Origin of the sequence: Citrobacter amalonaticus (genome assembly GCF_001559075.2) — a bacterium.
GTDB lineage: Bacteria > Pseudomonadota > Gammaproteobacteria > Enterobacterales > Enterobacteriaceae > Citrobacter_A > Citrobacter_A amalonaticus_F.
The window spans coordinates 457,506-514,676 of the sequence record NZ_CP014015.2 but is presented as its reverse complement, the minus strand read 5'-3'; the positions used below and the strand labels follow the sequence as shown (position 1 = coordinate 514,676).

Annotated in this window: 56 protein-coding genes (2 of these 56 running past the window's edge); 40 read left to right on the top strand and 16 right to left on the bottom strand. The window is 56.4% G+C overall.

All coding sequences use genetic code 11. The features are described 5' to 3' along the window. The 3 genes in view from AL479_RS02550 to celB are tightly spaced (at most 3 nt apart) and all read right to left on the bottom strand, a layout consistent with a single transcriptional unit that may run on beyond the window. On the bottom strand, positions 1 to 646 hold the 5' portion of the coding sequence (locus tag AL479_RS02550) for a leucyl aminopeptidase family protein (RefSeq protein WP_061074949.1). Its footprint begins 788 nt before the window's first position; the window shows 646 of its 1,434 coding nt (coding positions 1-646); the start codon lies at positions 644 to 646; its stop codon lies beyond the left edge, outside the window. Then, positions 643 to 1,602, bottom strand: coding sequence for a N(4)-(beta-N-acetylglucosaminyl)-L-asparaginase (locus AL479_RS02545; RefSeq protein WP_061074948.1), 960 nt, complete (start codon positions 1,600 to 1,602; stop codon positions 643 to 645). Before AL479_RS02545 ends, AL479_RS02550 begins: the two co-directional genes overlap by 4 nt. A gap of 3 nt (positions 1,603 to 1,605) precedes the next feature. Next, the gene (gene celB, locus AL479_RS02540; RefSeq protein WP_061074947.1) at positions 1,606 to 2,925 is read right to left on the bottom strand and encodes a PTS cellobiose transporter subunit IIC; all 1,320 of its coding nucleotides are present in this window, start codon (positions 2,923 to 2,925) and stop codon (positions 1,606 to 1,608) included. A 157-nt stretch (positions 2,926 to 3,082) separates the two neighbouring features. Between celB and AL479_RS02535 the strand changes: the two genes are divergently transcribed. Further along, positions 3,083 to 3,928 carry a helix-turn-helix domain-containing protein gene (locus AL479_RS02535; RefSeq protein WP_061074946.1) on the top strand — a complete coding sequence of 282 codons (846 nt, stop codon included), beginning with the start codon at positions 3,083 to 3,085 and terminating at the stop codon, positions 3,926 to 3,928. Here the strand turns inward: AL479_RS02535 and arsC are convergent. Together arsC and bepA are read right to left on the bottom strand one after the other, a co-directional pair. Next, positions 3,925 to 4,284, bottom strand: a complete 360-nt coding sequence (arsC, locus tag AL479_RS02530; protein WP_061074945.1) for an arsenate reductase (glutaredoxin) — start codon at positions 4,282 to 4,284, stop codon at positions 3,925 to 3,927. The two genes, AL479_RS02535 and arsC, sit on opposite strands and share 4 nt — an antisense overlap. A gap of 12 nt (positions 4,285 to 4,296) precedes the next feature. Then, entirely contained in the window at positions 4,297 to 5,760 is a 1,464-nt protein-coding gene (gene bepA, locus AL479_RS02525) for a beta-barrel assembly-enhancing protease (RefSeq protein ID WP_061074944.1), read from the bottom strand. A gap of 223 nt (positions 5,761 to 5,983) precedes the next feature. Between bepA and AL479_RS02515 the strand changes: the two genes are divergently transcribed. After that, entirely contained in the window at positions 5,984 to 7,048 is a 1,065-nt protein-coding gene (locus tag AL479_RS02515) for an AI-2E family transporter (protein WP_042317629.1), read from the top strand. Between the two features lie 181 nt (positions 7,049 to 7,229). Here the strand turns inward: AL479_RS02515 and bcp are convergent, their stop codons facing one another. Both bcp and AL479_RS02505 read right to left on the bottom strand, forming a co-directional pair. After that, entirely contained in the window at positions 7,230 to 7,700 is a 471-nt protein-coding gene (gene bcp / locus AL479_RS02510; RefSeq protein ID WP_042999859.1) for a thioredoxin-dependent thiol peroxidase, read from the bottom strand. Further along, positions 7,700 to 8,272, bottom strand: a complete 573-nt coding sequence (locus tag AL479_RS02505; RefSeq protein ID WP_042999860.1) for a glycine cleavage system transcriptional repressor — start codon at positions 8,270 to 8,272, stop codon at positions 7,700 to 7,702. Before AL479_RS02505 ends, bcp begins: the two co-directional genes overlap by 1 nt. A gap of 145 nt (positions 8,273 to 8,417) precedes the next feature. Between AL479_RS02505 and dapA the strand changes: the two genes are divergently transcribed. From dapA to ypfH, 6 genes are all read left to right on the top strand, one after another. Continuing rightward, positions 8,418 to 9,296, top strand: a complete 879-nt coding sequence (gene dapA / locus AL479_RS02500) for a 4-hydroxy-tetrahydrodipicolinate synthase (protein ID WP_042999861.1) — start codon at positions 8,418 to 8,420, stop codon at positions 9,294 to 9,296. Positions 9,297 to 9,312: 16 nt separating this feature from the next. Further along, positions 9,313 to 10,347 (top strand): outer membrane protein assembly factor BamC, encoded by a 1,035-nt coding sequence (gene bamC / locus AL479_RS02495; protein ID WP_061074943.1) that lies wholly within the window; start codon positions 9,313 to 9,315, stop codon positions 10,345 to 10,347. Between the two features lie 111 nt (positions 10,348 to 10,458). Further along, positions 10,459 to 11,172, top strand: a complete 714-nt coding sequence (purC, locus tag AL479_RS02490) for a phosphoribosylaminoimidazolesuccinocarboxamide synthase (RefSeq protein ID WP_042999863.1) — start codon at positions 10,459 to 10,461, stop codon at positions 11,170 to 11,172. A 124-nt stretch (positions 11,173 to 11,296) separates the two neighbouring features. Next, positions 11,297 to 12,163, top strand: a complete 867-nt coding sequence (locus tag AL479_RS02485) for a neutral zinc metallopeptidase (RefSeq protein WP_105291714.1) — start codon at positions 11,297 to 11,299, stop codon at positions 12,161 to 12,163. A gap of 14 nt (positions 12,164 to 12,177) precedes the next feature. Further along, entirely contained in the window at positions 12,178 to 14,187 is a 2,010-nt protein-coding gene (locus AL479_RS02480; protein WP_061074942.1) for a tRNA(Met) cytidine acetyltransferase TmcA, read from the top strand. Positions 14,188 to 14,260: 73 nt separating this feature from the next. Further along, positions 14,261 to 14,959 carry an esterase gene (ypfH, locus tag AL479_RS02475; RefSeq protein WP_061074941.1) on the top strand — a complete coding sequence of 233 codons (699 nt, stop codon included), beginning with the start codon at positions 14,261 to 14,263 and terminating at the stop codon, positions 14,957 to 14,959. A gap of 38 nt (positions 14,960 to 14,997) precedes the next feature. Here ypfH and AL479_RS02470 read toward each other — a convergent pair whose 3' ends face one another. Genes AL479_RS02470 through AL479_RS02460 form a run of 3 tightly spaced genes read right to left on the bottom strand, consistent with a single transcriptional unit; the run spans position 14,998 to position 16,712 of the window. Then, positions 14,998 to 15,198, bottom strand: a complete 201-nt coding sequence (locus AL479_RS02470) for a YpfN family protein (protein ID WP_061074940.1) — start codon at positions 15,196 to 15,198, stop codon at positions 14,998 to 15,000. Between the two features lie 26 nt (positions 15,199 to 15,224). After that, entirely contained in the window at positions 15,225 to 16,352 is a 1,128-nt protein-coding gene (gene dapE, locus AL479_RS02465; RefSeq protein WP_061074939.1) for a succinyl-diaminopimelate desuccinylase, read from the bottom strand. 3 nt (positions 16,353 to 16,355) lie between these two features. After that, on the bottom strand, positions 16,356 to 16,712 hold the full coding sequence (locus AL479_RS02460; RefSeq protein WP_061074938.1) for an ArsC family reductase: 357 nt from the start codon (positions 16,710 to 16,712) through the stop codon (positions 16,356 to 16,358). A gap of 389 nt (positions 16,713 to 17,101) precedes the next feature. On the opposite strand from AL479_RS02460, the gene ypfM reads away from it, so the two are divergent. Then, positions 17,102 to 17,161 (top strand): protein YpfM, encoded by a 60-nt coding sequence (gene ypfM, locus AL479_RS02455; protein WP_001386977.1) that lies wholly within the window; start codon positions 17,102 to 17,104, stop codon positions 17,159 to 17,161. A 93-nt stretch (positions 17,162 to 17,254) separates the two neighbouring features. On the opposite strand, the gene acrD is transcribed toward ypfM, so the two are convergent. Further along, positions 17,255 to 20,368 carry a multidrug efflux RND transporter permease AcrD gene (gene acrD, locus AL479_RS02450; RefSeq protein WP_061074937.1) on the bottom strand — a complete coding sequence of 1,038 codons (3,114 nt, stop codon included), beginning with the start codon at positions 20,366 to 20,368 and terminating at the stop codon, positions 17,255 to 17,257. A 168-nt stretch (positions 20,369 to 20,536) separates the two neighbouring features. Beyond that, the gene (gene narQ, locus AL479_RS02445; protein WP_061074936.1) at positions 20,537 to 22,243 is read right to left on the bottom strand and encodes a nitrate/nitrite two-component system sensor histidine kinase NarQ; all 1,707 of its coding nucleotides are present in this window, start codon (positions 22,241 to 22,243) and stop codon (positions 20,537 to 20,539) included. Positions 22,244 to 22,455: 212 nt separating this feature from the next. On the opposite strand from narQ, the gene aegA reads away from it, so the two are divergent. From aegA to AL479_RS02425, 3 genes are all read left to right on the top strand, one after another. After that, entirely contained in the window at positions 22,456 to 24,417 is a 1,962-nt protein-coding gene (aegA, locus tag AL479_RS02435; RefSeq protein ID WP_061074935.1) for a formate-dependent uric acid utilization protein AegA, read from the top strand. A 182-nt stretch (positions 24,418 to 24,599) separates the two neighbouring features. Beyond that, positions 24,600 to 25,175: a GDP-mannose pyrophosphatase NudK gene (nudK, locus tag AL479_RS02430; RefSeq protein WP_061074934.1), complete on the top strand. Its 576-nt coding sequence runs from the start codon at positions 24,600 to 24,602 to the stop codon at positions 25,173 to 25,175. Between the two features lie 125 nt (positions 25,176 to 25,300). Further along, positions 25,301 to 26,341, top strand: coding sequence for a DUF1176 domain-containing protein (locus tag AL479_RS02425; protein WP_061074933.1), 1,041 nt, complete (start codon positions 25,301 to 25,303; stop codon positions 26,339 to 26,341). A 78-nt stretch (positions 26,342 to 26,419) separates the two neighbouring features. Here the strand turns inward: AL479_RS02425 and tkt are convergent, their stop codons facing one another. Beyond that, complete coding sequence (gene tkt / locus AL479_RS02420) at positions 26,420 to 28,414, bottom strand: transketolase (RefSeq protein ID WP_061074932.1); 1,995 nt, start codon at positions 28,412 to 28,414, stop codon at positions 26,420 to 26,422. Positions 28,415 to 28,434: 20 nt separating this feature from the next. Then, positions 28,435 to 29,385 carry a transaldolase gene (gene tal / locus AL479_RS02415; protein WP_061074931.1) on the bottom strand — a complete coding sequence of 317 codons (951 nt, stop codon included), beginning with the start codon at positions 29,383 to 29,385 and terminating at the stop codon, positions 28,435 to 28,437. A 274-nt stretch (positions 29,386 to 29,659) separates the two neighbouring features. Between tal and maeB the strand changes: the two genes are divergently transcribed. The 18 genes from maeB to eutR all read left to right on the top strand — a co-directional run bounded on the left by maeB (position 29,660) and on the right by eutR (position 47,017). After that, positions 29,660 to 31,939 carry an NADP-dependent oxaloacetate-decarboxylating malate dehydrogenase gene (gene maeB / locus AL479_RS02405; protein ID WP_061074930.1) on the top strand — a complete coding sequence of 760 codons (2,280 nt, stop codon included), beginning with the start codon at positions 29,660 to 29,662 and terminating at the stop codon, positions 31,937 to 31,939. 159 nt (positions 31,940 to 32,098) lie between these two features. Next, positions 32,099 to 32,434, top strand: a complete 336-nt coding sequence (gene eutS / locus AL479_RS02400) for an ethanolamine utilization microcompartment protein EutS (protein WP_042317647.1) — start codon at positions 32,099 to 32,101, stop codon at positions 32,432 to 32,434. A gap of 13 nt (positions 32,435 to 32,447) precedes the next feature. Then, complete coding sequence (eutP, locus tag AL479_RS02395; protein ID WP_061074929.1) at positions 32,448 to 32,927, top strand: ethanolamine utilization acetate kinase EutP; 480 nt, start codon at positions 32,448 to 32,450, stop codon at positions 32,925 to 32,927. Continuing rightward, entirely contained in the window at positions 32,905 to 33,597 is a 693-nt protein-coding gene (gene eutQ, locus AL479_RS02390) for an ethanolamine utilization acetate kinase EutQ (RefSeq protein WP_061074928.1), read from the top strand. Before eutP ends, eutQ begins: the two co-directional genes overlap by 23 nt. Then, on the top strand, positions 33,594 to 34,397 hold the full coding sequence (gene eutT / locus AL479_RS02385) for an ethanolamine utilization cob(I)yrinic acid a,c-diamide adenosyltransferase EutT (RefSeq protein WP_061074927.1): 804 nt from the start codon (positions 33,594 to 33,596) through the stop codon (positions 34,395 to 34,397). The genes eutQ and eutT overlap by 4 nt, the downstream gene beginning before the upstream one ends. After that, on the top strand, positions 34,394 to 35,410 hold the full coding sequence (gene pta / locus AL479_RS02380; protein ID WP_061074926.1) for a phosphate acetyltransferase: 1,017 nt from the start codon (positions 34,394 to 34,396) through the stop codon (positions 35,408 to 35,410). The genes eutT and pta overlap by 4 nt, the downstream gene beginning before the upstream one ends. A gap of 36 nt (positions 35,411 to 35,446) precedes the next feature. Next, entirely contained in the window at positions 35,447 to 35,737 is a 291-nt protein-coding gene (eutM, locus tag AL479_RS02375; protein ID WP_000387720.1) for an ethanolamine utilization microcompartment protein EutM, read from the top strand. A 77-nt stretch (positions 35,738 to 35,814) separates the two neighbouring features. Beyond that, positions 35,815 to 36,102: an ethanolamine utilization microcompartment protein EutN gene (eutN, locus tag AL479_RS02370; protein WP_042317652.1), complete on the top strand. Its 288-nt coding sequence runs from the start codon at positions 35,815 to 35,817 to the stop codon at positions 36,100 to 36,102. A gap of 11 nt (positions 36,103 to 36,113) precedes the next feature. Continuing rightward, a complete protein-coding gene (locus tag AL479_RS02365; RefSeq protein WP_061074925.1) occupies positions 36,114 to 37,517 on the top strand; it encodes an aldehyde dehydrogenase family protein in 1,404 nt (467 codons plus the stop codon). Positions 37,518 to 37,672: 155 nt separating this feature from the next. Next, positions 37,673 to 38,512: an ethanolamine utilization protein EutJ gene (gene eutJ / locus AL479_RS02355; RefSeq protein ID WP_044258360.1), complete on the top strand. Its 840-nt coding sequence runs from the start codon at positions 37,673 to 37,675 to the stop codon at positions 38,510 to 38,512. After that, entirely contained in the window at positions 38,502 to 39,689 is a 1,188-nt protein-coding gene (eutG, locus tag AL479_RS02350) for an ethanolamine utilization ethanol dehydrogenase EutG (RefSeq protein ID WP_061074924.1), read from the top strand. The genes eutJ and eutG overlap by 11 nt, the downstream gene beginning before the upstream one ends. 123 nt (positions 39,690 to 39,812) lie before the next feature. Beyond that, positions 39,813 to 41,039, top strand: coding sequence for an ethanolamine utilization protein EutH (gene eutH, locus AL479_RS02345; protein ID WP_061074923.1), 1,227 nt, complete (start codon positions 39,813 to 39,815; stop codon positions 41,037 to 41,039). Continuing rightward, the gene (gene eutA, locus AL479_RS02340; protein ID WP_061074922.1) at positions 41,036 to 42,439 is read left to right on the top strand and encodes an ethanolamine ammonia-lyase reactivating factor EutA; all 1,404 of its coding nucleotides are present in this window, start codon (positions 41,036 to 41,038) and stop codon (positions 42,437 to 42,439) included. Before eutH ends, eutA begins: the two co-directional genes overlap by 4 nt. Before the next feature lie 11 nt (positions 42,440 to 42,450). Next, positions 42,451 to 43,812 (top strand): ethanolamine ammonia-lyase subunit alpha, encoded by a 1,362-nt coding sequence (eutB, locus tag AL479_RS02335; RefSeq protein WP_061074921.1) that lies wholly within the window; start codon positions 42,451 to 42,453, stop codon positions 43,810 to 43,812. A 20-nt stretch (positions 43,813 to 43,832) separates the two neighbouring features. Then, on the top strand, positions 43,833 to 44,729 hold the full coding sequence (gene eutC / locus AL479_RS02330) for an ethanolamine ammonia-lyase subunit EutC (protein ID WP_061074920.1): 897 nt from the start codon (positions 43,833 to 43,835) through the stop codon (positions 44,727 to 44,729). Between the two features lie 9 nt (positions 44,730 to 44,738). Continuing rightward, positions 44,739 to 45,398 carry an ethanolamine utilization microcompartment protein EutL gene (eutL, locus tag AL479_RS02325; RefSeq protein WP_046484833.1) on the top strand — a complete coding sequence of 220 codons (660 nt, stop codon included), beginning with the start codon at positions 44,739 to 44,741 and terminating at the stop codon, positions 45,396 to 45,398. A gap of 12 nt (positions 45,399 to 45,410) precedes the next feature. Beyond that, entirely contained in the window at positions 45,411 to 45,917 is a 507-nt protein-coding gene (gene eutK / locus AL479_RS02320) for an ethanolamine utilization microcompartment protein EutK (protein WP_061074919.1), read from the top strand. 47 nt (positions 45,918 to 45,964) lie between these two features. Then, positions 45,965 to 47,017 carry an HTH-type transcriptional regulator EutR gene (gene eutR, locus AL479_RS02315; RefSeq protein WP_061074918.1) on the top strand — a complete coding sequence of 351 codons (1,053 nt, stop codon included), beginning with the start codon at positions 45,965 to 45,967 and terminating at the stop codon, positions 47,015 to 47,017. Between the two features lie 95 nt (positions 47,018 to 47,112). Here eutR and hemF read toward each other — a convergent pair whose 3' ends face one another. Both hemF and amiA read right to left on the bottom strand, forming a co-directional pair. Beyond that, a complete protein-coding gene (gene hemF / locus AL479_RS02310) occupies positions 47,113 to 48,012 on the bottom strand; it encodes an oxygen-dependent coproporphyrinogen oxidase (protein WP_061074917.1) in 900 nt (299 codons plus the stop codon). Positions 48,013 to 48,014: 2 nt separating this feature from the next. Next, positions 48,015 to 48,884, bottom strand: a complete 870-nt coding sequence (gene amiA / locus AL479_RS02305; RefSeq protein ID WP_061074916.1) for an N-acetylmuramoyl-L-alanine amidase AmiA — start codon at positions 48,882 to 48,884, stop codon at positions 48,015 to 48,017. Positions 48,885 to 49,096: 212 nt separating this feature from the next. Here amiA and AL479_RS02300 point away from each other — a divergent pair, with 212 nt between their 5' ends. The 10 genes from AL479_RS02300 to cysM all read left to right on the top strand — a co-directional run. Beyond that, the gene (locus tag AL479_RS02300; protein ID WP_042317665.1) at positions 49,097 to 49,522 is read left to right on the top strand and encodes a GNAT family acetyltransferase; all 426 of its coding nucleotides are present in this window, start codon (positions 49,097 to 49,099) and stop codon (positions 49,520 to 49,522) included. Beyond that, a complete protein-coding gene (locus AL479_RS02295) occupies positions 49,509 to 49,958 on the top strand; it encodes a DUF2919 domain-containing protein (protein ID WP_061074915.1) in 450 nt (149 codons plus the stop codon). The genes AL479_RS02300 and AL479_RS02295 overlap by 14 nt, the downstream gene beginning before the upstream one ends. 60 nt (positions 49,959 to 50,018) lie before the next feature. Next, on the top strand, positions 50,019 to 50,594 hold the full coding sequence (locus AL479_RS02290; protein WP_061074914.1) for an RpoE-regulated lipoprotein: 576 nt from the start codon (positions 50,019 to 50,021) through the stop codon (positions 50,592 to 50,594). 95 nt (positions 50,595 to 50,689) lie between these two features. Beyond that, positions 50,690 to 51,589, top strand: coding sequence for a porphyrinogen peroxidase (yfeX, locus tag AL479_RS02285; protein WP_061074913.1), 900 nt, complete (start codon positions 50,690 to 50,692; stop codon positions 51,587 to 51,589). 179 nt (positions 51,590 to 51,768) lie between these two features. Next, on the top strand, positions 51,769 to 52,560 hold the full coding sequence (gene ucpA, locus AL479_RS02280; RefSeq protein WP_061074912.1) for an SDR family oxidoreductase UcpA: 792 nt from the start codon (positions 51,769 to 51,771) through the stop codon (positions 52,558 to 52,560). 154 nt (positions 52,561 to 52,714) lie between these two features. After that, positions 52,715 to 53,731 carry a thiosulfate/sulfate ABC transporter substrate-binding protein CysP gene (gene cysP / locus AL479_RS02275; protein ID WP_061074911.1) on the top strand — a complete coding sequence of 339 codons (1,017 nt, stop codon included), beginning with the start codon at positions 52,715 to 52,717 and terminating at the stop codon, positions 53,729 to 53,731. After that, complete coding sequence (gene cysT, locus AL479_RS02270; RefSeq protein WP_061074910.1) at positions 53,731 to 54,564, top strand: sulfate/thiosulfate ABC transporter permease CysT; 834 nt, start codon at positions 53,731 to 53,733, stop codon at positions 54,562 to 54,564. Before cysP ends, cysT begins: the two co-directional genes overlap by 1 nt. Beyond that, positions 54,564 to 55,439, top strand: a complete 876-nt coding sequence (cysW, locus tag AL479_RS02265) for a sulfate/thiosulfate ABC transporter permease CysW (RefSeq protein WP_061074909.1) — start codon at positions 54,564 to 54,566, stop codon at positions 55,437 to 55,439. The genes cysT and cysW overlap by 1 nt, the downstream gene beginning before the upstream one ends. Next, the gene (gene cysA / locus AL479_RS02260; protein WP_061074908.1) at positions 55,429 to 56,526 is read left to right on the top strand and encodes a sulfate/thiosulfate ABC transporter ATP-binding protein CysA; all 1,098 of its coding nucleotides are present in this window, start codon (positions 55,429 to 55,431) and stop codon (positions 56,524 to 56,526) included. Before cysW ends, cysA begins: the two co-directional genes overlap by 11 nt. Before the next feature lie 66 nt (positions 56,527 to 56,592). Next, a protein-coding gene (gene cysM, locus AL479_RS02255; RefSeq protein ID WP_061074907.1) for a cysteine synthase CysM crosses the window boundary here: on the top strand, positions 56,593 to 57,171 show its 5' portion. 333 nt of this gene lie beyond the right edge of the window; 579 of the gene's 912 nt are visible here — the first part of the coding sequence; the start codon lies at positions 56,593 to 56,595; the stop codon falls past the right edge of the window.

The window sequence follows — 57,171 nt, the reverse complement described above, 5'->3', positions numbered from 1 at the left end:
AGCCTTTCCCTACGGCGTGCAGCAAGCCAAGACCTTGCGCGACGATGGCCTGCTCGTCCAGCACTTCGCAGCGCAGGTCAGGGTAAGCCGCGCATAGACGTTGAGCCTCTTCGACAACGAACTGCGGCGTACACTGCTCGGATGGAATATCCGCCAGACGGCGGGCGGCGACCATGCCGTTGGCAATGGCCTGCTGCTGACGGAAAATTTCCTCTAACGCTTCCTGCTGTTCGGGTAAACAAAGCGCCGCTATGTGGGCGAGTCGCATCGTCGCGTTGTTTGCGGTTTTCAGTTGCAGGTCGTCAAGGCGATGTACCTGATTGAACAGAAAACGCAGAACCTGAAGCAGCACGGTTTCGTGAATTTCGCGAACGTCAATGATCACGTGGGAACTGACCGGCGTGGCGAACAATGGACGCAATGCGTTCAGCAAACTGTCCGTCAGGTTGTCCTGCCACAGCGCGGATGGAATGAGGGTGATGCGTTTGAAAGGGGCGCAGCCAAAACAGGTATCCGCCATGTTACCCGTGGCACGCATTTCGTTTATCAGCGCGGTGTCCGGTAACTGTTGGCTTGTGGGGCGGGCAATCAGGTGCGCGTTGGGTTGCGCCTCTGAAAGGGACTGAATCAACTGATATGTCATCATTCTTCTTCCTCTATTGGCGCACGGATCCGGGCTACGTAGGCCTGCATCCACGCCTCATCGACTGGCTGGTAATACGTCTTTTCGTGCCGACGTTCCGCGAGATAGACTGTGAGTGGGTGGCTGGCTGTGGCAACGGTAAACGAGAAGGTTTTGATATTGGTCGCCGCGCCAAATTCTCCCCGGTGATTCATACACACGACGGACAAATCGCCCACCCGGCCAAAGCGGGACATCAGGTTGTCCTCCAGTTCAAAAACCACTGAGTCCGCAGCCTGCTGCGGCGTCATGCCCTGCGCCATACGGCGAACGATTTCGTAGCTGGTGCAGCCCTTCATCAGGTCTTCGCCAACGCCAGTGGCGGTCGCGGCACCGATTTGACTGTCGCAGTAGAAGCCGGAGCCAATAATCGGTGAATCTCCCAGACGACCGCGTTTTTTCATAAACAGACCGCTGGTGGAGGTCGCCACGCTCATCGAACCCTGCGCGTCCAGTCCGATAATACCGACGGTATCATGGCCGTCATAAGGGCTCAGTCCTTTATCCAGCGTCTCACGGCAGCGTTTGCGATAGTGTTGGATGGCGCGGTCGGTAAGCATGGTTTTTTCTGCAAACCCCTGGCTTAACGCCCACTCGCGAGCGCCCTGGCCGACAAGCAGGCTGTTATACCGCTGACGACTCAGGGCGTGCGCAACGCGTACCGGATTGGCGATATCCACGAGATTGCCCACGGCGCCGAACGCCAGCGTGTCGCCATCCATAAACGCGGCATCCAGTTCCACCTCACCCTTTTCGGTTGGCAGTCCGCCGTAGCCAACGGATTTGTATAATGGGAAGTCCTCAACTGCGGCAACGGCATCGACTACCGCGCTGGCCGCTGTTTGGCCTGCAGCCAGTGCGGAAGCGGACTCAGTAACGCCTTCAAGCGCCATTCGCCAGGTGGCGATAATTCCCCACATGTTTTACTCCTGTTTAACGGGTGTACTCTCGTTTTGTGTCAGCGTGGTGATTTCCGCCGCGCGGTACTGTTTATCGACAATGCGCATAAAGGGCAGATAGAGCATTGCGCCAATCAGTAAATTGATGATTTGCATGACGCTACCGCTAAGATGGCCTGTGACGATAAAACCACTGATAACCGGCGGGAGCGTCCATGGAATAAACACGCCCGTCGTGACGGCAACGGCGCCAATTTTCATTGCGACGTACTGGATGGTGACTAACACCAGAGGCACCAGGTTGAACGGTATAAGCATGATGGGGTTCATGATTACCGGCAGGCCGAACAGAATGGGTTCGTTGATATTGAAAATCGATGCGCCGACTCCCAGTCGGGCCACTTCCCGCATGTTTTTACTGCGGGCAAATATCAGCATCGCGATGACCAGCGATAAGGTTGCGCCGGCGCCCCCCATCCAGATCATGTCAAAAAACTGCTCGGTGATAATATGCGGTGGCGTAACGCCCGCCTGAATGGCGGCGATGTTATCCGTCTGGTTCTCCATCCACAGTGGCCGGATAATGCCATTGATCATCGACCCGGAGTTAATCCCTACCGACCATAAAATCGTGATGCTGAAAACCGTCATCAGCGCGCCAAAATAGGAGGTGCCATAGTGACGAACCGGCGTCGCAACCACTTCATAGATAAAGCGGTGAATTGTCTGGTAGTGGGTATTTTCAAACAGGATGCGAATAATCAGCACCAGGATCATTACCAACAGGGCGGGGATCAGCGCGGCAAACGATTCCTGTACGGCAGGCGGAACCCCTTCGGGCATCTTAATGACCAGCTTTTTGCGTTTCAGCCAGCAGAACAATTCAGTCCACAGCAACGAGCCAATCATTGCCACGAACAGCCCTTTAGTGCCGATCCACTCTACTGGTATCACGGTGATGCCGCCGTTATCCGCAACCTTGATAAACGGAGTGAGGATCAGAAAGCTGACCAGCGCCAGGATGCCGCAGGAGATACGGTCTTCACCGTAGTGTTCCGCCAGACGGTAGGCAACCAGGAAACTGATGAACAGCGACATCGTTGAGAACACCGCGTTAAACGGGATCTCAATAATACTGCTCCAGCTTTCGCCAAACGCGCCAGACATAAATTGCTGATAGGTCTGGTTCGGAAAGGAGGAGATAACCAACAGAATGGAGCCGACGATAATGAACGGCATAAAGGAAACATAGGCGCCGCGGATCGCGCCCAGGTGACGCTGCTGCGCCGTTTTGGCCGCAAGCGGCATCAGTTTTGCTTCAAGAAATCCCAGAACATTGTTCATTGTGAACTCCGTACAAGATCGGATGAGAGTATTTATGGTATGCCAGAGGATTATCAGGGAAGCACCGCAGCCGAAAGGTGAATTTGGTCACAATGTGTTCGCTACATAAACATAAATCTCATATGATTAGTTATCTCTGTGAAAAAAGGATTTAGCGATGGAAATAAAACTGCATGCCAATGCCACCACGACACCGCGCATCCGTCGTTATCTGCAGCAGTCGGATAAAAGCGACAGGGCGCTGGCCGCTGAGCTGGGGATTTCCGTCACTACGGTCAGACGCTGGCGACAACGTGAACAGACTGCCGACCGGCAAACTACGCCGAAAGTGATACACAAAGCGATGAGACAAGAGCAGATCGCGCTGATTAATGGGCTGCGGGATGCGACCGGCGCGCCGTTAGATGAGCTTTTGTTACTGGTCAATGAAGGGCTGGGCATTCACGTATCCCGTGCGACGCTAAATCGTTATCTCAAACCTGTAAGGATGATGCGTCAGGGAACGCTTTTGCAGGGGAAAAAGGCACTGAAGGCCGGGCATTTCCCTCATTTGCTTGAGGTGCATCACCTCCCGCTTTCACTGCATATGGAGGATGGCGGGGAGCATCATGTGCTCTGGGCTCGTGAACCGGTGAGCGGCTGGTGCTATGCGCGATTGTATGCAGGGATTTCACCGCATCTGGTCATGAAATGGCTGGATGCGCTGCTGACAGCCTGTCCGGCTGATATACAATCTATTGAGACTTTCTTTTCTGACACCCATCTCGATGGGCTGGAACAGGGGCTGATAGCTCGAGGGATGACGCACAAAATAAACCGTAACGTGCAGAATGCAATTCGGGTAAACCTTCCGCTGGCGGCGATTGTGCCGCGGGTCAAGGACGTATCGGCCAGTCAACTACTGACAGAGATTTGCGAAAGTTATAATACTGGCAAGGCGCAGAAAAAACTGGGGGAGATGACGCCGCAGGCTTTTCTTGAAGCACTACGGCGGAGTGATTAGCCGATGATTTCCAGCACCTGTTCCGGTGGACGGCCAATGCGCGCCTGGCCGTTCGCCACCACAATTGGACGTTCCATCAGTTTCGGGTGTTCCACCATCGCCTGAATCAGTTCTTCTTCACTCAGACTGCTGTCAGCCAGATTGAGCGACGCGTAGAGCTCCTCTTTTCGGCGCATCAGTTCCCGGGCGCTTTCCATGCCCAGCATCTTCAACAACTGACGCAGCGTTGCGGCATCTGCGGGCGCATCCAGGTAAAGCACCACTTCTGGCTCCACACCGTGCGATTGCAGCAGGTTCAGCGTTTCGCGGCTCTTGGAGCAGCGTGGGTTATGGTAGATTTTTACGGCCTTTGACATGATGAATCCTTTTTACATTTTCGTATACGGCTTAAAACGTTCCTGCAACTGGCGCAACTGGTCGATGCGCGCATCGTAACGCGCCTGTTGCTGGCTGCCCAGCTTCACTTGCGAACTGGCGCTGCTCAGTAACGAGATGGCCTGATCGAGACGGCCCGCCAGCGCATACCCTTCCGCACGCGCGGCCAGTTCCTGATCGCGGTTATACAGCGCGGCTTCCGCCTGCGCCAGTAGATCCCAGCCGTTGGCATCGTCCTTGTTATTAAACGTATAACGGTTGAGGATGGTTGCCGCTTCTTGTGGCTGACCGCCCTGTAGCAGGGCGTTCGCAAGGTTAAGTTGCAAAACCGGGTTGACTCGCAAATCACGCGCCTTTTTCAGTCGGGCAATTGCGTCACTGGTTTTCTTTTGTCCGAGGTCGATGTCGGTGGCCAGATCCAGATACCAGGCGTTATTGGGCTCTGCGGACAGCAGCGGTTGCAGCGCTTTGCGAGCCTCGTCGTATTTACTGGCTTCCATCGCCTGCAACGCACGGCCATACTGTGCGGCGCGCTGCTGGCGGACGTTACCTTTTGCCCACTCGTCCAGCATGTCGCTGGTCAGTTGGTTTCGCCCGGAGTTATACATTCCCAGAGTTCGTGCTTTCGCCAGATAGAAATCTTCAGAGGATTGCACAACCACCGGACGCATCTGGTTTGCGCGGTTGCGGGTATCTGAAAGACGACTTTCCGGCAGGGGGTGGGTCAGCAAAATTTCAGGCGGACGCGAGGAGTAACGCGCCTGGTCGAGCAGTTTTTCCAGGAAGGTCGGCATCGCCTGCGGATCGAATCCAGAACGTTGTAAAACCTGAATGCCGATACGGTCTGCTTCCTGTTCATTCTGCTGCGTGAAGCTAATCATCCCCTGACGCGATCCCGCCAGCGTGCCGGTGAGCGCGGCCATCCCGGCCTGAGGGCTTGCCATCGCCAATAGAATGGAGCCTAACGCGCCAACCCAGGTCAGCGGCGCGCTGCGTTTCTGATCTTCCATGGCGCGCGCCAGGTGGCGCTGGGTGACGTGTGAGATTTCGTGCGCCATAACCGAGGCGAGCTGGCTTTCGTTATCGGAATAGCGAAACAGGGCAGAGTGCAGCACGACGTTACCGCCAAAAAAGGCAAAGGCGTTGATTTCGTCGTTATTAATCAAAAAGAAATGAAAGGGCGTCTTGACCGAATCGGCGTGTGAAACCAGACGCATACCCAACCCATTAATGTACTGAACCAGCAGCGGATCGTTAATCAGTGGCGCGCTGCCACGCAGCTGGCGTACATAATAATCGCCCATCTGCATTTCCTGGCCGATGGAAAGCGTACTTGCAGCCGAGGTTCCCATGTCCGGCAAGCTGTCCGCGGAGTTTGCGAACGCGGGAGCCACCTGACTCAGGGTCAGCGCGGCAATCAGGGTAGCAACCAGGTTCTTCTTAAACTGCCTGAACATAACCTCTGTCCTGTTTTCTTTGAGATAGTCATTTGACCGATGCCGGGTCGTATCGTTCCGTGTCTGCCGACACAGGCAGTGTAACGGCGAAATTTGTCGATGAATACCCTGCACAAATGACTTTTCAGTTTCCAGAATCAGCAATAAAAAGCGAAGTCTTTTTTGTGACATTTCGATACAATTCGGGATCGCAATCCCGCTATTGAGGTTCAGGGAAGGTTTTATGCTCGAAATGTTGATGCAATGGTATCGCCGTCGCTTTAGCGACCCCGAGGCGATTGCCTTGCTGGTTATTCTGGTTGCCGGGTTTGGCATTCTTTTCTTTTTTAGCGGATTACTGGCGCCGCTGCTGGTCGCCATTGTGCTGGCATATCTGCTGGAATGGCCAACGGTGCGCCTCGAAGCCATCGGCTGCTCGCGCCGCTGGGCGACCTCTCTCGTGCTGATCGTATTTGTCGGCATTTTGCTGTTGATGGCCTTTGTGGTGATGCCAGTGGCATGGCAACAGGGGATCTTACTGATTCGCGACATGCCAGGCATGTTGAACAAACTGTCGGATTTTGCCGCCACGCTGCCGCGTCGTTATCCGGCCTTAATGGACGCGGGTATCATCGATGCGATGGCGGAAAACATGCGCACCCGCATGCTGACGATGGGCGATTCGGTAGTGAAATATTCGCTGGCCTCTTTGGTCGGGCTGCTGACTCTGGCAGTCTATCTGGTACTGGTGCCGCTGATGGTGTTCTTCCTCGTCAAAGACAAAGAGCAGATGCTGAATGCCGTGCGTCGTGTGCTGCCGCGTAATCGCGGGTTGGCGGGTCAGGTCTGGAAGGAGATGAATCAGCAAATCACCAACTATATTCGCGGCAAGGTGCTGGAGATGATGGTGGTGGGCGTGGCGACCTGGCTGGGCTTCCTGCTCTTTGGCCTCAACTACTCGCTGCTGCTGGCCGTACTGGTGGGGTTCTCGGTACTCATTCCTTATATTGGCGCTTTTGTGGTCACCATTCCTGTGGTGGGCGTTGCGCTGTTCCAGTTTGGTCTGGGGACCGAGTTCTGGAGTTGTTTCGCCGTCTATTTGATTATCCAGGCGCTGGACGGCAACCTGCTGGTGCCCGTGCTGTTTTCTGAAGCGGTGAATTTGCATCCGCTGGTGATTATCCTGTCAGTGGTGATCTTTGGCGGCCTGTGGGGATTCTGGGGCGTTTTCTTCGCCATTCCGCTGGCGACGTTAATCAAGGCCGTTGTCCATGCCTGGCCGGATGCGCAGGTCGTTGACGAGTCCTGATGCGTTTATGTAACAGGTAAGGGGAAACGGTCTGTAAGTCGATGCGCTCTGGGCGGAAGGTAATAAGGTGGCGCGAGATAAAAAGGTGAGTGTAAAAAGGACGCTTATACAGACAGCCGATTACCCGGCCTACACACGGTAGGCCGGACAGGGCGTCAGCCGTCATCCGGCAGCGTGAAAGTCAGGCGTTTTCTTTCAGCCAGTTCAGCACCACATCGTGGTGATTACTGGTTTTGAAATCATCGAAAACGTGTTCAATCTTACCGTCAGCGTCAATCAGAAAACTGATGCGATGGATCCCATCATAGGTTTTCCCCATAAAGGATTTCTCGCCCCAGACGCCAAACTGCTCGCAGACCTGATGATCCTCGTCGGACAGCAGGGTAAAGTTGAGCAACTCTTTTTCGGCAAAACGGGAAAGCTTTTCAGGCTTGTCAGTGCTGATGCCCAGCACGTCTACGCCTGCTTTTTTCAGCTCATCCATGTTATCTCGCAGGCCACAGGCCTGAACGGTACAGCCTGGCGTCATGGCTTTCGGATAGAAATAGACCAGCACACGCTGTCCCTGGAAGTCGGTCAAATTTACTTGTTCTCCGTCTTGATCCGGCAAGCTAAATTTCGGTGCGATGTCACCGGCTTTCAGTGGATTCATTACTTAACTCCATCCTGTTCATCATGTTGTGAATAATTAACAACGTTAATACTGCCTTGTGCATTGAGTTCTGTACATAGTGCTTTAAAGGCCTGTTCAATATTTGCGGCATCATCCGACGCCGGACTGTGGGCGGTAATCTGGATGTATAACTGCGCCGCCTTATCATTTTCAGCAGGTTGCGTGCGCGAAACCAGTTCCGCAATGTTCATTCGATGGTTATCAAACAGGGCAGTAAATCGTTCAATTAAATGTGGCGAATCCGGTACATCCACCTGAACCCATACCGTTGCCGGCATTGGCGGACGGGGATGCGCCGTCGTGCGCTTCATCACAATCAATAAATCCAGCTCTGCACCTTTCAACGGCAGGGTCGATTCGATCAGGGTGATGGCATTCCAGGTACCCGACAGCAGCATGATAAACGTAAACTCATCGCCCAACATGGCCAGGCGACTGTCTTCGATATTACAGCCGCAACTGCTGACATGGCGGGTGATCGTGTTCACAATTCCAGGGCGATCGGCACCCAGCGCAGTAATAACCAGGTAATGTTGCGATGACGGTGTCAAACCTGTTCTTCCTTTGAGAGGTGGGGTAATCATAAGGAAAGCATAAAAAAAACCTGCATACAACAATCAGAAGGGCTCTCGTCGCTTGCTTTTATTGTCGTACCAAACGTAACATTGAGACACTTGTTTGCACAGAGGATGGCCCATGTTCACGGGAAGTATTGTCGCGCTTGTTACACCGATGGATGAAAAAGGTAATGTCTGCCGGTCAAGCCTGAAAAAACTGATTGATTATCATGTCGCCAGCGGCACCTCGGCGATCGTTTCTGTTGGCACTACCGGTGAGTCTGCCACGCTGAGTCATGACGAACATGGCGATGTGGTGATGATGACGCTGGAGCTGGCTGATGGGCGTATCCCGGTGATTGCCGGTACGGGCGCGAACGCGACCGCAGAAGCCATTAGTCTGACGCAGCGTTTCAATGACAGCGGAATTGTCGGCTGTCTGACGGTTACGCCTTACTACAACCGTCCGACTCAGGAAGGTCTGTTCCAGCATTTCAAAGCCATCGCGGAACATACTGACCTGCCACAAATTCTGTATAATGTGCCATCCCGTACCGGTTGCGATATGCTGCCGGAAACCGTTGGCCGTCTGGCGGAATTAAAAAATATTGTCGCAATTAAAGAGGCGACAGGGAACTTAAGTCGGGTTCACCAGATCAAAGAGCTGGTTTCAGATGATTTTCTGCTGCTCAGCGGCGATGACGCGACCGCGATGGACTTTATGCAGTTAGGCGGTCATGGCGTGATCTCCGTGACGTCTAACGTTGCGGCGCGTGATATGGCGGAAATGTGCAAACTGGCGGCGGAAGGGCGTTTTGCCGAGGCGCGAACCATTAACCAGCGTCTGATGCCGTTACATAACAAACTGTTTGTCGAACCCAACCCTATCCCGGTGAAATGGGCATGTAAGGCGTTGGGCCTTGTGGCGACCGATACGCTGCGTTTGCCGATGACACCGATCACGGACAATGGTCGTGAAATTGTCAAAGCGGCGCTCAAGCATGCCGGTTTGCTGTAAAGTTTAGGGAGATTTGATGGCTTACTCAGTACAAAAGTCGCGCCTGGCCAGGGTTGCGGGTGTTTCGCTTGTTTTGCTGCTCGCGGCCTGTAGTTCTGACTCGCGCTACAAGCGCCAGGTGAGTGGTGATGAATCCTATCTGGAAGCCGCGCCGCTTGCTGAACTTCATGCGCCTGCCGGTATGATTCTGCCGGTGACCACGAGCGACTACAACATTCCGGTCACCAACGGCAGCGGTGCCGTAGGGAAAGCGCTGGATATCCGTCCGCCGGCACAGCCGCTGGCGCTGGTTTCCGGTGCCCGGACCCAGTTCGCGGGCGATACCGCCACGCTGCTGGTGGAGAACGGGCGTGGAAATACGCTGTGGCCGCAGGTGGTCAGCGTGATTCAGTCTAAAAACTACACGATTGAAAAACGTGATGATGCCAGCCAGACGCTGACAACCGGTTGGGTTGACTGGAACCGTCTGGACGAAGATGAGCAGTACCGTGGCCGTTATCAAATCTCGGTTAAACCGCAGGGCTATCAGCAGGCGGTGATGGTGAAACTGGTCAACCTTGAGCAGGCCGGTAAGCCTGTGGCGGATGCCGCTTCACTGCAGCGTTATAGCACTGAGATGATGAACGTGATTTCTGCGGGCCTCGATAAGACCGCGACTGACGCCGCGAATGCTGCGCAGAACCGTTCTGCCGCTACGATGGATGTGCAGAGCGCCGCTGATGATACCGGTTTACCGATGCTGGTGGTGCGTGGCCCATTCAACGTCGTCTGGCAGCGTCTCCCGGCAGCACTGGAGAAAGTCGGCATGAAAGTGACCGACAGCACCCGTTCGCAGGGGAGCCTGGCCGTCACTTACAAACCGCTGTCCGATAGCGGCTGGCAGGAGCTGGGCGCTCGCGATCCAGGGCTCTCTTCCGGTGACTACAAACTGCAGGTCGGTGATTTAGACAACCGCAGCAGTTTGCAGTTTATCGATCCGAAGGGGCATACCCTGACGCAGAGCCAGAACGACGCGCTGGTTGCTATCTTCCAGGCAGCGTTTAGCAAGTAAAAAACAGGGCTGGAGAAATCCGGCCCTTTTTATTTCCGTGCTACGCAAACGTGTGCGTGGCATAATATTCCCCGTTTTGAATACAAATGATCACACCCAGGAGTAATGAAGATGCAAAAGCAAGCTGAGTTGTATCGTGGTAAAGCGAAGACCGTATACAGCACGGAAAACCCGGACCTGTTGGTGCTCGAATTCCGCAATGATACGTCAGCAGGGGATGGCGCGCGCATTGAGCAGTTTGATCGTAAAGGCATGGTGAATAACAAGTTCAACTATTTCATCATGACCAAACTGGCTGAAGCGGGTATCCCGACGCAGATGGAGCGACTGCTCTCCGATACCGAATGTCTGGTGAAAAAGCTGGATATGGTGCCGGTCGAGTGCGTGGTGCGTAACCGTGCGGCAGGCTCTCTGGTTAAACGTCTGGGTATTGAAGAGGGCATCGAACTGAATCCGCCGTTATTCGACCTGTTCCTGAAAAACGATGCAATGCATGACCCAATGGTCAACGATTCCTACTGCGAAACCTTTGGTTGGGTGAGCAAAGAGAATCTGGCTCGAATGAAAGAGCTGACCTATAAAGCGAACGATGTGCTGAAAAAAATGTTCGATGACGCAGGACTGATCCTCGTCGACTTCAAACTGGAGTTCGGTCTGTACAAAGGCGAAGTGGTGCTCGGCGATGAATTCTCTCCGGACGGTAGCCGTCTGTGGGACAAAGAGACCCTCGAGAAAATGGACAAAGATCGTTTCCGTCAGAGCCTGGGTGGCCTGATTGAAGCCTATGAAACGGTAGCGCGTCGTCTGGGTGTGAATCTCGACTAACTCACCTTTCGGGTCGGGGACGCTCTCCGGCCCGCTCTTCGCACTTCAATCGCGCTTTCCTGTGGTAATCTTCCGCTGAACCGCCTACGATCATCATCATAACGAATATATTGTTGAGGTGAGTATGCGCTGGCAAGGGCGTCGTGAAAGTGACAATGTGGAAGACAGGCGCAGCAGCTCGGGCGGTGGCCCCTCTCTGGGCGGGCCAGGATTTCGTCTGCCGAGTGGCAAAGGCGGGATTATTCTGCTCATCGTCGTGCTGGTTGCCGGGTATTATGGCGTCGATTTAACCGGACTGATGACGGGACAACCGGTCTCTCAGCAACAGTCCCAACGTTCTATCAGCCCGAATGAAGACGAAGCGGCAAAATTTACCTCGGTGATTCTGGCAACGACAGAAGACTCCTGGGGACAGCAGTTTGAAAAAATGGGTCGCACCTACCAACCGCCGAAACTCGTCATGTACCGCGGGGCAACGCGTACCGGCTGCGGTACCGGACAATCCATCATGGGGCCGTTTTATTGCCCGGCGGATGGCACGGTCTATATCGATCTCTCCTTCTACGATGACATGAAAGACAAACTGGGCGCGGACGGTGATTTCGCTCAGGGTTATGTGATTGCTCACGAAGTCGGTCATCACGTCCAGAAACTGCTGGGCATCGAGCCGAAGGTGCGTCAGATGCAGCAGAACGCCTCGCAGGCGGAAATCAACCAACTCTCTGTGCGTATGGAGCTACAGGCAGACTGCTTTGCCGGTGTCTGGGGCAACAGCATGCAGCAGCAGGGCGTACTGGAATCCGGCGATCTGGAAGAGGCGCTGAATGCCGCCGAAGCGATTGGCGACGATCGTCTCCAGCAGCAAAGTCAGGGACGCGTCGTTCCGGACAGCTTCACCCACGGGACGTCAGAGCAGCGTTATCGCTGGTTTAAGCGCGGTTTCGATAGCGGCAATCCGGCGCAATGTAATACCTTTGGTAAAGGTTTTTAACTTCTGAGGCAGGGATGTCTGGTTATACCGCGCTGAATGCGTTAACCGCGCAAATGACCCGGGAGGGGATTCGCCGCCTGCTGGTGCTGAGCGGCGAGGCGTCCTGGTGTCATGAACAAGTCCAGCACCTGCGTGACGCGTTGCCCGGTGACTGGCTATGGGTTTCTCCTGATGCGACCGCCGAACCCTGCTGCACGCCGCTGGCGCTGCAAACGTTACTGGGACGTGAATTCCACCATGCCGTTTTCGACGCTCTGGCCGGGTTTGATGCGGCGGCCTTTGCTGCCTTAAGCGGAACGCTGCGTGCGGGCAGTTGGCTGGTGTTACTCACGCCGCCACTGGCACGCTGGCATCTCTGTCCTGATAATGATTCGCTGCGCTGGAGCGACTGCGCACAACCTATTGCGACTCCCCATTTTATCCACCGCATCCGTCGCCTGATCGTGGCGGATGAGCAGACGCTGTGCTGGCAGCAGTCGCAGCCGTTTTGCGTACCGCATTTTCCAGAACGTCCTCACTGGCAGTCCGCAACCGGTGCGCCGCTGCCGGAACAGGCCGCCATTCTGACGCAACTGCTACAGATGCCCGAAGGGATCGCCACGGTGACCGCCGCGCGCGGGCGAGGGAAATCGGCGCTGGCCGGTCAGTTGATTTCGCGTATTGCGGGCAACTCCATTGTGACGGCGCCGGCGAAAGCGGCAACGGACGTGCTGGCGCAATTTGCCGGTGACCGCTTCCGCTTTATGGCGCCAGATGCGCTGCTGAGCGCGGAGGCTGATGCCGACTGGCTGGTGGTGGATGAGGCGGCGGCGATCCCCGCGCCGCTCCTTCAGCGTCTTGTTTCCCGTTTCCCGCGCACCTTACTGACAACGACCGTACAGGGCTACGAAGGCACCGGACGCGGCTTTTTGTTGAAATTTTGCGCCCGCTTCCCGGAATTACAGCGTTATGAACTTCAGCAACCCGTCCGTTGGGCGCAGGGATGTCCGCTGGAGAAATGGGTCAGCGATGCGCTGGTTTTTGATGATGACCATTTTGCGACCACTCCGCAGGGCAGCATTGTGATTACGCCTTTTGAACAATATGCCTGGCAGACGCAACCGGAAATGCCTCTGGCGGTCTATCGGTTGCTTTCCGGGGCGCACTATCGTACCTCTCCGCTGGATCTCCGCCGGATGATGGATGCGCCGGGGCAGCATTTTTTCCGCGCCACCTGTGACAGGGAAATTGTCGGGGCGCTCTGGCTGGTTGAGGAAGGCGGCCTTGCTGCAGAACTCAGTCAGGCGGTCTGGGCGGGATTTCGGCGACCGCGGGGGAACCTCGTCGCGCAGTCGCTGGCGGCACACGGCGGCGATCCGCTGGCGGCTACCCTGACCGGTCGTCGAATCAGTCGTATTGCCGTCCATCCGGGACGCCAGCGTGAGGGCATTGGGCAACAGTTGATCGCGCAGGCCCATGCGGCACACTGTGACTATCTTTCCGTGAGCTTTGGCTATACGCCTGAGCTGTGGCGCTTCTGGCAGCGCTGTGGCTTTATTCTGGTGCGCGTAGGCAACCACAAGGAGGCCAGTAGCGGCTGCTATACCGCAATGGCGCTCTTACCGCTAAACGCGGCAGGCAGACGCCTTGCCGAATATGAACACCACCGTTTGCGTCGCGATGCGGATATTCTTGCGCGGTGGAATGGGGAGGCGATCCCGGTCGAGTCGCTGAAAGCGACTACGCTTAATGAAGATGACTGGCAGACGCTGGCGGGGTTTGCTTTCGCGCACCGTCCGTTGCTGACCTCTCTCGGCGGTCTGAGCCGCCTGCTGGCGACCAGCACGTTGCCGCTAGCGGCGCTGCGGGGCAGCCTGCAAGCACGCCTCAGCGATGCAGCGCTCTGCCTGACATTGCGCCTTTCAGGGCGCAAAGCACTGTTGAAGCGTCAGCGGGAAGAGGCGGCGCAGGCATTAGCCGGGCTGGATCCCGCGCGGACTGAGCATGACCGTAATCGGATTCTGCAATGGCAATTTTTTCACTAACTCCTTCAATTTTCTGGCATGGTCATTGCGATTGAGCAGCGTAGAATTAACGACATCAGTTAAGGAGATCGCCATGAAACATGACCATTTTGTTGTTCAAAGTCCGGCCCAACCTGCTCAACAGCTGTTGCTGCTGTTTCATGGCGTGGGCGATAACCCCGTCGCGATGGGTGAGATAGGGTCGTGGTTTGCCCCTCTCTTCCCGGACGCGCTGGTGGTCAGTATCGGCGGCGTTGAGCCGAGCGGTCCGGCATCCGGGCGGCAGTGGTTTTCCGTGCAAGGGGTGACGGAAGAGAATCGCCAGGCGCGGATTGACGCTATCATGCCGGTGTTTATCGAAACCGTACGCTACTGGCAAAAACAGAGTGGCGTAGGGGCGAATGCCACGGCGCTGATTGGTTTCTCTCAGGGCGCGATTATGGTGCTGGAGAGCATCAAAGCCGAGCCCGGTCTGGCCTCGCGGGTGATTGCGTTTAACGGACGCTATGCCAGCCTGCCGGAAAGCGCATCGACTGCCACTACGATCCACTTGATCCACGGTGGTGAAGATCGGGTCATTGAGCTTTCGCATGCGGTAGCCGCCCAGGACGCGCTGTTAAGTGCGGGCGGGGATGTCACGCTGGATATTGTGGAAGACCTCGGTCACGCGATTGACGACCGTAGCATGCAGTTTGCTCTCGATCATTTGCGCTATACCGTGCCGAAGCACTACTTTGACGAAGCGCTCAGCGGCGGTACGCCGAACGATGATGACGTGATTGAGATGATCTAAAAAATAAAGCCGGAATGGGGAACCCTTCCGGCCTTTGTTTATTTCTTCGGTTGGTCTTTCTTCGGCCAATCGTCGTCGTCATCCCACTTATCGTTGAAATCACGATGCGGGGGAAGCTCCGGTTTATTCGCGAGGAATTTTTTGTGGTCGACGCTTTTGAGATCCTTGATCACATTCAGCAGTACACCTACCAAAAACACCAGCACCAGAATCCACCAATATTTTGCCAGCCAGTCCATGCGCGTTACCTCTTGCAGGAACCTCGTCAGGCGACGAGTTGTTCCATTATACGTTGATACATACGGGCAAGCAGTTGCAGGTCGGCGGCGTTCACGCATTCATTGATTTTATGAATCGTGGCATTCACCGGACCGAGCTCCACGACCTGCGCCCCCATACGAGCGATAAACCGTCCATCAGACGTACCGCCCGTGGTCAGTAACTGCGGTTTAATTTCATTATAGTGCTCGATGGCGTTCACGACCGCATCCACCAGCTTTCCGCGATCGGTCAGGAACGGCTGGCCAGAGAGCCACCAGTCAACGGTATAGCGCAGCTGATGCTTTTCGAGCAGCGCGTGCACCCGCGCTTTGATCATTTCGTCGGTCAGTTCGGTACTGAAACGGAAGTTGAACTGCACAAACAGTTCACCGGGGATGACGTTATTGCTACCGGTACCCGCCTGAACATTGGCAATCTGCATGCTGGTGGCCGGGAAAAATTCATTGCCCTGATCCCACTCAATATTCACCAGTTCATTGAGCATGGGCGCGGCGCGGTGTACCGGGTTATCCGCCAGGTGTGGATAGGCGACGTGACCCTGCACGCCGTGGATGGTCAGGTTGCAGGTGAGCGATCCGCGACGACCGTTTTTCACCACGTCACCCACGACTTCGGTACTTGAGGGTTCGCCAACCAGACAGTAATCCAGGCGCTCATGACGCGCCATCAGCGCCTCGACAACCTTGACGGTACCGTTTTTCGCGCTGGCCTCTTCATCGGAGGTGATCAGAAACGCCAGCCGCCCTTTGTGGTTCGGGTGCTGAGCGACAAAGCGCTCTGCCGCCACCACCATGGCCGCCAGCGAACCTTTCATATCCGCCGCGCCGCGGCCGAACAACATCCCGTCGCGAATGGTCGGCTCGAAAGGTGGGTTGATCCAGCGGTCGGCATCGCCCGCCGGCACGACGTCGGTGTGACCGGCAAACGCCAGCGTCTCCCCCTGTCCGCGCCATGCCCAAAAATTCTGTGTATCCGCAAAATCCATGCGCTCAACGGTAAAACCGATCGCGCGCAGGCGTTCAATCATCAACGCCTGACATCCCGCATCATCCGGGCTCAGGGAAGGGCGGCGAATAAGCTGTTGTGTCAGCTCAATAACCGGGCACGACATAGACTACACCTCGTCAAAAAACTGCTGATAACTGGATTCACTAAAACCCAGCAGCATAGGCTTCCCGGGCGCGCAGAGCAATGGACGTTTGATGATCGCCGGCATTTCAGTCATTAATGCGGCGGCAGACGCGGCATCGGTGATATGACTGCGTGTGGTTTCATCTAGTTTTCGCCACGTCGTCCCACGGGTGTTGAGAAGCGATTCCCACCCTAATTCATTGATAAATGAAGTGAGAAGTGTGTTGTCCAGCCCATCGACACGGTAATCGTGAAAACGGTAGTCAATGCCACGCGCTTCCAGCCAGCGGCGGGCCTTTTTAATGGTGTCGCAATTTTTAATACCGTAGAGGGTAATCATGTGCATCCTTATTAACGTAAACTGATTATATAATCATCAATATCGTTACGTCCGATAATACATCTTGTCATTTAATCGTGATCGGTAAATATAACATTGTTGAAGTAATGTGAATAATAATTCCTGAATTTGTTGGAATTTTCGTCTTAATCAAAATTCGGAATTTCTCCCTTGCAGCCATCTGTTTTTTAATCGAAATTGAAGAAGTACCAGATAAGGTATGATTGTTTCGAATTATTGCTGTATGTCACATAAAATTTATGGGTACCGCGCCATAGTGATGACATCACCCCACACCCCGGAGGATGTAATCACAGCAATTGGTTAATTTGTCTTCACCAGGAGATAATGTTTTTGTAGAATACGCATAATAAAAAGCAGAGGTTGTTATGATTGAACGCGAACTGGGGAACTGGAAAGATTTTATCGAAGTTATGCTTCGCAAATAAATTTCTGGAAGGATGACCAAATAACAGAACACACCGTGTGAGATTCATCACACAGAAAGGGCGACCCGTTGGCAGGTCGCCTTTTTTTGTCTCTTATTCCGGACGCGGCTTCAGTGGGAAGCGGCGACGGACCAGCACGAAAAACAGCGGCACAAAGTAGATTGCCAGTACCGTTGCCGAGATCATCCCGCCCATGACGCCCGTCCCGACGGCGTGTTGACCGCCGGAACCCGCCCCGCTGCTGATGGCCATCGGCAACACGCCGAAGATAAACGCCAGCGAGGTCATCAGGATCGGACGTAAGCGCTGCCGACACGCATGCAGCGTCGCATCCAGCAGATCGTGTCCTTTCTCGTTCATCTCATTGGCAAATTCAACGATCAAAATGGCGTTCTTCGCCGAAAGCCCAATGACCGTCAACAGCCCGACCTGGAAATAGACATCGTTTTCCAGACCCCGCATCCAGGTCGCAAGCAGCGCGCCGATGACCCCCAACGGCACCACCAGCATCACCGAGAACGGTACTGACCAGCTTTCATACAGCGCGGCCAGACACAGGAATACCACCAACAGTGAAATGGCATACAGGGCCGGAGCCTGCGCTCCGGAGAGTCGCTCCTGGTACGACATGGCGGTCCATTCCAGACCAAATCCGGTCGGCAACTGACGCACCAGCGACTCCATCACATCCATCGCTGTCCCGGTACTCACCCCAGGTGCGGCTTCACCGACAATTTCGACGGCAGAATAGCCGTTGTAGCGCTCCAGACGTGGAGAACCGGTCTCCCAGCGAGAGGTGGCGAAGGCGGAGAAAGGCACCATGCCGCCGCTGTTATTGCGCACGTACCACAGGTTGATGTCGTCTGGCAGCATGCGGTATTTCGCTGCCGCCTGGACGTAGACCTTTTTCACGCGGCCACGGTCCATAAAGTCGTTGACGTAACTCGATCCCCAGGCGGTCTGCAACGTATCGTTGATGTCGTCAATGGATACACCCAGCGCCTGCGCTTTGCGTTGGTCGACATCAATTTGCAGCTGAGGACTGTCGTCCAGACCGTTGTGGCGCACACGGGTCAGGGCGCTATCCTGCGACGCCAGGCGAAGCAGTTGGTCACGCGCGGCCATTAAGGCATCATGACCGGCGCCAGCGTGATCCTGCAGTTCCATATCAAAACCTGCGGAACTGCCGAGACCGCTGATGGCAGGCGGGCTGCTGGCGAATACGCGCGCCTCTTTGATATTGTTAAACGCCTTCGTCGCACGTTCGATAATAGCAAACGAGGTGCCAGTCGTCGGGTCGCGTTCGCTCCAGTCTTTCAGGCGTACAAACATACGCGCCACGTTCTGACCGTTGCCTCCCGGGCCGGAACCGACCGTCGCAAAGACGGACTGGACGGTATCCTTTTCGTGGGTGAAATAATATTTCTCGACTTCCTGTACCACTTTTAAGGTTTGTTGCTGCGTGGAGCCGCTTGGCAACTGAACTGAGGTGATAAACATACCGCGATCTTCCAGCGGCAGGAACGAGGTCGGCAGACGCAGGAACAGAACCACCATCGCGCCAAGCAGCAGCACATAAATCAGGATCCAGCGCAGGCTGCGATGCAGAATTTTGGCCACACCTTTTTCATAGCGTTCGGCGTTACGGTTGAAGGTGCGGTTAAACCAGCCGAAGAAACCGGTTTGCCCGTGATGCTCGCCTTTGTGCAGCGGTTTAAGCAGGGTGGCGCACAGGGCAGGGGTGAGGATCATCGCCACCAGAACGGAAAGCACCATCGCCGCCACAATGGTAATAGAGAACTGACGGTAGATTGCCCCGGTAGTCCCGCCAAAGAAGGCCATCGGTACGAAGACGGCTGACAGCACCATCGCGATACCAACCAGCGCGCCCTGAATTTGTCCCATCGATTTTCGTGTCGCCTCGCGCGGCGTGAGGCCTTCCTCACTCATAATACGCTCGACGTTTTCCACAACCACGATGGCGTCATCCACCAGCAGGCCGATCGCCAGTACCATCGCAAACATGGTCAGAGTATTGATGCTGTAGCCGAAGGCATAGAGCACCGAAAACGTCCCCATCAGCACCACCGGTACGGCAATGGTGGGGATCAGCGTGGCGCGGAAGTTTTGCAGGAACAGGTACATCACGAGGAACACCAGCGCGATGGCTTCCAGCAGTGTTTTCACCACATCTTCAATAGAAGCCTTAACGAAGGAGGTGGTTTCATAGGCCACCTTGTATTCCAGACCGTGCGGGAAATACTGCGCCAGTTCATCCAGACGCTTAATCACCTGGGTCGCGGTGGCCATTTCGTTGGCCCCCGATGCCAGTTTTACTCCAAGCCCGGAGGCCGCATTACCATTAAAACGGCTGAGATAGTCATACTTCTCCGCCCCCATTTCGACGGTGGCGACATCGCCTAAGGTCACTTCTGATCCATCCTGATTGACGCGCAGCGTAATGGCGCGAAACTGTTCCGGCGTTTGCAGTAGCGACTGGGCATTAATGGTGGCGTTCAGCGCCTGGGTATCAATGGAAGGGGTACCGCCAAGCTGTCCGACGGCGATCTGCGCGTTCTGCGACTCAATGGCGTCGGTGACATCTTTCGCGGTCATCTGGAAGCTGTTGAGCTTTGCCGGATCCAGCCAGATGCGCATGGAATATTGCGAGCCGTAGGCATCGATATCGCCGACGCCGCTCACCCGGCTGAGCGGATCCTGAATATTACTGGCGACGTAGTCCGCGATATCCTGCTTATCCATCGACCCGTCGGTGGAGACAAAAGCAATCGTCAGGATGTTGGTATCCCCGGTCTTACGAACCGTGACGCCCTGGTTCTGTACCGCCTGCGGCAGTTTACGCATCGCCGACTGTAACTGGTTCTGGACCTGTTGTACTGCTTCATCCGGATCGGTGCCTGCCACGAAGCTCAGCGTGACCGACGCTTGTCCGGTGCCGCTGCTTTGCGATGACATGTACATCAGATTATCGAGGCCGGTCATGTTCTGCTCAATGACCTGGGTGACGGTGTTTTCCAGCGTTTGGGCGGAGGCGCCGGGATAGTTTGCCGTGATGCGCACGTTTGGCGGCGCCAGATCCGGATATTGCTCCACCGGCAAAGAGAAAATAGCCAGGGTACCTGTCAGGCACAACAGGATAGCCAGCACCCAGGCAAATATGGGGCGATCGATAAAGAAATTCGCCATCAGAAAGAGGACCTCATTATTCTACATATCTTTATAGGTATGACTTGCTTCACTGTAGCGGGAAGCTACGAGTCAAACGTGGAGAAAAAAAGGAGATAATGTAAATTATCATGCCTGATTACAGCGTTTGTCAGCTTCCCGCACGCTCACGTCCGGTTTTGTGCGATTTTATGTCAGATGACTCGCATCCTCTTCTGATTCTGTCGAGCGAAAGCTAATGCTCACTAACGTCCCGCCGCCGGAAGGCTGCGAGAAACTTAACGTGCCGCCAAGACGTTCCGCGCGCTCGCGCATAATGTTCAGGCCATAATGCCCCGCCGGTTCGTTAGGCTCGCCAATGCCCACGCCGTTATCGCGAATATACACCGTGTGATTGCCATCCGGCGCCGTCACACAGCTGACGGCAATCTCACTGGCACTGGCGTGCTTCATCGCGTTGAGCACCGCTTCCCGGATAATCTGTAACAAATGGACCTGCATCTGCGCATCGAGCGCCAGCGTCGGCAACCGGCAGTCCAGAGTGAGTTTAGCGGCAGTTTGCCCTTGTAGCGCTTCGAGCATTTCATGCAGCGCGGAGGGTAAATCGGCCTGCTGCAACGTCAGACGGAAGGTGGTCAGTAGTTCACGCAACTGACGATAGGCATCGTTCAGCGCCCGCGAGAAGTCATCCATAATGGCCTGCGCCGGGGCGTTATCCTCCGGAATGGCGCGCTTGAGCAGCGTCAACTGAATGCGCAGATACGAGAGCACCTGCGCCAGAGAGTCATGCAGTTCGCGGGCAATGGTGGCGCGCTCTTCCATCAGCAACAGTTGCTGGAAGTGTTTCTGCGCATGGTTGAAGTACAGGCCGCGCCCCAGCATGGTCGATACGCTGTTTAACAGCGGGATCGCGCTGGCGACATGCTGACTTTGCCAGTGCAGCTCGCCATAGACCGTCTCCTGCATGGTCACCGGGAGGATTTGCATCGGCAGGTCGGCCTGTTTTTCACCCTCACTGATACGCCAGTTTTCCCCGACGGTAAGCTCAAGAAATTGTGCCGCTTCGTTATCACGGACAATCTGCAAAATATGGCGGAAGCAGTGCACATCAATCTGACTGGTATTCAGCGCCTGAGAACACTGGTACAGCACTTCCAGACGCCGTTTGGCTTCATGGAGATCGTGGGTCTTTTCTTCGACCTTCGCTTCCAGCGAGCGGTACAGCTTATGCAACTCGCTCGACATCTGATTAAAGGTCTTCGCCAGTAGCCCCAGCTCGTTGGGAAGGTGCGTATCCAGCGGCGGCGAGTCAAACTGACCGTGTTCAATACGCTGACTGGCCATCACCAGTTGATTCAGTGGGCGCACAACCTGATGACGAATACGGCGCAGGGTGAAAAAGACGAGGGTAAAAATCCCGATACCGCCCGCCAGCGAGATCCCCACCACCAGCATCACTTTGCGTTCGGCATAGTGCTGCAAGGCCAGCACGAAGAGATCGATCTTATCGACGTAGGCGTTAATGTTGTTCTGATACCACTGCAGATCACCATCAATCAGGCGGGGATTCATCTCCAGCCAGTTGGCGTGCAGTTGCGCGTAGCGACCTTTCACCGCCTGAGGCACATACCAGGCATTCAGATTGCTTAACGCCGGTGAGTTGAGGGCCTGCTGAAAGAGCTGGCGATGGGCGTTTAATTGCGGGCTGTGGCTTTGCAGATCGTACCCCAGACGATAGCTCTGCATACGTAATGAACCCGCCACGTTAATGGCTTCGGCATCCCGCAGGCTGCTGGCCAGCGTCAGTAACGCAACGCCGGTCGAGAGAATCGAGAGCAGGACAATGTAAAAAAAAGCCCGGGCCAGACTGGCCGAGACGGGGCGTTTGACGATCACACGCGTAATTTCCTTTAAAAGTGCTTACGGTAAAAATCTCTCGCAGATCTGAAACGTAATTTCACTCTGGCTGAAATAAATTGATCTGCCACAGGTTCTGTAGAAATAGTTGTGCTTCCTGGGCAAATGAACATTGCCGACGTGTGGTCAGTCGGTTAATAACAACACTTATATAAAGAATAAGGTTTTTACAACCAAAAAAGAAGGTCGCCATGAACCGTTTTATTATGGCCAACAGCCAACAGTGCCTGGGATGCCATGCCTGTGAAGTTGCTTGCGTTTTGGCCCACAATGAAGAGCAACATGTCCTTAGCCAACGTCACTACCAGCCCCGGATCACGGTTATCAAGCATCAGCATCAGCGAAGTGCAGTGACCTGTCACCATTGCGAAGATGCTCCCTGCGCCCGCAGTTGTCCGAATGGAGCGATAAGCCACGTTAACGACAGCGTGCAGGTCAATCAGCAAAAGTGTATCGGCTGTAAATCCTGCGTGGTGGCCTGTCCGTTCGGCACCATGCAAATCGTCCTGACGCCCGTCGCCAAAGGTCAGGTCAAAGCGACGGCGCATAAATGTGACCTCTGCCAGGGGCGGGAAAATGGACCGGCCTGTGTGGAGAATTGTCCTGCGGACGCGCTGCAACTGGTGACGGAAGGGTCGTTAACCCGGCTGGCGAAAGCGCGACGTTTACGTACAGCCCGGCAGGAGAATCAGCCGTGGCATGCGGATGCGACGGCGACCGCTTTCTCCACCATGAGCAAAATTGAGCAAATGCGCGCGACGCCAGCGCGTGGTGAACCGGATAAACTGGCTATCGATGCGCGAAAAGTCAGCTTTGACGAAATCTATCTGCCGTTTCGCACGGCTCAGGCGGAGCAGGAAGCCTCTCGCTGCCTGAAGTGCGGTGAGCACAGCATTTGTGAATGGACCTGCCCGCTGCATAACCACATCCCTCAGTGGATTGAACTGGTAAAAGCCGGAAACATTGATGCGGCGGTGGAATTGTCTCACCAGACGAACTGTTTGCCGGAAATCACCGGGCGCGTTTGTCCACAAGACCGACTGTGCGAAGGCGCCTGTACGGTGCGCGACGAGCATGGCGCGGTGACGATCGGCAACATTGAACGTTACATTTCCGACCGCGCGCTGGGTCAAGGCTGGCGGCCGGATCTGAGCCATGTCCAGAAGGTCGATAAGCGCGTGGCGATTATTGGCGCCGGTCCGGCAGGGCTTGCCTGCGCCGACGTGCTGGCGCGTCGCGGCGTCAGCGCCACGGTTTTTGATCGTCATCCCGAAATAGGCGGACTGCTGACCTTTGGCATCCCGGCCTTCAAACTGGATAAATCACTGCTGGCGCGCCGTCGGGAAATTTTCAGCGCGATGGGGATCCAGTTTGAGCTGAACTGCGAAGTGGGCAGGGATGTGAAAATGGAGGCGCTGCTGGAGGATTACGACGCCGTATTTGTCGGCGTGGGAACCTATCGTTCGATGAAGGCCGACCTGCCCAACGAAGATGCGCCGGGCGTCTATGACGCGCTGCCATTCCTGATCGCGAATACCAAACAGGTGATGGGACTGGACGAATGTCCTGAAGAGCCGTACATCGACACCGCCGGACTCAACGTGGTGGTGTTGGGCGGCGGTGACACGGCGATGGACTGTGTCCGTACCGCGCTGCGTCATGGCGCAAGCCAGGTCACCTGCGCCTACCGCCGTGACGAAGCCAACATGCCAGGTTCGAAGAAAGAGGTGAAAAACGCGCGTGAGGAAGGGGCTAACTTCGAGTTCAACGTGCAGCCGGTCGATCTGGAACTGAGCGCGGACGGGCGCGTTTGTGGCATTCGTTTGCTGCGTACGCAGTTGGGTGAGCCGGATGCCCAGGGACGCCGCCGTCCGGTGCCGATTGCCGGCAGTGAGTTTGTGATGCCGGCAGATGCCGTGATCATGGCGTTTGGTTTCCATCCGCACGGGATGCCGTGGCTGGAGAGCCATGGAGTGCAAGTGGACAACTGGGGTCGCATCGCGGCAAACGTGGAGAGTGCATACCGTTACCAGACCACTAACCCGAAAATCTTTGCCGGCGGCGATGCCGTTCGCGGCGCCGATCTGGTGGTCACCGCGATGGCAGAAGGACGCCATGCGGCGCAGGGGATCGTCGACTGGCTGGGGCTGTAAACGTTTGACTATGCCGTAGGCCGGATAAGGCGTCGCCGACATCCGGCCTATCCGCGCCTGATGGCGCTGCGCTTATCAGGTCTACAATTCACCTCTGTCCGGCACAAATCAGCCTTATCTTACACAGACAAAACCGGCTTCACGGCGTAGTATAATTTCTCTTCTTACGCTGTGGAGCCGATATGTCGCAAAAAATCACCCTCGTTAAAGACAAAGTTCTTTCTGATAACTATTTCATCCTGCGCAATATTACCTACGATCTGACCCGCTCGAACGGCGACGTCATCCGCCACAAACGTGAAGTGTACGATCGTGGTAATGGGGCAACGATCCTGTTGTACAACGCAGAGAAAAAGACCGTCGTGTTGATTCGTCAGTTCCGCGTAGCGACGTGGGTGAACGGTAACGAAAGCGGGCAGTTGATTGAAACCTGCGCCGGATTACTGGACAACGACGAGCCGGAAGCCTGCATTCGCAAAGAGGCCATTGAAGAGACGGGCTATGAAGTGGGCGAGGTGCGTAAGCTCTTTGAGCTGTACATGTCTCCCGGCGGTGTGACAGAGCTGATTCACTTTTTTATCGCCGAATACAGCGAAAGCCAGCGTGCTAATGCTGGCGGTGGCGTCGAAGATGAAGACATTACTGTACTGGAATTGCCGTTTACCCAGGCGCTGGAAATGATTAAAACCGGTGAGATACGAGACGGTAAGACCGTGTTATTGCTCAACTATTTGCAATCTTCCCATTTAATGGATTGATAAATAAGGATTATATTTCTTTACGAATTATTGAATCTATCCGACAAATCCGATTGAGCATGGTTAACAGCGCAACGAAGATACGACCTGTGTTGTTCGTTTGACTTCTGGGGTTATTACCGTCCATGCGCTATCGCGTTATTTTCCTTTTCTTGCTCGGCCTGATTCCGGCCCGCTTGCTGTGGGCCGCGCCCGCGCAACAGGCCTTTTCTGACTGGCAGGTAACCTGTAATAACCAGAATTTTTGCGTCGCGCGTAACACCGGTGAACATGGCGGACTGGTGATGACCCTGAGCCGCAGCGCCGGGGCGCATACCGATGCCGTCCTGCGTCTCGATCTTGGCGGATTGACCGCGCCCGCCAACGAAGCGGATATCGCGCCACGCCTGTTGCTGGATGGCAAACCGTTGGCGCTGAGCCCAGAGCACTGGCGAATGACGCCGTGGCACCTGATGACGGACGACACGGCGACCATTGCGGAATTTCTGCTGACAATTCAGGACGGGAAGACGATCACCCTGCAAAAAGGCAACCAAACCATTTCGCTGGCCGGGCTGAAAGCGGCGCTGTTGTTCATCGACGCGCAGCAGAAGCGGGTGGGCAGCGAAACGGCGTGGATTGAAAAAGGGGACGATCCCCCACTCAGCGTACCACCGGCACCGGCGCTGAAAGGCGTAGCCGTCGTTAACCCCACGCCCACACCGCTCTCCCTCGACGAACGCAATGACCTTCTTGATTACGGCAACTGGCGAATGAACGGCATTACGTGTTCACTCGATCCTTCACGCCGCGAGGTGCGGGTAACCGCCCTTACCGATGACAAAGCCCTGTTGATGATTGCCTGCGAAGCCGGAGCGTACAACACGATCGATCTGGCGTGGATTGTGTCGCGGAAAAAACCGCTGGCCTCGCACGCCGTACGCTTGCGTTTACCGTTTAACAGCGGTGCGGAAAGTAACAACATGGAGTTGATGAACGCCGTGTTTGATGAGAAGTCGCGCGAACTGGTTACCCTGGCAAAAGGGCGGGGATTAACGGACTGCGGCATCCAGACTCGCTGGCGTTTTGACGGCCAGCGTTTTCGTCTGGTGCGTTATGCCGAAGAGCCGAGCTGTGATGGTTGGCATGGGCCAGATGCCTGGCCCACGCTATGGATCACGCGTTAATTTGCTGTCGGATGGCGACTGCGTTTTATCCGACCTACGAAAAGCTATCTGTAGGCCGGATAAGACGCGTTGCATACATCAGGCGTTCAAAACCTTGTGTGCTTTCTCCACAATGTTCTCAACCGTAAAGCCGAAGTAAGGGAACAGCTTCTCTGCTGGCGCGGATTCACCGTAGCCGGTCATCCCGACAATCGCCCCTTTTAAGCCCACATATTTGTACCAGTAATCGGCAATACCGGCTTCGACTGCGACGCGCGCGCTGACGTTCGACGGCAGCACCGACTCGCGGTATGCCTCGTCCTGGGCATCGAAAATATCCGTTGAAGGTAGCGACACCACGCGGACGTTACGCCCTTCGCCGGTCAGTTTCTCCGCTGCCAGTAGGGTAATCTCCATTTCTGACCCGGTGGCAATCAGAATGATATCCGGTTTGCCGCCGCTGTCTTTCAGCACGTAGCCACCGCGGGCGATCTCTTTCACCTGCTCCGGCGTGCGTTCAACCTGCGCCAGGTTCTGTCGTGACAGGATCAGTGCCGTGGGGCCATCATGGCGCTCGACCGCCAGCTTCCAGCCCACCGCGGCTTCAACCTGATCGCACGGACGCCAGGTGCTGAAATTGGGCGTCAGGCGCAGGCTGGCCAGCTGCTCCACGGCCTGGTGGGTCGGACCATCTTCCCCCAGACCGATAGAGTCATGGGTATACACCATGATTTGCCGCGCTTTCATCAGTGCCGCCATGCGCGCTGCGTTGCGCGCATATTCAACGAACATCAGGAAGGTGGCGGTATAGGGTACGAATCCACCGTGATGAGCGATACCATTGGCAATGGCGGTCATGCCGAATTCACGCACGCCATAGTGAATGTAATTGCCCGCCAGATCCTCTTTCAGTGAGGTGGAGCCTTTCCAGATAGTCAGGTTGCTCGGCGCAAGATCTGCCGAACCGCCTAACAGCTCCGGCAGAAGGGGACCGTAGACGTTGAGGGCATTTTGCGATGCCTTGCGGGTGGCGATTTTGGCGGGATTCGCCTGCAGTTCGTTGATGTATTTCTGTGTGGTCTTTTCCCACGCCTCTGGCAGACCGCCGGTCATGCGGCGCGTGAACTCCGCGGCCAGTTTCGGGTGCGCTTTCTGGTAAGCGGCGAATTTTTCATTCCAGCGTTGCTGCGCTTTCTCGCCTTTTTCGCGGGCGTCCCAGGCGCGATAAATCTCTTTCGGGATCTCAAATGCCGGGTGGTGCCAGCCGAGTTTCTGCCGCGTCAGCGCCACTTCTTCTTCGCCCAGCGCCGCGCCATGGGATTCCTCTTTCCCCGCTTTGTTCGGTGAGCCAAAGCCGATCACCGTGCGGCAGATAATCAGCGACGGTTTGTCCTTCACGCTCTGCGCTTCCTGAATTGCTCTCTTCACCGCTTCCGGGTTGTGGCCATCGATTTCGTGGACGACATGCCAGTGGTAGGCTTCAAAGCGTTTGGCGGTATCATCGGTAAACCAGCCGTCGGTTTCACCATCAATGGAGATACCGTTGTGATCGTAAAAACCGATCAGCTTGCCCAGCCCCAGCGTTCCCGCCAGCGAACAGACCTCATGCGAAATGCCTTCCATCAGGCAGCCGTCGCCCATAAACACATACGTGAAGTGATCGACAATCTCGTGGTCCAGCTGGTTGAACTGTGCCGCCAGCGTGCGTTCGGCAATGGCTAAACCAACGGCGTTCGCCAGCCCCTGGCCCAGCGGCCCGGTGGTGGTTTCCACGCCTGGCGTATAGCCGATTTCCGGGTGGCCCGGCGTTTTGGAATGCAGCTGGCGGAAGTTTTTCAGCTCTTCAATCGGCAGGTCGTAACCTGTCAGGTGGAGCAGGCTGTAAAGCAGCATCGAGGCATGACCGTTAGAGAGAATAAAACGGTCGCGATCGTACCAGCTCGGATCGGTCGGGTTGTGGCGAAGGAAATCGTTCCACAGGACTTCGGCGATATCTGCCATTCCCATCGGCGCGCCGGGGTGGCCGGAGTTGGCTTTCTGAACAGCGTCCATACTGAGCGCACGAATGGCATTGGCAAGGTCTTTACGGGACATAGAACACTCCGTGGCAAGATTTAGAGTTTGGCAGCAAGCAGGTCTTCCAGTTTGCGTTGGTCAACAGCGAACAGACGGATACCGTCAGAGAGTTTCTCTACCGCCATCGCATCCTGGTTATGCTCCCAGCGGAATTCAGCTTCGCTCATGGGCGCGGGACGATGGAAGGTTTGCGAAGACGGCACCAGCTTGCGCACGACCGGTTCTTCTTTTTCCTGTAATTCTTTCAGGAGATTGGGGGCAATCGTCAGGCGATCGCAGCCGGCCAGCGCGAGGATCTGCTCAGTGCGGCGGAAGCTGGCACCCATGACGATGGTGTCATAGCGATGCTGTTTGAAGTAATCGTAGATATTGCGTACCGACTTCACGCCGGGATCTTGCTCGACAACGTACGGGTCCATCGGGCTGCGCGCCTGATACCAGTCATAGATGCGTCCGACAAACGGGGAGATCAAAAAGACGCCCGCTTCAGCGCAGGCGCGGGCCTGAGCAAAGGAAAACAGCAGCGTCAGGTTACAGTTAATTCCCTCTTTCTCTAACGCTTCTGCTGCGCGAATACCTTCCCATGTGGAGGCCAGCTTAATCAGTATGCGGGATTTATCGATCCCCTGCTGCTGGTACAAATCCACCAGGTGGCGGGCCTTGTCGATACTTTTTTGTTGATCGAAGGAGAGTCGGGCATCCACTTCGGTCGACACGCGTCCCGGAATGCTTTTAAGAATTTCCGCACCAAAATTGACCGCCAGTTTGTCGCAGGCTTCGGCAACCTGCTGTTCCTGGGTTTTCCCCTGCTGCTTTCCCCACTGGATCGCATCGTCAATCAGATGCGCGTAGTGCGCCAGGCCAGCGGCCTTCAGCAGCAGCGAAGGGTTGGTGGTGGCATCCTGGGGTTGGTAATGACGAATAGACTCAATATCGCCGCTGTCGGCCACGACAGTGGTGAATTGTTTGATGCCGTCTAACTGGTTCATAGGAAATACTCCTTGAAAAGTAACGTGTTAGGTGAGTGCTTAAAATCACACTTCTGAGAAATTCATGATGTGCACCACAAAAAAGCATAGCAGACAGGCATGGTATTGCTGGCTTAAGCAGGTAACATGGTTGTTATGAGTTGATTACGAAATCTTTATTTAAGTCGTGATAGTTTGGGGACCTTCAAAGTTTGCGTCCCGCAGTGCGGTGATAATGTGCGACGCACCTGACTGCGCGTGACTTTTTTGAACGATACGTGAAAGGAACAACAAGATGGATGACCAGTTAAAGCAAAGCGCCCTTGATTTCCACGAATTCCCGGTACCTGGTAAAATTCAGGTTTCCCCGACCAAGCCCCTTGCCACGCAGCGCGATCTGGCGCTGGCCTATTCGCCGGGCGTCGCGGCACCTTGTCTTGAAATCGAAAAAGACCCGCTGGCTGCGTATAAATACACCGCGCGTGGCAACCTGGTTGCCGTTATCTCTAACGGGACGGCGGTGCTGGGCTTAGGCAATATTGGCGCGCTGGCCGGTAAACCGGTCATGGAAGGCAAAGGCGTTCTGTTTAAGAAATTCGCCGGTATTGATGTGTTCGATATCGAAGTCGATGAGCTCGATCCGGACAAATTTATTAACGTCGTTGCCGCGCTGGAGCCGACGTTCGGCGGGATCAACCTGGAAGACATCAAAGCGCCGGAGTGTTTCTACATCGAACAGAAACTGCGCGAACGCATGAATATTCCGGTGTTCCATGACGATCAGCACGGCACCGCGATCATCAGTACCGCCGCCATTCTTAACGGTCTGCGGGTGGTAGAGAAAAATATCTCCGACGTGCGGATGGTGGTATCCGGCGCGGGCGCGGCGGCGATCGCCTGTATGAACCTGCTGGTGGCGTTGGGAATGCAGAAGCACAACATCGTGGTCTGCGACTCTAAGGGCGTCATCTACAAAGGTCGTGAGCCGAATATGGCTGAAACCAAAGCGGCCTACGCGGTAGACGATGACGGTAAACGGACGCTGGATGACGTCATCGACGGCGCGGATATTTTCCTCGGTTGTTCAGGCCCGAAAGTGCTGACTCAGGAGATGGTCAAGAAAATGGCCCGCGCGCCGATGATTCTGGCGCTGGCTAACCCGGAACCGGAAATTCTGCCGCCGCTGGCAAAAGAGGTGCGTCCGGACGCCATTATCTGTACCGGCCGTTCCGACTACCCGAACCAGGTCAACAACGTCCTGTGCTTCCCGTTCATTTTCCGTGGCGCGCTGGACGTCGGCGCGACGGCAATCAACGAAGAGATGAAGCTGGCTGCGGTCCATGCCATTGCCGAACTGGCGCATGCCGAGCAGAGCGAAGTCGTGGCCTCAGCCTATGGCGACCAGGATCTGAGTTTCGGCCCGGAATACATCATTCCAAAACCGTTCGACCCGCGTCTGATCGTTAAAATCGCGCCAGCGGTTGCCAAAGCGGCGATGGATTCCGGCGTGGCAATGCGCCCGATTGCCGACTTTGATGCTTATATCGATAAGCTGACCGAATTTGTCTACAAAACCAACCTGTTCATGAAGCCGATTTTCTCGCAGGCACGCAAAGCACCGAAGCGTGTCGTGTTGCCGGAAGGGGAAGAGGCGCGCGTGCTGCACGCCACGCAGGAACTGATCACGCTGGGTCTGGCGAAGCCGATCCTGATTGGTCGTCCTGGCGTAATCGAAATGCGCATTCAAAAACTGGGTCTGCAGATCAAAGCGGGTGTTGATTTTGAGATCGTCAACAATGAATCCGATCCGCGCTTTAAAGAGTACTGGAACGAGTACTACCAGATCATGAAGCGTCGTGGCATTACTCAGGAGCAGGCGCAGCGTGCGGTGATCGCCAACACCACGGTGATTGGCGCGATCATGGTACAGCGCGGCGAAGCAGATGCGATGATCTGCGGCACTATCGGTGATTACCATGAACACTTCAGCGTGGTGAAAGCGGTGTTTGGCTACCGTGAAGGCGTCCATACCGCCGGGGCGATGAACGCGTTGCTGCTGCCGAGCGGTAACACCTTTATTGCCGATACCTACGTCAATGACGATCCTGAGCCGGAAGAGCTGGCGGAAATCGCCGTGATGGCGGCGGAAACCGTGCGTCGCTTTGGTATCGAACCGAAAGTGGCGTTGCTGTCACACTCTAACTTTGGTTCGTCCGACTGTCCGTCTGCCGGCAAAATGCGCGCCGCGCTGGAGATTATCAAAGCACGTGCGCCTGACCTGATGATTGACGGCGAAATGCATGGTGATGCCGCGCTGGTGGAAAGCATTCGTAATGACCGGATGCCGGACAGCCCGCTGAAAGGCTCGGCCAATATTCTGGTGATGCCAAATATGGAAGCCGCGCGTATTAGTTATAATTTACTGCGCGTCTCCAGTTCAGAAGGTGTCACGGTTGGCCCGGTTCTGATGGGCGTGGCAAAACCGGTTCACGTATTAACGCCGATCGCCTCTGTGCGTCGAATTGTTAATATGGTGGCGCTGGCAGTGGTTGAGGCGCAAACACAGCCGCTGTAATTTCACTTTAATTAATTCCGGCGCGGGTTTCTCCCGCGCCTTTTTATTTTCTGCGTATTAGTGATCCACTTCACCTTTTAAATCATCTTGCCGAATTTTGTTATTTACCCTGACAAAAAATTGCCACGATAAGCCCAGTCTTAACACAGGCGGTGAGCAATGGATAAAGAACGCATCATTCAGGAATTTGTGCCGGGCAAACAGGTCACGCTGGCGCATCTCATTGCGCATCCAGGTGAAGAACTGGCGAAAAAGATCGGCGTTCCCGAAGCCGGGGCCATCGGCATTATGACCCTGACGCCGGGAGAAACCGCGATGATTGCCGGCGATCTGGCGATGAAGGCTGCCGACGTACATATCGGTTTTCTCGACAGATTCAGTGGTGCGCTGGTGATCTACGGCTCGGTCGGCGCGGTAGAAGAGGCCTTATTGCAAACGGTCAGTGGGCTGGGGCGGTTATTAAATTTCACCCTCTGCGACCTGACGAAAAGCTAATTCTGAGGTGCTTATGAAACGTATTGCGTTTGTTGGCACTGTCGGCGCGGGAAAAACAACGCTTTTTAATGCCTTACAGGGAAATTATTCCCTCGCCAGAAAAACGCAGGCCGTGGAATTTAATAAAAATGGCGATATCGATACGCCAGGGGAATATTTCAGTCATCCCCGCTGGTATCACGCCTTAATTACCACGCTGCAGGACGTTGATACGTTGATTTATGTCCATGCGGCCAATGACAAAGAAAGTCGCTTACCTGCCGGGCTGTTAGATATCGGTGCCAGTAAACGACACATCGCCGTGATCAGCAAAACGGATATGCCGGATGCCGACGTGACCGCAACGCGGGAATTACTGCGCGGGATTGGGTTTCAGGAGCCGATTTTCGAACTCAACAGCCATGACCCGCAAAGCGTGCAGCACCTGGTGGACTATCTGACTGAGCTCAGCCAAAAGGAGGAAGGGGCAGGTGAAAACACTTATCACAGCTAACGATATACGTGCGGCGCACGCACGAGGCGAACAAGAGATGTCGGTGGTGCTGCGCGCCAGCATCATCACCCCGGAAGCCCGTGAAGTCGCGGAGTTACTGGGCATTACGATTGTGGAGTGCGAGGGATCCGCGCCAACGGCAGCGTGCAGTGTGGACGAGGCCAAATCTGAAACGCAGCGCATTCGTGAAACTATCATCGCGCAACTACCGGAAGGGCAGTTTACCGAGAGTCTGGTTTCGCAGTTGATGGACAAAGTGCTGAAGGAAAAACAGTCGCTGGAGCAGGGCGGGATGCAACCGGGTTTTCATTCGGTGACCGGCAAAGGCGGCATCAAAGTGATCGATGGCAGCAGCGTTAAGTTTGGCCGCTTCGACGGCGCACAGCCGCACTGCGTGGGCCTGACCGATCTCGTTACCGAGCAGGACGGCAGCAGTATGGCCGCCGGGTTCATGCAGTGGGATAACGCGTTCTTCCCGTGGACGCTGAACTACGACGAAATCGACATGGTGCTCGACGGTGAACTGCATGTGCGCCATGAAGGTGAAACGATGATCGCCAAAGCCGGGGATGTCATGTTTATCCCCAAAGGCTCGAGCATTGAATTTGGCACGCCGACGACCGTGCGCTTCCTGTACGTTGCGTGGCCTGCGAACTGGCAATCGGTATGAAAGATTTCATCACCGAAGCATGGCTCAGAGCGAACCATACGCTCAGCGAAGGGGCGGAAATCCATCTCCCCGCTGACGCTCGCCTGACGCCCTCTGCCCGCGAACTGTTGGAAGGCCGTCATCTGCGCATCAAGTTTCTGGATGAGCAGGGCAGTCTGTTTGTCGACGACGAGCAACAGCAGCCGCAGCCGGTGCACGGGTTAACCAGTAGCGATACGCATCCCCAGGCCTGCTGTGAACTGTGTCGCCAGCCGGTGGCGAAAAAGCCTGACACCTTGACCCACCTGACGGCGGACAAAATGGTCGCCAAAAGCGATCCGCGTCTGGGCTTTCGTGCCGCGCTGGACAGCACCATCGCGCTGTCAGTGTGGCTGCAAATCGAACTGGCGGAGCCATGGCAGCCCTGGCTGGCAGATATTCGTTCGCGGCTGGGCAACATTATGCGCGCCGATGCGATGGATGAACCCCTGGCGGCACAGTCCATTGTCGGGCTGAACGAGGATGATCTGCATCGTCTTTCCCATCAACCGTTGCGTTATCTGGAGCACGATCATCTGGTGCCTGAAGCCAGTCATGGTCGTGAGTCCGCGCTGCTGAATCTGCTACGTACCAAAGTTCGCGAGACGGAAACGATCGCCGCCCAGGTCTTTATCACCCGCGGTTTTGACGTCCTGCGACCGGATATTTTGCAGGCGCTGAACCGTCTTTCCAGCGCGGTCTACGTGATGATGATTCTGAGTGTCACCAAACACCCGCTCACCGTCAGCCAGATCCAACAGCGACTGGGAGGTGAACAATGATCATTGAACGCGCCCGCGAACGGGCTCAGCAAGCCCCGGCCCGGGTGGTCTTTCCGGATGCGTTAGACGAACGTGTGCTGAAAGCAGCGCACTACCTGCAACAGCACGGCCTGGCGCACCCCATTCTGGTGGCCAGCCCGTTCGCGCTGCGCCAGTTCGCTCTCACGCATCGGGTGGCGCTGGACGGTATTCAGGTTATCGACCCGCACAGCAACCTGGCGATGCGTGAAGCGTTCGCAGAGCGCTGGCTCGCCCGGTCCGGGGAGAAAACGCCGCCGGATGCCGTTGAGAAACTCAATGACCCGCTGATGTTTGCAGCGGCGATGGTTAGCGCAGGCAAGGCGGATGTCTGTATCGCCGGCAATCTTTCCTCCACGGCTAACGTGCTGCGCGCGGGCTTACGCATTATTGGCCTGCAGCCGGGGTGTAAAACGCTGTCGTCTCTTTTCCTGATGCTGCCGCAGTACGTCGGACCGGCGTTAGGGTTTGCCGACTGTAGCGTGGTGCCGCAGCCAACGGCGGCACAACTGGCGGATATCGCGATCGCCAGTGCCGACACCTGGCGCGGTATCACCGGTGAAGAACCGCGCGTGGCGATGCTGTCATTCTCCAGTCAGGGTAGCGCCCGTCATCCCTGCGTGGCGAACGTGCAGCAGGCAACAGAGATTGTTCGCGAACGCGCGCCCACGCTACTGGTGGATGGCGAACTGCAATTTGACGCCGCCTTTGTGCCGGAGGTCGCCGCGCAAAAAGCGCCTGCCAGTCCGCTACGGGGTCACGCCAACGTGATGGTGTTTCCGTCACTGGAGGCCGGCAATATTGGTTACAAAATCGCCCAGCGTCTGGGCGGATATCGTGCCGTCGGGCCGCTGATTCAGGGGCTTGCCGCACCGCTTCATGACCTTTCGCGAGGCTGTAGCGTACAGGAAATTATCGAACTGGCGTTGGTGGCAGCCGTGCCGCGCCAGACTGACGTGAGTCGCGAACGTGACTCACAAACCCTGGTTGTATAAATGGTCCCGTTCTGGACCCCATGAGAGGAAAACACAATGGAAGCTTTAGGAATGATTGAAACCCGGGGCCTGGTTGCACTGATTGAGGCCTCTGATGCGATGGTAAAAGCCGCACGCGTGAAGCTGGTTGGTGTGAAACAGATTGGCGGCGGTCTGGTGACTGCGATGGTCCGTGGCGATGTCGCGGCCTGCAAAGCAGCAACGGATGCCGGTGCCGCAGCGGCACAGCGTATCGGCGAACTGGTCTCTGTTCACGTGATCCCGCGTCCGCATGGCGATCTGGAAGAAGTGTTCCCGATCAGCTTCAAAGGCGACAGCAACATCTAAGCAGGACTGGGGGCCGGATGGCGCTGCGCTTATCCGGCCTACAGGATCGCAGCACAACTTAACCCACGGAGGCGGGTATGAAACTGGCAGTCGTCACAGGACAAATCGTTTGTACCGTACGCCATCAGGGACTGGCACACGACAAATTGCTGATGGTGGAGATGATCGATGCCCAGGGAAATCCCGACGGGCAGTGTGCCGTCGCCATTGACAGCATCGGGGCGGGAACCGGGGAGTGGGTGCTGCTGGTTAGCGGCAGTTCTGCTCGCCAGGCGCATCGCAGCGAAGCGTCCCCTGTCGATCTGTGCGTGATTGGTATCGTCGATGAAGTGGTGGCTGGCGGTCAGGTGATATTCCACAAATAGGACTGAACATCATGAATCAACAGGATATTGAACAGGTGGTGAAAGCGGTACTGCTGAAAATGAAAGACAGCAGCCAGCCAGCGACCGCCGTTCATGAAATGGGCGTCTTTGCCTCCCTGGATGATGCGGTGGCGGCAGCAAAAGTCGCTCAGCAGGGGCTGAAGAGCGTGGCGATGCGCCAGCTTGCCATTCACGCCATTCGTGAAGCGGGCGAAAAGCATGCCAAAGAATTAGCGGAACTTGCCGTCACAGAGACTGGCATGGGACGCGTCGACGATAAATTTGCCAAAAACGTGGCACAGGCACGCGGGACACCGGGCGTGGAGTGTTTATCGCCGCAGGTACTCACCGGCGATAACGGCCTGACGCTGATCGAAAATGCGCCGTGGGGCGTCGTCGCCTCAGTGACGCCATCCACTAACCCGGCAGCGACGGTGATTAATAACGCCATCAGCCTGATTGCCGCAGGTAACAGTGTCGTGTTCGCCCCCCACCCGGCAGCGAAAGGCGTTTCACAACGCGCGATCACACTGCTTAACCAGGCGGTGGTGGCGGCGGGTGGCCCGGAAAACCTGCTGGTGACCGTGGCGAACCCGGATATCGAAACCGCGCAGCGGTTGTTTAAGTACCCAGGCATTGGTCTGTTGGTCGTCACCGGCGGCGAAGCGGTGGTCGACGCCGCCCGCAAACACACCAATAAACGTCTGATTGCCGCCGGTGCCGGTAATCCGCCGGTGGTCGTCGATGAGACGGCGGATCTGGCGCGGGCTGCGCAATCCATCGTCAAAGGCGCGTCCTTCGATAACAACATCATTTGCGCTGATGAGAAGGTGCTGATTGTCGTCGACAGCGTGGCGGATGAGCTGATGCGCCTGATGGAAGGCCAGCAGGCGGTGAAACTGAGCGCCGCGCAGGCCGAACAGCTCCAGCCGGTGCTGCTGAAAAATATCGATGAGCGTGGCAAAGGCACTGTCAGCCGTGACTGGGTTGGACGCGACGCGGCAAAAATCGCCGCCGCCATTGGCCTGCAGGTCCCGGATCAAACCCGACTGCTGTTTGTTGAAACGCCTGCCACGCATCCTTTTGCCGTCACGGAACTGATGATGCCGGTCCTGCCGGTGGTACGGGTGGCAAATGTTGACGAGGCTATTGCGCTGGCGGTGCAACTGGAAGGCGGCTGTCACCATACCGCTGCGATGCACTCGCGCAACATCGACAACATGAACCAGATGGCGAACGCCATTGATACCAGCATCTTCGTCAAGAACGGACCGTGCATTGCCGGACTGGGACTGGGCGGTGAAGGCTGGACCACCATGACCATCACCACGCCAACCGGGGAAGGGGTGACCAGTGCGCGTACGTTTGTGCGTCTGCGTCGCTGTGTATTGGTGGATGCGTTTCGTATCGTTTAAGTGCCTGCCCATCAGGCTATTTTATTTGGCATTTTGGACCAGGGCAGTGCTCAGAATCCTCACGTACTACGTGTACGCTCCGGTTCTTGCGCGCTGTCCGTGTCCAAACTGCCTGCAACAATAACGCCTGATGGGTCAGGCCGATGGAGAGAGAGATGGCGCACGACGAAGAAAGTTGGCTCACGCCAAGACTGCAAAAAGCCGCTGACCTGTGTAATCAGGCGCCTGCGACGAGCGATTCCGCGCTGTGGCTGGGTGTTGACCTGGGCACCTGCGACGTGGTGTCGATGGTTGTCGATGGCGACGGACAGCCGGTCGCGGTGTGTCTTGACTGGGCTGACGTCGTGCGCGACGGCATCGTCTGGGATTTCTTCGGTGCGGTCACTATCGTGCGCCGCCATCTCGATACGCTCGAACAACAGCTCGGCAGCCGGTTTACCCACGCGGCGACGTCGTTCCCGCCGGGCACCGACCCGCGCATCTCCATCAACGTACTGGAATCTGCCGGGCTGGAGGTCAGCCATGTGCTGGATGAACCAACCGCGGTCGCCGATCTGCTGCAACTGGATAACGCCGGTGTCGTGGATATCGGTGGCGGCACGACTGGGATCGCCATCGTTAAGCAGGGCAAAGTGACGTACTCGGCGGATGAAGCGACGGGCGGTCACCATATTTCTCTGACTCTGGCCGGAAACCGGCGCATCGAACTGGAAGAGGCCGAGCAGGTCAAGCGCAGCAACGCGCAGGAGATTTGGCCGGTGGTGAAACCGGTCTACGAAAAAATGGCGGAGATTGTTGCCCGTCATATCGAAGGACAAGAAATAGCCGATTTATGGCTGGCGGGTGGCTCCTGTATGCAACCGGGCGTGGAGGCGTTGTTTCGCCAGCGCTTTCCTGAACTCCAGGTACATCTGCCCCGGCACAGCCTGTTTATGACACCGCTGGCGATCGCAAACAGCGGGAGAGAGAAAGCGGAGGGAATCTATGCAAGCTGAATTGCAGACGGCGCTCTTTCAGGCATTCGATACCCTGAATCTGCAACGCGTGAAAACGTTCAGCGTACCGCCGGTCACGCTGTGCGGGCTCGGGGCGCTCAGTTCCTGCGGACAGGAAGCGCAATCGCGAGGCTTAAGCCATCTGTTCGTGATGGTCGACAGTTTCCTGCATCAGGCGGGGATGACCGCGTCGTTAGAGCGCAGTCTGGCGATGAAAGGCGTGGCGATGACGGTCTGGCCGTGTCCGATGGGTGAGCCGTGCATCACCGACGTCTGCGCGGCGGTCGCCCAACTGCGCGAGTCAAAATGCGACGGCGTTGTTGCCTTTGGTGGCGGTTCAGTGCTGGATGCGGCAAAAGCAGTCGCCCTGTTGGTGACGAATCCAAATCAGACGCTGGCGGAGATGACGGAATACAGCAGCTTACGTCCGCGCCTGCCGTTGATTGCCGTCCCCACCACCGCCGGAACCGGATCGGAAACCACTAACGTAACGGTGATTATCGACGCGGCGACGGGACGCAAACAGGTGCTGGCACATGCGACGCTGATGCCGGACGTGGCAATCCTCGATGCCGCGCTGACCGAAGGCGTACCGCCTCATGTGACGGCAATGACCGGGATTGATGCGCTGACGCACGCGGTTGAGGCATACAGCGCGCTGAATGCCTCGCCGTTTACCGACAGCCTGGCGATCGGCGCGATTGCGATGATTGGCAAATCGCTGCCGAAAGCGGTGGGTTACGGTCATGACCTCGCCGCACGGGAGAGCATGCTGCTGGCCTCCTGCATGGCAGGAATGGCGTTTTCCAGCGCCGGGCTGGGGCTGTGTCATGCGATGGCGCATCAGCCTGGCGCCACATTGCACATTCCGCATGGCCAGGCGAACGCCATGCTGCTACCGACGGTGATGGGCTTTAACCGCATGGTGTGTCGCGAACGCTTTAGCCATATCGGGCGCGCCTTAACCAATAAGAAAGCAGACGATCGCGACGCTATCGCCGCAGTCAGCGAACTGATTGCGGAGGTGGGCCTGAACAAACGGCTCGCTGATGTCGGCGCAAAACCAGAACACTACAGCGTCTGGGCGCAAGCCGCGCTGGAGGATATTTGTATACGCAGCAACCCACGCACCGCCACGCAGAGCGACATTATCGAGTTGTACGCGGCGGCACAATAAAAGCATACCAGGACGTAGGCCAGATAAGGCGTTCGCGCCGCCATCTGGCAAAACGCGGCATCATTGCCTGATGGCACTGCGCTTATCAGGCCTACGAAAACCCTGGCAAATGGAGATAAGGGTATGGGAATTAACGAAATCATCATGTACATCATGATGTTCTTTATGCTGATTGCCGCCGTGGACAGGATCCTGTCGCAGTTCGGCGGGTCGGCGCGTTACCTCGGGAAGTTCGGCAAAAGTATTGAGGGATCCGGCGGTCAGTTCGAAGAAGGATTTATGGCGATGGGTGCACTGGGACTGGCGATGGTCGGTATGACCGCGCTGGCGCCGGTGTTAGCCAAACTGCTTGGGCCGGTGATTATTCCGCTGTATGAAATGCTTGGTGCGAACCCGTCGATGTTCGCCGGAACGCTGCTGGCGTGCGATATGGGCGGCTTCTTCCTCGCCAAAGAGCTGGCGGGTGGCGATGTCGCGGCGTGGCTCTACTCGGGGTTGATTCTGGGGGCAATGATGGGACCTACCATCGTGTTCTCTATCCCCGTTGCGCTGGGCATTATCGAACCGTCCGACCGCCGTTATCTGGCGCTTGGCGTGCTGGCAGGCATTGTCACGATCCCTATTGGCTGTATTGCCGGCGGTCTGGTCGCGATGTATTCGGGCGTTGAGATCAATGGACAACCGGTCGAGTTCACCTTCGCGCTGATCCTGATGAACATGATCCCGGTGATCATCGTCGCCGTGCTGGTGGCGCTGGGACTGAAATTCATCCCGGAAAAAATGATCAACGGCTTCCAGATCTTCGCCAAATTCCTCGTCGCGCTGATCACCATTGGTCTCGCCGCGGCAGTCATCAAGTTCCTGCTGGGCTGGGAGCTGATCCCTGGTCTCGACCCGATCTTCATGGCGCCTGGCGACACCCCCGGTGAAGTGATGCGCGCCATTGAAGTGATCGGTTCTATCTCCTGCGTGCTGCTCGGGGCGTATCCGATGGTGCTGTTGCTGACCCGCTGGTTTGAGAAACCGCTGATGCGTGTTGGTAGCCTGTTGAAAATCAACAATATGGCGGCAGGCGGCATGGTGGCGACACTGGCGAATAACATCCCGATGTTCGGCATGATGAAGCAGATGGATACCCGCGGCAAAGTGATCAACTGCGCCTTCGCCGTCTCCGCAGCCTTCGCGCTGGGTGACCACTTAGGTTTCGCGGCGGCCAACATGAACGCCATGATCTTCCCGATGATTGTCGGCAAATTGATTGGCGGTGTCACGGCAATTGGCGTGGCCATGATGTTGGTGCCAAAAGATGAAAACGTTCCGGCAGAAACGGAAGTGGAGGCGCAATCGTGAACACGCGCCAGCTACTGAGCGTCGGTATCGATATCGGCACCACGACCACTCAGGTGATCTTCTCGCGCCTGGAACTGGTTAACCGTGCGGCTGTGTCGCAGGTGCCCCGTTACGAATTCATCAAACGCGACATTAGCTGGCAAAGCCCGGTCTTCTTTACCCCCGTCGATAAGCAGGGTGGGTTACGGGAGGACGAACTTAAAGCGCTGATCCTCGCGCAGTATCAGGCGGCGGGGATCGCGCCGGAATCGGTTGATTCAGGGGCCATCATCATCACCGGCGAGAGTGCGAAAACCCGCAACGCGCGCCCGGCGGTGATGACGCTCTCCCAGTCGCTCGGCGACTTTGTGGTTGCCAGCGCCGGACCGCATCTGGAATCGGTGATTGCCGGTCACGGCGCCGGGGCGCAAACCCTGTCTGAACAGCGGATGTGCCGGGTGCTGAACATCGACATCGGCGGCGGCACTTCGAACTACGCGCTGTTTGATGCCGGAAAGGTGAGCGGCACCGCCTGCCTGAACGTCGGCGGACGTCTGCTGGAGACTGACGGTCAAGGGCGCGTCGTGCATGCCCATCAACCCGGTCAGAAGATTGTCGATGAGGTATTCGGTGTTGGTACCGATGCCCGTTCACTGACCGTCGCGCAGTTAGGGCAGGTAGCGCAGCGGATGGCGAGTCTGATCGTAGAAGTGATCGACGGCGCGCTGTCGCCATTGGCGCAGACGCTGATGCAAACCGGGTTACTGCCAGCGGACGCGAAGCCGGAGGTGATCACCCTGTCCGGCGGCGTGGGGGAGTGCTATCGCAACCTGCCTGCCGACCCGTTCTGTTTTTCTGATATTGGGCCGCTGCTGGCGACGGCGCTGCATGAGCATCCGCGTCTGCGTGCGATGAACGTGCAGTTTCCGGCGCAGACCGTGCGCGCCACGGTGATTGGCGCAGGGGCGCACACGCTGTCGCTCTCGGGCAGCACCATCTGGCTGGAAGGGGTTCAGTTGCCGCTGCGCAATCTGCCGGTGGCGATCCCGATGGATGACGCCGATCTGGTTGGCGCGTGGCAACAGGCGCTGATGCAGCTCGATCTGGATCCACAGACTGACGCATACGTACTGGCGCTTCCCGCCTCGCTGCCGGTGCGTTACGCCGCATTACTTACGGTCATCGACGCGCTGCTGGCCTTCATCGCGCGTTACCCGAATCCGCATCCCCTGCTGGTGGTGGCCGAGCAGGACTTTGGTAAAGCGCTGGGCATGCTGTTGCGCCCACAGTTACAGCAACTCCCGCTGGCGGTCATTGACGAAGTGATTGTCCGGGCGGGCGACTATATCGACATTGGTACGCCTTTGTTTGGCGGATCGGTTGTGCCGGTGACGGTGAAATCACTCGCATTTCCTTCCTGAGGGAACGACTTATGAAACTAAAGACCACATTGTTCGGCAATGTTTATCAGTTTAAGGATGTAAAAGAGGTGCTGGCAAAAGCCAACGAACTGCGTTCGGGGGATGTGCTGGCCGGCGTCGCGGCGCAAAGCTCGCAGGAGCGTGTAGCGGCGAAACAGGTGTTGTCGGAAATGACGGTGGCGGATATTCGCAACAACCCGGTGATTTCCTATGAAGAGGACTGCGTCACGCGTCTGATTCAGGACGATGTCAACGAAACGGCCTACAACCGCATTAAGAACTGGAGCATCAGCGAGCTGCGTGAGCATGTGCTGAGCGATGAGACCTCGGTTGATGATATTGCCTTTACGCGTAAAGGACTGACCTCGGAAGTGGTGGCGGCGGTGGCGAAGATCTGCTCTAACGCGGATCTGATCTACGGCGGCAAGAAAATGCCGGTGATCAAAAAGGCCAACACCACGATCGGGATTCCCGGCACCTTCAGTTGTCGTCTGCAGCCGAACGATACCCGTGATGATGTGCAGAGTATTGCCGCGCAAATCTACGAAGGGCTCTCTTTTGGGGCTGGCGATGCGGTGATTGGCGTCAACCCGGTGACCGACGACGTGGAGAACTTAAGCCGCGTGCTGGACACGGTTTATGGGGTAATCGACAAGTTCAACATCCCGACCCAGGGCTGTGTGCTGGCGCACGTTACCACGCAGATTGAAGCGATCCGTCGCGGTGCGCCGGGTGGACTGATCTTCCAGAGTATCTGCGGCAGTGAAAAGGGCTTAAAAGAGTTCGGCGTGGAGCTGGCAATGCTGGACGAAGCGCGTGCGGTAGGGGCGGAGTTTAACCGGATCGCCGGGGAAAACTGCCTGTACTTTGAAACCGGACAGGGCTCGGCGCTCTCTGCCGGGGCGAACTTCGGGGCGGACCAGGTGACGATGGAAGCGCGTAACTACGGTCTGGCGCGTCACTACGATCCATTCCTGGTGAACACCGTGGTGGGCTTTATCGGGCCGGAGTATCTCTACAATGACCGTCAGATCATTCGTGCCGGTCTGGAAGACCACTTTATGGGCAAGCTGAGCGGCATTTCGATGGGCTGCGACTGCTGCTACACCAACCATGCCGATGCCGATCAGAACCTCAACGAAAACCTGATGATTCTGCTCGCCACCGCGGGTTGTAACTACATCATGGGTATGCCGCTTGGCGACGACATCATGCTCAACTACCAGACTACCGCCTTCCACGATACGGCGACCGTACGCCAGTTGCTGAATCTGCGTCCGTCGCCGGAGTTTGAACGCTGGCTGGAAACAATGGGCATTATGGCAAATGGTCGCCTGACCAAACGGGCGGGCGATCCGTCACTGTTCTTCTGATGACGCGGGGATGACAAACAATGGATCAAAAACAGATTGAAGAAATTGTACGCAGCGTAATGGCGTCAATGGGACAGACACAGCCGCAGACCGCCGCCCCGTCGCCGCAGTCCTGCAACCAGACGTCGTGCGCGGCGCCGTCCACCGCAGAGAGCTGCGCGCTGGATCTGGGTTCCGCTGAAGCGAAAGCCTGGATTGGCGTGGAAAATCCGCACCGCGCAGAGGTGCTGACCGAACTGCGGCGCAGCACCGCGGCGCGCGTCTGCACCGGACGTGCCGGTCCGCGTCCACGCACTCAGGCGCTACTGCGTTTTCTCGCCGACCACTCACGCTCGAAAGACACCGTACTGAAAGAGGTGCCGGAAGAGTGGGTGAAAGCACAGGGACTGCTGGAAGTGCGCTCGGAAATCAGCGACAAGAATCTCTACCTGACGCGCCCGGATATGGGCCGCCGTCTGAGCCAGGAAGCCATAGAGGCGCTGAAATCACAGTGCGTCGCCAATCCGGATGTTCAGGTGGTGGTGTCTGACGGCCTGTCTACCGATGCGATCACCGCGAACTATGAAGAGATCCTGCCGCCGCTGCTGTCCGGTCTGAAGCAGGCCGGGCTGAAGGTCGGGACACCGTTCTTTGTCCGCTATGGCCGCGTGAAGATTGAAGACCAGATCGGCGAGATCCTCGGGGCGAAAGTGGTGATTCTGCTGGTCGGTGAACGTCCTGGGCTGGGGCAGTCGGAAAGTCTCTCCTGCTACGCGGTCTATTCACCGCGCGTGGCGACGACGGTGGAGGCCGACCGTACCTGTATTTCCAATATCCACCAGGGGGGCACGCCGCCGGTAGAAGCGGCTGCTGTCATCGTGGATTTGGCCAAACGCATGCTGGAGCAAAAAGCGTCCGGCATCAACATGACCCGTTAAGGAGGCATCATGCCAGCATTAGATTTGATTCGACCCTCGGTCAGCGCGATGCGCGTGATTGCTTCCGTGAACGACGGGTTTGCACGTGAACTTAAATTACCGCCGCATATACGTAGCCTCGGTCTCATCACGGCAGATTCTGATGACGTGACGTATATTGCCGCAGACGAAGCGACAAAACAGGCGATGGTTGAAGTGGTGTATGGCCGTTCGCTGTACGCCGGGGCAGCCCATGGGCCGTCACCGACAGCGGGTGAAGTGCTGATTATGTTGGGGGGACCGAACCCGGCGGAAGTGCGTGCCGGTCTGGATGCGATGGTCGCGCATATCGAAGGCGGCGCGGCGTTCCAGTGGGCGAACGATGCAGAAAACACGGCGTTTCTGGCGCACGTGGTATCGCGTACCGGTTCTTATCTCTCGTCAACGGCAGGCATTGCGCTGGGCGATCCGCTGGCCTATCTGGTGGCACCACCGCTGGAAGCAACCTATGGCATTGATGCGGCGATGAAATCTGCCGATGTCCAGCTGGTGACCTACGTGCCGCCACCGTCGGAAACCAACTACTCGGCGGCATTTTTGACCGGCAGCCAGGCTGCCTGTAAAGCCGCCTGTAATGCCTTTGCCGATGCGGTTCTGGACATCGCCCGTAACCCTGTTCAGCGCGCGTAACGGAGGTCATCAATGATCAATGCACTGGGGTTACTGGAAGTGGAAGGCATGGTCGCCGCCGTTGATGCGGCGGATGCCATGCTGAAAGCCGCCAACGTCAACCTGCTGAGCCACGAAGTGCTTGACCCGGGCAAAGTGACGCTGGTGGTGGAAGGCGATCTGGCGGCGTGCCGCGCGGCGCTGGATGCCGGAAGCGCCGCAGCACAGCGCACAGGTCGCGTCATCAGCCGCAAAGAAATTGGTCGGCCAGACGACGACACCCAGTGGCTGATCGGCGGATTTAAGCGCGCGTCGACTCCTCCTGAGCAGAAGAAAGCGCTACAGCCTGAAGCGCCTGCGCGGTCTGAATACGCCGACGCGCTGCTGGCGCAGCTCGCGACGGTGCGTCAGGGAATGACGGCAGGAGAGGTCGCCGCGCACTTTGGCTGGCCGCTTGAAGAGGCCAGAAACGCACTGGAACAGCTCTTTACTGACGGGGCGTTGCGTAAACGCAGTAGTCGCTATCGCTTAAAAAATTAACCTGTCGGAGGGCCGGGCGTCTTACCAGGCGTCCGGCATAAAAGATCATGAAAAAGACCCGTTCAGCCAGTTTGCACCATCTTTATCATGAAGCGTTACCCGAAGACGTTAAACTCACGCCAAAGGTTGAAGTGGACAACGTTCACCAGCGGCGGACCACGGATGTTTATGAGCACGCCCTGACAATTACCGCCTGGCAGCAGATTTACGATCAGCTGCATCCGGGGAAGTTTCATGGCGAATTCACGGAAATCCTGCTTGATGACATTCAGGTTTTTCGCGAATACACCGGACTGGCGCTACGTCAGTCATGCCTGGTCTGGCCGAATTCGTTCTGGTTTGGCATTCCGGCCACGCGCGGCGAGCAGGGATTTATTGGCGCACAGTGTCTCGGCAGCGCCGAGATTGCGACCCGCCCGGGCGGTACGGAGTTTGAGCTGAGCACGCCGGATGATTACACGATTCTCGGGGTCGTTATCTCAGAGGATGTGATTTCCCGCCAGGCACAGTTTTTACATAATCCGGAAAGGGTGCTGCATATGCTGCGCAACCAGTCGGCGCTGGAGGTCAAAGAGCAGCACAAGGCGGCGCTGTGGGGCTTTGTCCAGCAGGCGCTGGCGACCTTTAGCGAGAATCCGGAGAATCTTCATCAACCCGCAGTGCGTAAGGTGCTGGGGGATAATCTGTTGTTGGCGATGGGCATGATGCTGGAGGACGCGCATCCCATCAACTCGGCGGAGAGTATCAGCCATCAGGGCTACCGCAAACTGCTCTCCCGGGCGCGGGACTATGTGCTGGACAATATGTCGGAGCCGCTGACGGTACTCGACCTCTGCAACCAGCTTCACGTCAGCCGTCGTACGTTGCAGAATGCATTTCACGCGATTCTGGGGATTGGACCGAATGCGTGGCTGAAGCGGATCCGACTGAATGCGGTGCGACGGGAATTAATCAGTCCGTGGTCACAGAGTACCACGGTCAAGGATGCGGCAATGCAGTGGGGGTTCTGGCATTTAGGGCAGTTCGCCACCGACTACCAGCAATTGTTTGCCGAGAAACCATCACTGACGTTGCACCAGCGCATGCGCCAGTGGATGTAACGTCGCGACGGCGTGCCGGATGGCGCTGCGCTTATCCGGCCTACGGGTGAAATGTCATTGCCAGGCCGGATAAGGCGTAAGACGCCATCAGGCAATTACACCCACTCACGCACCTGAATAAAATCGCTGAGAGCGGCCTCCGGGCTGTCGGCATCCGGCTGCCAGTCGTATTCCCAACGCACCAGCGGCGGCATTGACATCAGAATCGATTCGGTGCGCCCGCCGGTCTGTAGCCCAAACAGGGTGCCACGATCCCATACCAGATTAAATTCTACGTAACGACCACGGCGATAGAGCTGGAAATTACGCTCACGCTCACCCCAGCGCATCGCCTTACGGCGCTCAACGATCGGCAGATACGCTTCGGTATAGCCCTGGCCGACGGCCTGCATAAAGGCGAAACAGTGGTCAAAATCCGGCGTGTTCAGATCGTCGAAAAACAGCCCGCCGATCCCGCGCTGCTCGTTGCGATGTTTGAGGAAGAAATAGTCATCGCACCACTTTTTGTAACGCGGATAGACCTCGTCGCCAAACGGCTGACACAGATCGCGCGCGGTGCGATGCCAGTGAACGGCGTCTTCTTCAAAGCCGTAATAGGGCGTTAAGTCGAAGCCGCCGCCAAACCACCAGACCGGATCGGCACCCGGTTTTTCGGCGATGAAGAAACGCACGTTGGCATGGCTGGTGGGAATATAAGGATTGAGCGGATGCACGACCAGTGATACGCCCATCGCTTCAAAGCTGCGTCCTGCCAGCTCCGGGCGGTGGGCCGTGGCCGATGCTGGCATGGCGTCACCGTGTACGTGAGAAAAATTGACGCCAGCCTGTTCGAAGATGCCGCCGTTACGCAGTACCCGACTGCGTCCGCCGCCGCCCGCGTCACGCTGCCAGCTATCTTCGACAAACTCCGCGCCGTCAATGGCGGTGAGTTGCTGGCAAATGGCATCCTGCAGGTTCAGCAGGAACTGTTTTACGCGTAGAGCATCGGGTTTCATGATTAACGTTTCTTCGAGTGTGCTTTCTGATTATCAAACCAGTGGAAATAGCTGATCACGCCGTTGGCAATGGCGGTGGCAATCTTCTGGCGAAAGGCCGTGGTGCCCAGCAGTCGCTCTTCTTCCGGATTGGTGATGAATGAGGTTTCCACCAACACCGAGGGAATTGACGGTGATTTTAGCACCACAAACGCCGCCTGTTCCGTACTGCGGCTGTGCAGTTTATGTACGGGTTTGATCTTCCTGAGAATATGTGAACCCAGCGTCAGGCTGTTTTTGATGGTATCCGTTTGTACCAGATCGAACAGCACCTGCTGCAACAGGTGATCTTTGTCGGTCGTTTTCTTGCCGGCGACTTCATCGGCGCGGTTTTCGCGGTCGGAAAGGTATTTCGCCATCGCGCTACTGGCTCCGCGATTGGAGAGGGCAAACACCGACGCGCCCGCAGCGCTGGGATTGGTAAAGCCGTCCGCGTGGATCGACATAAACAGATCCGCGCCGTGCTTGTGGGCGATTTCGACGCGATCGTACAGAGGAATAAAGGTGTCGCCTGAACGCGTCAGACGGCAGTCGATCCCCTGACTGCGCAAAATGGAACGCACATTTTTCGCAATCGCCAGCACAACATGCTTTTCTTTGGAGCCGTTGCGGCCAATGGCTCCGGTGTCGATACCGCCGTGCCCCGGGTCCAGCACGACAATTCGCTTGCCGCCCGATTTTTTCGTGGCAGGCTGGCTGTGACCATTGCTGGTTTTCAGTGGGGCTTCTTTGGCTGTGGCGTTCGCCATCCCTGTTAATGTCAGCGCCGCCAGTCCGGCTTTCAGCACCTGACGGCGCGATGTGAGAGTTTTTAGCGGTTTAAAAGTGCTCATACGGCCTGAGTTGTAAAAAAAAAGAATCCCGATGTTATATCGTATCGCGTAATCCGTTACGACGCTTGATGTTGAGAATTGTTTTACTTTTCATTTCAATACGTGACAATCCGCTATTATGCCATTTTTTCCGCCGTTTCGCGTCAGATATTGGCTAAATGGGGCGTTCGCGCCATAATCGGAGTTTTAACCTTGAAAAGGGCCTCAATACCATGGAGATACGCGTTTTTCGCCAGGAAGATTTCGAGGAGGTGATCACCCTCTGGGAGCGCTGCGATTTGTTGCGTCCGTGGAATGACCCGGAAATGGATATCGAGCGGAAGGTGAACCACGACGTCAGCCTGTTTCTCGTTGCGGAAGTGAACGGGGAAGTGGTGGGGACGGTGATGGGCGGCTACGACGGTCATCGCGGGTCGGCTTATTATCTTGGCGTGCACCCGGAATTTCGCGGTCGCGGCATCGCCAATGCGCTGCTTAACCGGCTTGAGAAGAAACTCATCGCGCGCGGTTGCCCGAAGATTCAGATCATGGTGCGTGAAGATAACGACGTGGTGCTGGGGATGTATGAGCGACTCGGCTATGAGCATTCCGACGTGCTGTGTCTGGGAAAACGCCTGATCGAAGATGAAGAATACTGAGTTTCATCCTGCAGATTACGACGGCCACGGCCATTTGCGTCTGCCCTTTTTGTTCTGGTTTGTGCTGCTGCTTCAGGCGCGGACCTGGGTGCTGTTTGTGATCGCCGGTTCCTCTCGCGAGCAGGGCACTGCGCTGCTGAATCTGTTTTATCCCGATCACGGCACCTTTTGGCTGGGACTGCTGCCCGGCATTCCTGCTGTGATCGCGTTTTTGCTGAGCGGGCGACGTTACACTTTTCCGCGTTTATGGCAGGCATTGCGACTGCTGTTGATTGTTGCACAGGTGGCGCTGCTCTGCTGGCAGCCTGTTCTGTGGTTCAATGGTTCCCCTGTTAACGGCGTTGGCCTGTCGCTGGTGGTCGCCGATATCGTGGCGCTTCTCTGGCTGCTGACAAATCGACGGATGCGCGCCTGTTTTACCCTGGAAAAAGAATAACGGAACTTTTTGGTGAAGCCGGACTCCAGGTAACGTTGATCATTAATGAAAGGAAGTGAGATGAAATCGCTGCGTGTATTGTTATGTGCCATGCCGCTGGTGCTGACCGGCTGTTCGACGCTGTCGTCGGTAAACTGGTCTGCCGCCAATCCGTGGAACTGGTTTGGTTCATCGACAGAGGTGACTGAGCAGGGCGTTGGCGCACTCACGGCATCGACGCCGCTAAATGAGCAGGCCATTGCTGATGCGCTGGACGGCGACTATCGCCTGCGTAGCGGCATGAAGACTGAGAATGGCAATGTGGTGCGCTTTTTCGAAGCCATGAACGGCGACAAGGTGGCGATGGTCATTCACGGCGAGCAGGGTAACATCAGCCGCATTGATGTCATGGATAGCGAGATTCCTTCCGACGCAGGCGTTGAAATTGGCACACCGTTCAGCGACCTCTACAGCAAAGCGTTCGGTCATTGTCAGCCTGCCAGCCACGATGAGCAAAGCGCAGTAGAATGTAAAGCCGAAGGCAGTCAACATATCAGCTATCTCTTTACCGGCGAATGGAAGGGACCGGAAGGGTTAATGCCGCCGGACGATACGCTGAAAACGTGGAAAGTGAGCAAAATTATCTGGCGTCGTTAATTTGCGTCTGGACAAACCCTCGAACGTAAAAACAGGGTAAAATAACGCCCATCAATGCCACGATTGCGTGGCATTCTCATTTTTCAGGAGGAATGATGTCTCAGGTTCAGAGTGGCATTTTGCCAGAGCATTGCCGTGCGGCGATTTGGATTGAAGCGAATGTGAAAGGCGACGTTGATGCCCTGCGTGGCGCCAGCAAAGCGTTCGCCGATAAACTGGCGACCTTCGAAGCGAAATTCCCGGACGCCCATCTGGGGGCGGTCGTGGCCTTCGGCAACAACACCTGGCGCGCCCTGAGCGGCGGAGTGGGGGCTGAAGAGCTGAAAGACTTTATCCCTTACGGTAAAGGTCTGGCTCCGGCGACCCAGTACGATGTGCTGATCCACATTCTTTCTCTGCGTCACGATGTGAACTTCTCTGTCGCTCAGGCGGCGATGGAAGCCTTCGGCGATTGCATTGAGGTCCAGGAAGAGATCCACGGTTTCCGTTGGGTGGAAGAGCGTGATCTCAGCGGCTTTGTCGACGGTACGGAAAACCCGGCAGGGGAAGAGACGCGCCGCGAAGTGGCGGTCATCAAAGACGGCGTGGATGCGGGTGGCAGCTACGTCTTTGTTCAGCGCTGGGAACACAATCTGAAACAGCTCAACCGCATGAGTATTCACGATCAGGAGATGATGATCGGGCGTACCAAAGAAGCCAACGAAGAGATCGATGGCGACGATCGCCCGGTAACGTCGCACCTGAGCCGTGTGGATCTGAAAGAAGACGGCAAAGGGCTGAAAATTGTTCGCCAGAGCCTGCCATACGGCACCGCCAGCGGCACCCATGGCCTCTATTTCTGCGCCTACTGTGCGCGTCTGCACAACATTGAACAGCAGCTGCTGAGCATGTTTGGCGACACCGACGGAAAACGCGACGCCATGCTGCGCTTCACCAAACCGGTAACCGGCGGCTATTACTTTGCGCCGTCACTGGACCGTTTGCTGGCACTGTAACTTTCTGCCAGTGCACGTCGATACGACCAGCATAAAAATAGCGTCCCCGCCCCGGCGGGGATTATTTTTATCTAAGATTTACCTTAATTAGTGAGCTGTTCCTCAGCACGTATCCTTTTTTGCTGTATTTTCAATGTTAATGGAGTGTGAGACTTCATATTCACAAGGAGAGCATTGAAATGGGTAAACTCACGGGCAAAACAGCATTGATTACGGGCGCATCACAGGGCATTGGCGAAGGCATCGCTAAAGTGTTTGCCCGGCATGGGGCGAACTTAATCTTGCTGGATATCTCCGATGAGATTGAAAAGCTGGCGGACGAACTGGGTGGCCGCGGGCATCGCTGTACGGCTGTGATTGCGGATGTGACCGATCCCGCGTCTGTGGCGGCGGCGTTGAAGAAAGCGAAAGAGGTGGAAGGCCGCATCGACATTCTGGTCAACAATGCGGGCGTCTGCCGTCTGGGAAGCTTCCTCGACATGAGCGACGAAGACCGCGACTTCCACATTGATGTGAACATCAAAGGCGTCTGGAACGTGACCAAAGCCGTTCTGCCGGAGATGATTAAACGTAAAGACGGACGCATCGTGATGATGTCCTCGGTCACTGGCGATATGGTCGCCGATCCGGGTGAAACCGCCTATGCGTTGTCGAAGGCAGCGATTGTCGGGCTGACCAAATCACTGGCGGTGGAGTATGCCCAGTCGGGGATTCGCGTGAATGCGATTTGCCCGGGCTACGTGCGTACCCCGATGGCGGAAAGCATCGCGCAGCAGTCCAATCCGACCGATCCGGAATCGGTGCTGACTGAGATGGCGAAAGCGATCCCGCTGCGTCGACTGGCCTGTCCGCTGGAAGTGGGTGAACTGGCCGCCTTCCTCGCCTCTGATGAATCCAGCTATCTCACGGGGACGCAGAACGTGATTGACGGCGGCAGCACGTTGCCGGAGACCGTCAGCGTCGGAATCTGACGACCGCACAACCCCTTCTGACCATCAGGAGGGGTTTCTCTTATTCCCTTTTCAACTTTCAAATCAGTAAACGGTATATAAAACCGTTACTCCTTTCACACTCGTTATAAATATTATGGCTATTAGAAAGTCATCAAATTTATAAGGGTGCGCAATGGCCGTTAACTTACTGAAAAAAAGATATCTGACGCTGATGGCGTCGCTGTTACTGGTCGGTCAGGCGCAGGCGACGGAGCTGTTGAACAGCTCGTACGACGTCTCCCGCGAACTGTTTGCCGCCCTCAACCCGCCGTTTGAACAGCAGTGGGCGAAAGATAACGGCGGCGATAAGCTGACGATTAAGCAGTCGCACGCGGGCTCCTCAAAGCAGGCGCTGGCAATTTTACAGGGACTGAAAGCCGACGTCGTGACCTACAACCAGGTGACTGACGTGCAGATCCTGCATGACAAAGGCAAGCTGATCCCGGCCGACTGGCAAAGCCGTCTGCCGAACAACAGCTCACCGTTTTACTCCACGATGGGGTTCCTGGTACGTAAAGGCAACCCGAAGAACATTCGCGACTGGAACGACCTTGTCCGTTCTGATGTGAAGCTGATCTTCCCGAACCCGAAAACCTCCGGTAACGCCCGTTACACGTATCTGGCCGCCTGGGGCGCTGCCGATAACGCGGACGGCGGCGATAAAGCCAAAACCGAACAGTTCATGACCCAGTTCCTGAAAAACGTCGAAGTGTTTGATACCGGCGGTCGCGGTGCGACCACGACGTTTGCTGAGCGTGGACTGGGCGATGTGCTGATTAGCTTTGAGTCCGAAGTGAACAACATTCGCAAACAGTATGAAGCACAGGGTTTTGAAGTCGTTATCCCGAAAACCAATATTCTGGCTGAGTTCCCGGTTGCCTGGGTGGATAAAAATGTGCAGGCCAACGGCACCGAGAAAGCGGCGAAAGCCTATCTGAACTGGCTGTACAGCCCGCAGGCGCAAACCATCATCACAGACTACTACTACCGTGTGAACAACCCGGAGGTGATGGACAAGCTGAAAGACAAATTCCCGCAGACCGAACTGTTCCGCGTGGAAGAGAAATTTGGCTCCTGGCCTGAGGTGATGAAAACCCATTTCGCCAGCGGTGGTGAACTGGACAAACTGTTGGCGGCGGGGCGTAAGTAATGTTTGCAGTCTCCTCCCGACGCGTACTGCCCGGCTTTACCTTAAGTCTGGGCACCAGCCTGCTGTTCGTGTGCCTGATTTTGCTGCTGCCGCTCAGTGCGTTAGTGATGCAACTGGCGCAGATGAGCTGGGCGCAATACTGGGATGTGATTACCAATCCGCAGGTGGTTGCTGCCTATAAGGTGACGCTGTTGTCGGCGTTTGTGGCGTCGATATTTAACGGTGTGTTTGGCCTGCTGATGGCGTGGATTTTAACCCGCTATCGTTTCCCGGGGCGCACGCTGCTGGATGCGCTGATGGACCTGCCGTTTGCGCTGCCGACGGCAGTTGCCGGTCTGACGCTGGCTTCGCTGTTTTCGGTTAACGGTTTCTACGGCGAATGGCTGGCAAAGTTTGATATCAAGGTGACGTACACCTGGCTTGGCATTGCGGTGGCGATGGCGTTCACCAGCATTCCGTTTGTGGTGCGTACCGTGCAACCGGTGCTGGAGGAGTTAGGCCCGGAGTATGAAGAAGCGGCGGAAACCCTGGGCGCCACGCGGCTGCAAAGCTTTCGCAAGGTGGTGTTACCCGAGCTGTCACCAGCGCTGGTTGCCGGCGTGGCGCTGTCGTTTACCCGTAGCCTCGGCGAGTTCGGCGCAGTGATATTCATCGCTGGCAATATCGCCTGGAAAACGGAAGTCACCTCGCTGATGATTTTTGTTCGCTTGCAGGAATTTGATTACCCTGCCGCCAGCGCAATTGCCTCGGTGATCCTCGCGGCATCGTTGTTGCTGCTGTTTTCAATTAACACCCTGCAAAGTCGCTTTGGCCGACGTGTGGTAGGTCACTAATGGCGGAAGTTACTCAATTGAAGCGTTATGACGCCCCCCGTATCAACTGGGGAAAATGGTTTCTGATTGGCACCGGCATGTTGGTGTCGGCGTTCATCCTGCTGGTGCCGATGATCTACATCTTCGTCCAGGCGTTCAGTAAAGGGCTGATGCCCGTACTACAGAATCTGGCCGATCCGGATATGCTGCATGCCATCTGGTTGACGGTGTTGATCGCCCTGATTGCGGTGCCGGTAAATCTGGTGTTTGGCATTCTGCTGGCCTGGCTGGTCACCCGTTTTAACTTTCCGGGCCGCCAGTTGCTGCTGACGCTGCTGGATATTCCTTTCGCTGTTTCGCCGGTGGTGGCGGGGCTGGTGTATCTGTTGTTTTACGGCTCCAACGGTCCGTTGGGCGGCTGGCTGGACGAACATAACCTGCAAATTATGTTCTCCTGGCCGGGGATGGTGCTGGTCACCATCTTCGTGACCTGCCCGTTTGTGGTACGTGAACTGGTGCCGGTGATGCTCAGTCAGGGCAGCCAGGAGGATGAGGCGGCGATTTTGCTGGGCGCATCTGGCTGGCAGATGTTCCGACGTGTGACGCTGCCGAACATTCGCTGGGCGCTGTTGTATGGCGTGGTGCTGACTAACGCCCGTGCGATTGGCGAGTTTGGCGCGGTGTCGGTGGTTTCCGGCTCAATTCGCGGCGAAACCCTGTCGCTGCCGTTACAGATTGAATTACTGGAGCAGGACTACAACACCGTTGGCTCCTTTACCGCTGCGGCGCTATTGACGCTGATGGCGATTATTACCCTGTTTTTGAAGAGCATGTTGCAATGGCGCCTGGAGAATCAGGAAAAACGCGCGCAACAGGAGGAAAATCATGAGCATTGAGATTGCCAATATTAAGAAGTCTTTTGGTCGCACCCAGGTGCTGAACGATATCTCACTGGATATTCCTTCAGGTCAGATGGTTGCCTTGCTGGGGCCGTCGGGTTCCGGTAAAACCACGCTGCTGCGCATTATTGCCGGGCTGGAGCATCAGTCCAGCGGGCATATTCGTTTCCACGGTACCGACGTCAGCCGCCTGCATGCGCGCGATCGTAAGGTGGGATTTGTCTTTCAGCACTACGCGCTGTTTCGCCATATGACGGTGTTCGACAATATCGCCTTTGGCCTGAGCGTCCTGCCGCGTCGTGAGCGTCCCAATGCGGCGGCGATTAAAGCCAAAGTGACGACACTGCTGGAGATGGTGCAACTGGCACACCTGGCAGATCGCTTCCCGGCACAGCTTTCAGGTGGACAAAAACAGCGTGTCGCGCTGGCCCGCGCCTTAGCCGTTGAACCGCAAATTCTGCTGCTGGATGAGCCGTTCGGCGCCCTCGATGCGCAGGTGCGTAAAGAGCTGCGCCGCTGGCTGCGTCAACTGCATGAAGAGCTGAAATTCACCAGCGTCTTTGTCACACACGATCAGGAAGAGGCCACCGAAGTGGCGGACCGCGTGGTGGTGATGAGTCAGGGCAATATTGAACAGGCCGATGCGCCGGATCAGGTCTGGCGTGAACCGGCGACCCGCTTTGTACTGGAATTTATGGGGGAAGTTAACCGCCTGCAAGGCACCATTCGCGGTGGGCAGTTCCACGTTGGCGCACACCGCTGGCCGCTCGGCTATACGCCCGCGTATCAGGGGCCGGTCGACCTGTTCCTTCGTCCGTGGGAAGTCGATATCAGCCGCCGTACCAGCCTGGATTCACCGTTGCCGGTACAGGTCATTGAAGCCAGCCCGAAAGGCCACTACACCCAATTAGTTGTGCAGCCGCTCGGGTGGTATCACGACCCGCTGACCGTGGTCATGCAGGGGGACGATGCTCCAGTACGCGGCGAGCGCCTGTTTGTGGGGCTGCAAAATGCACGCTTATACAATGGCGAGCTGCGCATTGAGACGCGTGATGAGGAACTTGCTCTGGCACAAAGTGCTTGATAGGTTATCGGTATGTTTATCGCCCGGAGGCGCACCGCGATCCGGGCTTTTTTATGGACAGCGCACGTGAATACATTAGAACAAACAATTGGCAATACGCCGCTGGTGAAACTGCAACGGCTGACGCCGGATAATGGCAGTGAAATTTGGGTCAAACTGGAAGGTAACAATCCAGCAGGATCGGTAAAAGATCGTGCCGCGTTATCGATGATTGTTGAAGCGGAAAAGCGCGGTGAGATTAAACCTGGTGATGTATTAATTGAGGCCACCAGCGGGAACACTGGCATTGCGCTGGCGATGATTGCGGCACTGAAAGGTTATCGCATGAAGCTGCTGATGCCGGACAACATGAGCCAGGAGCGTCGTGCGGCGATGCGCGCCTACGGTGCCGAGCTGATTCTGGTGACCAAAGAGCAGGGAATGGAAGGGGCGCGAGATTTAGCGCTGGAGATGGCTCAGCGCGGCGAAGGCACGCTGCTGGACCAGTTCAACAACCCTGATAACCCGTACGCGCATTACACCACCACGGGGCCGGAAATCTGGCGGCAAACGTCCGGACGTCTCACCCATTTTGTTTCCAGTATGGGCACCACCGGCACTATCACCGGGGTGTCTCGCTTTCTGCGTGAGCAGGCCAGCGCGGTC

Bases quoted from the DNA above. Each gene is read 5' to 3' on its own strand.
- AL479_RS02545 (WP_061074948.1), bottom strand. From the start codon at position 1,602: ATGTGGGGAATTATCGCCACCTGGCGAATGGCGCTTGAAGGCGTTACT.
- celB (WP_061074947.1), bottom strand. From the start codon at position 2,925: ATGAACAATGTTCTGGGATTTCTTGAAGCAAAACTGATGCCGCTTGCG.
- AL479_RS02535 (WP_061074946.1), top strand. From the start codon at position 3,083: ATGGAAATAAAACTGCATGCCAATGCCACCACGACACCGCGCATCCGT.
- arsC (WP_061074945.1), bottom strand. From the start codon at position 4,284: ATGTCAAAGGCCGTAAAAATCTACCATAACCCACGCTGCTCCAAGAGC.
- bepA (WP_061074944.1), bottom strand. From the start codon at position 5,760: ATGTTCAGGCAGTTTAAGAAGAACCTGGTTGCTACCCTGATTGCCGCG.
- AL479_RS02515 (WP_042317629.1), top strand. From the start codon at position 5,984: ATGCTCGAAATGTTGATGCAATGGTATCGCCGTCGCTTTAGCGACCCC.
- bcp (WP_042999859.1), bottom strand. From the start codon at position 7,700: ATGAATCCACTGAAAGCCGGTGACATCGCACCGAAATTTAGCTTGCCG.
- dapA (WP_042999861.1), top strand. From the start codon at position 8,418: ATGTTCACGGGAAGTATTGTCGCGCTTGTTACACCGATGGATGAAAAA.
- bamC (WP_061074943.1), top strand. From the start codon at position 9,313: ATGGCTTACTCAGTACAAAAGTCGCGCCTGGCCAGGGTTGCGGGTGTT.
- purC (WP_042999863.1), top strand. From the start codon at position 10,459: ATGCAAAAGCAAGCTGAGTTGTATCGTGGTAAAGCGAAGACCGTATAC.
- AL479_RS02485 (WP_105291714.1), top strand. From the start codon at position 11,297: ATGCGCTGGCAAGGGCGTCGTGAAAGTGACAATGTGGAAGACAGGCGC.
- AL479_RS02480 (WP_061074942.1), top strand. From the start codon at position 12,178: ATGTCTGGTTATACCGCGCTGAATGCGTTAACCGCGCAAATGACCCGG.
- ypfH (WP_061074941.1), top strand. From the start codon at position 14,261: ATGAAACATGACCATTTTGTTGTTCAAAGTCCGGCCCAACCTGCTCAA.
- AL479_RS02470 (WP_061074940.1), bottom strand. From the start codon at position 15,198: ATGGACTGGCTGGCAAAATATTGGTGGATTCTGGTGCTGGTGTTTTTG.
- dapE (WP_061074939.1), bottom strand. From the start codon at position 16,352: ATGTCGTGCCCGGTTATTGAGCTGACACAACAGCTTATTCGCCGCCCT.
- AL479_RS02460 (WP_061074938.1), bottom strand. From the start codon at position 16,712: ATGATTACCCTCTACGGTATTAAAAATTGCGACACCATTAAAAAGGCC.
- acrD (WP_061074937.1), bottom strand. From the start codon at position 20,368: ATGGCGAATTTCTTTATCGATCGCCCCATATTTGCCTGGGTGCTGGCT.
- aegA (WP_061074935.1), top strand. From the start codon at position 22,456: ATGAACCGTTTTATTATGGCCAACAGCCAACAGTGCCTGGGATGCCAT.
- nudK (WP_061074934.1), top strand. From the start codon at position 24,600: ATGTCGCAAAAAATCACCCTCGTTAAAGACAAAGTTCTTTCTGATAAC.
- AL479_RS02425 (WP_061074933.1), top strand. From the start codon at position 25,301: ATGCGCTATCGCGTTATTTTCCTTTTCTTGCTCGGCCTGATTCCGGCC.
- tkt (WP_061074932.1), bottom strand. From the start codon at position 28,414: ATGTCCCGTAAAGACCTTGCCAATGCCATTCGTGCGCTCAGTATGGAC.
- tal (WP_061074931.1), bottom strand. From the start codon at position 29,385: ATGAACCAGTTAGACGGCATCAAACAATTCACCACTGTCGTGGCCGAC.
- maeB (WP_061074930.1), top strand. From the start codon at position 29,660: ATGGATGACCAGTTAAAGCAAAGCGCCCTTGATTTCCACGAATTCCCG.
- eutS (WP_042317647.1), top strand. From the start codon at position 32,099: ATGGATAAAGAACGCATCATTCAGGAATTTGTGCCGGGCAAACAGGTC.
- eutP (WP_061074929.1), top strand. From the start codon at position 32,448: ATGAAACGTATTGCGTTTGTTGGCACTGTCGGCGCGGGAAAAACAACG.
- eutT (WP_061074927.1), top strand. From the start codon at position 33,594: ATGAAAGATTTCATCACCGAAGCATGGCTCAGAGCGAACCATACGCTC.
- pta (WP_061074926.1), top strand. From the start codon at position 34,394: ATGATCATTGAACGCGCCCGCGAACGGGCTCAGCAAGCCCCGGCCCGG.
- eutM (WP_000387720.1), top strand. From the start codon at position 35,447: ATGGAAGCTTTAGGAATGATTGAAACCCGGGGCCTGGTTGCACTGATT.
- eutN (WP_042317652.1), top strand. From the start codon at position 35,815: ATGAAACTGGCAGTCGTCACAGGACAAATCGTTTGTACCGTACGCCAT.
- AL479_RS02365 (WP_061074925.1), top strand. From the start codon at position 36,114: ATGAATCAACAGGATATTGAACAGGTGGTGAAAGCGGTACTGCTGAAA.
- eutJ (WP_044258360.1), top strand. From the start codon at position 37,673: ATGGCGCACGACGAAGAAAGTTGGCTCACGCCAAGACTGCAAAAAGCC.
- eutG (WP_061074924.1), top strand. From the start codon at position 38,502: ATGCAAGCTGAATTGCAGACGGCGCTCTTTCAGGCATTCGATACCCTG.
- eutH (WP_061074923.1), top strand. From the start codon at position 39,813: ATGGGAATTAACGAAATCATCATGTACATCATGATGTTCTTTATGCTG.
- eutB (WP_061074921.1), top strand. From the start codon at position 42,451: ATGAAACTAAAGACCACATTGTTCGGCAATGTTTATCAGTTTAAGGAT.
- eutC (WP_061074920.1), top strand. From the start codon at position 43,833: ATGGATCAAAAACAGATTGAAGAAATTGTACGCAGCGTAATGGCGTCA.
- eutL (WP_046484833.1), top strand. From the start codon at position 44,739: ATGCCAGCATTAGATTTGATTCGACCCTCGGTCAGCGCGATGCGCGTG.
- eutK (WP_061074919.1), top strand. From the start codon at position 45,411: ATGATCAATGCACTGGGGTTACTGGAAGTGGAAGGCATGGTCGCCGCC.
- eutR (WP_061074918.1), top strand. From the start codon at position 45,965: ATGAAAAAGACCCGTTCAGCCAGTTTGCACCATCTTTATCATGAAGCG.
- hemF (WP_061074917.1), bottom strand. From the start codon at position 48,012: ATGAAACCCGATGCTCTACGCGTAAAACAGTTCCTGCTGAACCTGCAG.
- amiA (WP_061074916.1), bottom strand. From the start codon at position 48,884: ATGAGCACTTTTAAACCGCTAAAAACTCTCACATCGCGCCGTCAGGTG.
- AL479_RS02300 (WP_042317665.1), top strand. From the start codon at position 49,097: ATGGAGATACGCGTTTTTCGCCAGGAAGATTTCGAGGAGGTGATCACC.
- AL479_RS02295 (WP_061074915.1), top strand. From the start codon at position 49,509: ATGAAGAATACTGAGTTTCATCCTGCAGATTACGACGGCCACGGCCAT.
- AL479_RS02290 (WP_061074914.1), top strand. From the start codon at position 50,019: ATGAAATCGCTGCGTGTATTGTTATGTGCCATGCCGCTGGTGCTGACC.
- yfeX (WP_061074913.1), top strand. From the start codon at position 50,690: ATGTCTCAGGTTCAGAGTGGCATTTTGCCAGAGCATTGCCGTGCGGCG.
- ucpA (WP_061074912.1), top strand. From the start codon at position 51,769: ATGGGTAAACTCACGGGCAAAACAGCATTGATTACGGGCGCATCACAG.
- cysP (WP_061074911.1), top strand. From the start codon at position 52,715: ATGGCCGTTAACTTACTGAAAAAAAGATATCTGACGCTGATGGCGTCG.
- cysT (WP_061074910.1), top strand. From the start codon at position 53,731: ATGTTTGCAGTCTCCTCCCGACGCGTACTGCCCGGCTTTACCTTAAGT.
- cysW (WP_061074909.1), top strand. From the start codon at position 54,564: ATGGCGGAAGTTACTCAATTGAAGCGTTATGACGCCCCCCGTATCAAC.
- cysA (WP_061074908.1), top strand. From the start codon at position 55,429: ATGAGCATTGAGATTGCCAATATTAAGAAGTCTTTTGGTCGCACCCAG.